We start from the raw sequence: 55756 nt of genomic DNA, 5'->3' as shown, positions 1-55756 counted from the left end.
TTCGCTGCGCCCTGCACGTCGCGGCGCGTCATGTCCAGGCCGATCGCATAACCCCACACGTGGCCCAGCGCATCGGCCGCGCCGATATCGCTGCCGCCCTTGCCGATGGCCACCACCAGCTCCATCTCGTGCTGGAAATCCTGCGTCTGCGCCGGATACGGCAGCTCGCCCGTCGTGCCGACTGGCACGGGCAGCACGGCGTCGTTTGGCTTCATGAAGAAAAACGGCGCCTCGCGGCCCGTGTGGCCCATTTCCTTGGCGTGCTCGACATAGTTGCGGCCTACGCAATAGATGCGGTGGACAGGGAAGGTATCAACGCTGCCGGTGACGGGAACGCTGGGCTGGATGGCTGCGGGAATGACATACGACATGAAAACTCCTGATCGGCACGATAAAAAGGCGGCGATGAAAAAGGGACACCGCAGTGTCCCCCACGCAGTGCCACCCATTTTACGACAACGTTACTTCAGCAGTCCCGAGCGGCTCGGGTCCGGCATGCGGATGGCAACGATGAAGGAAATCAGGCACATGATGGTGACGTACCAATAGAAATACTCTTCCACGTGCCAGGCCTTGAACTGCAGCGCCACATATTCGGCCGAACCGCCGAACATGGCGTTGGCGACCGCATACGACAGGCCCACGCCCAGCGCACGCACTTCGACGGGGAACATTTCCGCCTTGATCAGGCCGCTGATCGACGTGTAGAAGCTGATGATGGCCAGCGCGATGATGATCAGGCCAAACGCCGCGTACGGGCTGGAAATATCCTTCAAGGCATGCATGATCGGCAACACGCACAGGGTGGCCAGGCCGCCGAAGAACAGCATCGAGGTGCGGCGGCCGATGCGGTCGGACAGAGCGCCGAACACCGGTTGCAGAATCATGTACACCAACAGCGCGCAGGTCATGACGGCGCTGGCCGTCTTGGTATCCATGCCGGCCGTGTTGACCAGGTATTTCTGCATGTAGGTAGTGAACGTGTAGAACACGAGCGAACCGCCGGCCGTAAAGCCGAGCACCGTGATGAAGGCGCGCTTATGCTTGAGCAAGCCGCGCAGGCTGCCCGCATCCTTGTCCTTGCGCTCGCTGGCGGTGGTCGTTTCCGTCAGGGATTTACGCAGGTTCAGCGAGACGAGGGCCGCCAGGGCGCCAAACACGAACGGGATGCGCCAGCCCCAGGCGCGCAGCTCTTCCAAGGTCAGCAGTTGCTGCAAGACAACCAGTACCAGCAAGGCCAGCAGCTGGCCGCCGATCAGGGTCACGTACTGGAACGAGGCGAAGAAGCCGCGCTTGCCCGATTCCGACACTTCACTCATGTAGGTGGCGCTGGTACCATATTCGCCGCCCACGGACAGGCCCTGGAACAGGCGCGCCACCAGCAGCAGGAACGGCGCGAAGGCGCCGATGGTGTCATACGTGGGCATGACGGCGATCATCAAGGAGCCGCCGCACATCATCAGCACGGAAATCATCATCGACTGGCGGCGGCCGTATTTGTCGGCGATGCGGCCGAACAGCCAGCCGCCCACCGGGCGCATGAGGAAGCCGGCGGCAAAGATGCCGGCCGTCTGCAGCAGCTGCGTGGTGGGGTTACCGGAAGGGAAGAAGGCGTGCGAGAAATACAGCGCGCAGAACGAGTAAATGTAGAAGTCGAACCATTCGACCAGGTTACCGGAAGAAGCGCCAATGATGGCCTTGATGCGCTGCTGGGAAGTCAGCTGCGCAACGTCATGCGGAGTATCGTGGGATGTCATATCAATCTTCTTGTTCGTGTGAAAAAGCCAACGCCAGCCAGGTTGCCCGGGCTGGTTTTGCATCATACGCCCTTGATCAAGGTCAAAAAGCCGCCCGGCATACGGGTTAATACGTATCGCCGGCAACTATTTTTCGCCTTCGGGCGCATGGAATCAGACCCGTTCCAGCACCAGCGCGATGCCCTGGCCGATGCCGATGCCGCATCTTGTGTGAGTGCACAGTGCATGGTGCTTGCCCGGACGCGCTGCAGGTCAGACCCGTTCCAGTACCAGCGCGATACCCTGGCCTACGCCGATGCACATGGTGCACAGCGCATAGCGCCCGCCCGTGCGGTGCAGCTGGTTGACGGCCGTCATGGCCAGGCGCGCACCGGACGCGCCCAGCGGGTGACCGAGGGCGATGGCGCCGCCGTTCGGGTTCACGCGCGGATCGTCGTCGCGCAAGCCCAGCTGGCGCAGCACGGCCAGGCCCTGGGCGGCAAACGCTTCGTTCAATTCGATGACGTCGAAATCGGCCAGGGTCAAACCCGTCATGGCCAGCACTTTCAGGGTGGCGGGCGCGGGGCCGATGCCCATGATGCGCGGCGCCACGCCGGCCGTGGCCATGGCCACCACGCGGGCGCGCGGTGTCAGGCCAAAGCGGGCCGCGTTCGCCTCGTCGGCCAGCAGCAGGGCCGCCGCGCCATCGTTGACGCCGGACGCGTTGCCGGCCGTGATCGTGCCGTCCGCGCGCACGACGGGTTTCAGTTTGGCCAGGGTGTCCAGCGTGGTGGCGCGCGGATGCTCGTCGCGGCTGACAACGACGGGCTCACCCTTCTTCTGCGCAATGCTGACGGGACAGATTTCGCTGTCGAACACGCCCGCCTGCTGCGCCGCCAGGGCTTTTACCTGGCTGGCCAGGGCAAACGCATCCTGGTCCGCGCGGCTGATGCCGAAGTCGCTGGCCACGTTTTCCGCCGTTTCCGGCATCGAATCGACGCCGTACCGCGCCTTCATCAGCGGATTGATGAAGCGCCAGCCGATGGTCGTGTCTTCCATTTTCATGCCGCGCGAAAAGGCGCTGTCGGCCTTGCCCATGACGAAGGGCGCGCGGCTCATGCTTTCCACGCCGCCGGCGATCAGCAAGCCCGCTTCGCCGCTCTTGATGAAGCGCGCGGCGCTGCCGATGGCGTCCAGGCCCGAGCCGCACAATCGGTTCAGGGTGGCGCCCGGCACGCTGTCGGGCAATCCCGCCAGCAAGGCGGCCATGCGCGCCACGTTGCGGTTGTCCTCGCCCGCCTGGTTGGCGCAGCCGTACAGCACGTCCGTGACGGCCGTCCAGTCCACATTGGGGTTGCGCGCCATCAAGGCGCGGATGGGCACGGCGCCCAGGTCGTCGGCGCGCACGCCGGACAGGCCGCCGCCGTAGCGGCCGAAGGGGGTGCGCTGGGCATCGCAGATAAACGCTGCAGTCATATTTTTTTCCTCCAAGAAATATTTATGTAGGTCGGGTTAGTGCGCAAGCACGTAAGCCGACATTGCTGGCTGCTAACGTCCGTCCAGCAGTGAAACCGGCGTCAACGCTTGCAACTGTTCAAAACGCAAGCCATCGGCCAGTTCGATGACCGTGGCACCGTTTGGCCCCAGGTCGAACACGGCCAGGTCGCTGTAGATGCGGCTGACGCACCCGATGCCCGTCAGCGGATAGGTGCAGGCCTGCACCAGCTTGCTTTCACCGCCCTTGGTCAGCAATTCCATCATGACCCAGGTTTTTTTCGCGCCGATAGCCAGGTCCATGGCCCCGCCCACGGCGGGTATGGCGTCGGGCGCGCCCGTGTGCCAGTTGGCCAGGTCGCCCGTGGCGGACACTTGAAACGCGCCCAGCACGCAGATGTCCAAGTGGCCGCCGCGCATCATGGCAAAGCTGTCGGCATGGTGGAAATAGCTGCCGCCCGCCAGCAGGGTGACGGGCTGCTTGCCCGCGTTGATCAGGTCGTAGTCTTCCTCGCCCGGCACGGGCGCGGGGCCCATGCCGATCACGCCGTTTTCGCTGTGCAGGATGATCTCCGCGCCGGCCGGCAAGTGATTCGCCACCAGGGTCGGCAAGCCGATGCCCAGGTTCACGACGGCACCTTCATGGATGTCGGCCGCCACGCGGGCCGCCATCTGGTCTCGATTCCATTTGTTCATATTGATTTTCCTCAGGCTGCTTTGAAGCCGGCGGGGCCGGTGGCCGTGCGCGGCACTTGCACGAGGCGCTGCACGAACAGGCCCGGCGTGATGACGTGTTCGGGGTCGATGCTGCCCAAGTCAAGCACCTCGTGCACGGAGGCAATGCTGACCTTGGCGGCCATGGCCATGATGGGACCGAAGTTGCGCGCCGTCTTGCGGTAGGTGAGGTTGCCCCAGCGGTCGCCCTGCTCCGCCTTGATCAGCGCGAAGTCGGCGTGGATCGGCGACTCGAACACATACATGCGCCCGTCGATCTCGCGCGTTTCCTTGCCCTTGGCCAAGTCCGTGCCGTAGCCCGTGGGCGTGAAAAAGCCGCCGATGCCGGCGCCGGCGGCGCGGATGCGCTCGGCCAGGTTGCCCTGCGGCACCAGTTCCAGCTCCAGCTTGCCCGCGCGGTACAGGGCGTCGAAGACGTGGGAATCGGCCTGACGGGGGAACGAGCAGATGATCTTGCGCACCTGCCCGTTTTTCAGCAGGGCGGCCAGGCCCGTGTCGCCATTGCCCGCATTGTTGTTGACGATGACGAGGTCGCGCGCGCCCTGGGCGATCAGGCCGTCGATCAGCTCGGCCGGCTGGCCCGCGCCGCCGAAGCCGCCAATCATGACGGTGGCGCCATCGTGGATATCGGCCAGCGCATCAAGCACGCTGGAACGCAGTTTGTCGATCATTGCGGTCTCCTCCCAATCAAACTCATTAGCCATTTGTTCGCATAACGAACAAATATTCGTATTTAGAACTTATTCGTGAGAATATGCCTGATCGGGGCGCTTGTCAATTTGCCGTTTTCGCCACCGCCATGGCTATAATTGCCACCTTGCCCCATTGGAAATGCCATGACCGCACGCAGCCGCACCTCCCTTGCCACCGAAGAAAGCGTTGATGCCGAGGGCGCGCCGCGTCCCGGCGACAGCTATGTGCAATCGTTCGCGCGGGGCCTGGCCGTGCTGCGCAGCTTTGGCGCGGACGCGCCGCAGCAGACCCTGAGCGAAGTGGCGGAACGGGCGCAGCTGACGCGCGCGGGCGCGCGGCGCATCCTGCACACCCTGCTGCATCTCGGTTACGTGGAAGCGGATGGGCGGCTGTTCCGTTTGACGCCCAAGGTGCTCGACCTCGGTTACGCCTATCTGTCATCCCTGCCCGTATGGACGCAGGCGCAGCCGCTGCTGGAAGAATTGATGCAGACCTTGCGCCAGTCGTGCTCGGCCACCGTGCTCGACGGGGACGACATCGTCTACGTCGTGCGCCTGTCCGCGCACCGCACCATGTCGATCAACCTGGGTATCGGCAGCCGCCTGCCCGCCTACTGCACCTCGATGGGCAGGGTGTTGCTGTCGGGCCTGGCGCCCGAGGTGCTGCGCGAACGGCTGTCGAAGATGGCGCTGCTGAAGATCACGCCGGCGACCAAGGTCGATATCGATGTCTTGATGGAAGAGATTGCGCAAGTGCGGCGCCAGGGCTGGTGCCTGGTGCAGGAAGAGCTGGAACAGGGCTTGATCGCCCTGGCCGCGCCCGTGTTCGACCGGGCCGGCAAGGTGGTGGCGGCGATCAACGTCAGCGGCCAGACGGCGGGGCCATCCGTGGCGCATCTGCTGGAGCACAGCCTGCCGAAACTGCTCGAGACGGCAAACCGGGTCAGCGCCCTGGTGCGGGTGCAGCAGTAGTTACTTGTTAAACTTCGCGCACAGGTCCGCGCGCGGCTGGGCAGGCATCGTTTGCGTCAGGTCGAACGTGCCCTGGTAGCCGGCGGCGCCCTGCTCCAGGTAGCCGATGCTGCGCACATTCAGTTGCGGGTCGGCCAGCTTCAGCCAGCGGGGCACGCCGATATCCTTGCGCACATGCACATTGCCGGCGATCAGCACCACGTCGCGCGGCGCCTGGTCGCGGATCAGCTTGGCCATCCAGATATCGCGCGCCACCTGGGCGTTGACGACACCGGTCATCATCATGTCGGGCAGCATATTGCAGCGGGCCGCCTGCACTTCCCTCTTTTGCCCTTCCAGGATATCGGCCGGCACGGGCGCGGCCAGGTACGTGGCCGCCATGGCGGGCGGCATGGCCCACTGGATGCCGTCGCGCACGATACGCGAGGCATCGGCCGGCGACAGGTTGCCGGCGACCAGGGTCAGCTGGTAACTGATGACGAGGTCCAGCACGGGCCGGTACATGCTCCAGTCCCAGCGCGGCTGTTCCATCACGCGGATGATGCAATCGGGGTCGGCGCATTCACGCGCGGCGCGCGTCAGCAGGGCCTGGTTTTCGCGGTCGAACTGCTCCATGACGATCACGGGACGCCAGCCGGCCGCCAGGCGGCGCTGCAATTCCGCGACGCGCAGGCGCTGACCTTGCGCATTGTCATGCACTTCACCGAGCAGCAGCACTTGCGGATTGGGCAAGGTGTCGGCCACAGGCGCGGGAGCGGGCGGCGCTTCCTTCTTCAGCAAGCTGCCGCAGGCGGCCAGCGCCAGCACGCTGCACAGCAGGGCGGCGCGCGCGCCGGCACGGAAAATCATGGTCTTCATGTAAGCGGTATCCAAAGTGGCGATGCGCCAGATTGTACCGTCTCAGGCTGGCGCGGGTGCCTTGCGGCGCTCCAGCACCTCAAAGAGCAGCATGCCGGCCAGCATCGCGATCACAAACAACCACGCCTTCGGCTGGCCCGCCAGCAGCGACACGAGGGCGGGACCGGGACAGAAACCGGCGATGCCCCAGCCCGCGCCAAAGGCCAGGCTGCCCAGCAGCAAGCGCCGGTCGATGCGGCGCGACGCGGGCAATTGCATGGGGTCGCCCAGCAGCGCCGTGCTGCGCCGGCGCGCCAGCCAGAAGGCGGGCAGAGCCACGCCGATGGCGCCGCCCATCACCAGCGCCAGCGACGGGTCCCAGGCACCGGCCAGGTCGAGGAAACCGAGCACCTTGGCCGGGTTGCTCATGCCGGAGACGATCAGGCCCAATCCAAAGACGAGGCCGCTCAACAGGGAAAGGATCAGCTTGCTCATAAGCTTGCTCACAGATGGCGCAACAGATACACGGTGAGGAAACCGGCCGCCATGAAGGCACACGTGGCCGCCAGCGAACGCGGGGACAGGCGCGACAGGCCGCACACGCCGTGGCCGCTGGTGCAGCCGGCGCCATAGCGCACGCCCACGCCCACCAGCAAGCCGGCCGCGATCAGGGCCGGCGTACCGGCGTCGATCTGCACGGGCGGCAAGGCTTGCCACAACCGCCACAGCAGGGGCGTGCCGGTCAGGCCGGCAAGAAAGGCGATGCGCCAGCCCAGGTCGCCACTGCGCGGGCGCAGCAAGCCGCCGAGGATGCCGCTGATGCCGGCGATGCGGCCATTGAACAGGATCAATAGCGCCGCCGCCAAGCCGATCAGCATGCCGCCTGCCAGCGAGGCCCATGGCGTGAAGTGTTGCCAGGCTATCGTCATGGCAATCTCAGTCGGCTTCGTCGTTGAACGGGGGGCGCGGCGCGCAAAATTGCGCGTACAGCACTTGCAGCACGGCCAGCACGGGCGCGCTGGCGACGCGGTAATAAATCTGCTTGCCGTCGCGCCGCGTGGCCACCAGCATCTCTTCGCGCAGCACGCCCAGCTGCTGCGACAGGGTCGGCTGGCCGATGCCCACTTTTTGCTCGAGGTCGCTGACGCAATGCTCGCCCTGCGATAGCTGGCACAGCAGCATCAAACGGTCGGCATTGCCCATGGCCTTGAGCAGCGAGCTGGCCTTGTAGGCCGAACCCCGCATGGCGTCGAGGTTGTATTCGGCGTGTTGTGTTGCGACTGTCTCCATCGTGCCCTCCCACAGGCGGTCATATTGAATAGCGTGCGATAAACAATATACTAATCAATATATTGTTTTCCTGCTGGCGATTCGCACAAAAAAACAACAGTGTTTTTTGGCGATAGCATACTCATGCAAAGTGTGCGGCAACGATCATGTTTACGCTATCAAAATGACAAATATTCGTAATAAACAGGAAATAAACGTATCAAAATTGTCACGATCTATGCTGTAATGGGAGAACAGCAGAAAAATCAGGATACGCCCCCCGTACAGGCGAATCGTCCGTCCATGCGCAAGCCGGTTTCGGCTGCGCCAGGCGGTGAACAACAAGGGAGAGCAAGATGAAAATCTATCAGCCGCTCTGCGTGGCCTTGCTGGCGCTGTCGGCCAGCACAGGGAGCCTGGCGGCAGTCAGCGACACGACGGCCGCCAAGCTGCACGAAGCCGGCGAACGCGTGACGATCGATGAAAGCATCAGCTTGAATAATAATCCCGGCTGGGAAACGCCGGACTTGCCGTATGCACGCCTGCTGGCCAGCAGCAGCGCGACGGCACCGCACTGGAGCAGCGCGCGCCATGTGGCCCTGGCGCCGTCCAGGCCCATGACGGCCGCCCCCGCACAGCAAGCCAGCGTGCCGGCCCCGGTGCCGGAAGCGAGCATGTACTCGATGCTGCTGGTGGGATTGGGCCTGGTGGCCTTGAGCCTGCACGGCGAAAAACAGGAAAAATTCGATAACTGACGGCGCCAGCACTGGCAAGGCGCTGCCGCAAAACATTCCGCCTGGTGCGGAATGTTTTTTGATGGCGCCCTCATTTGTCCAGCAGGCGGCAGACCCGTTCGATATTGCCCACCGGAATACCCGACTTCAGGGCGCGCGCGATGCAGCCCGCCTTGTCCGGACCCGAGGCGGACATGAGCACGAAGGCCGTCACCACCACGCTGATGGCGACGAGCACGATCAAGACACCCTTGACGATATCCCAGTTCATGGCGTCTCCATGGAAGGCATCATTACTCCTTGGCCGATATGGCTGCCGCATCCGCTCCGTTCAGCAGCGCATGCAATTTCTGCATGGTGGCCCAGTTGCGCGAGGTGACGCCGTCACCCAGCAGCACGCCCAGCGCCGCCACCACCTTGCTGGCCAGCACGCCATCGGGACACCAGGCATACGCGGCCCATCGTCCCAGCGCCAGCGCTTCCGGCTGCCACGGCTGCCGCAGGAGAGGCGTCAGGCGCTGGACATCGGCCGGATTGTTCAGCACCAAGGTCAGCAAGCGGGCCGCATCGGCCGCCGGCGCCAGGGTGTTTTGCTCCACCAGCTCGGCGAACTGGCCGGCCGACAGCACCGTCACCCTGGCCGCCACGCCCAGTTTCAGCACCAGCGCTTCCTCGATGCGGGCAGCGGCCTCGGCAGGCGCCACCACGCCGCCGTCATACACGACGTTGCCGCTGTTGAGTACCGTGCGCACCTGCGCAAAACCGAGGTCGCCCAGCAGCTTGCGCAGGTCGGCCATGGCCACGCGCTTGGCGCGGCCCACATTGATCCCGCGCAAAAGCGCCACTTGCTGACTGTTTTCTATCGCTGCCATATTGTCTCCTTGCCTATGCCTGGCTGCTGGTGCTTTCCGGCAACGGCGTCACCGTAGGCAGGCGCAGCAGGAACGTCGCGCCCTGCCCCAGGGTGCTGCTGACCGTGATGGTGCCGCCAAACTGCTTGGCAATCAAGTTGAACACGATATTCAAGCCCAGTCCGGTGCCGCCCTGCCCGCGGCGCGTGGTGACAAACGGATCGAACACGCGGTCGAGCATGTCGGGCGCAATGCCGCGGCCGTTGTCGCGCACCTGCATGGCGATCGCGTCGCCGTCGCGGCGCACGCCGATATGGATATTGCCGGCCGTGTCCGCATCGAAGGCGTGCTCGACGCAGTTCAATACCAGGTTGGTCAGCACCTGCGCCAGCGCGCCAGGATAGCTGTCGAGCATGATGTCAGGCGGGCAATCGATATCGATGCTGATGCGCGTCTTTTTCAGGGTCGGCTGCAGGCTCGAGATCACTTCGCCGATATAGTCGCGCAATTCGAACAAACGGCGCGCCTCGCTGACCTGGTCGACGGCGATCTGCTTGAAGCTGTGGATCAGATGCGCGGCCCGGTAGGCATTGTTCATGATCAGCCGCGCGCTTTCGCCGGCCGTTTCCAGGTAGCGCACGATATCGGTCTTTTTCACGCTGCCGCCAGCCACCGCTGCGCTGATGTCATCGGTGGCTTCCTTCAGCACCGAGGCGCTGGTCAGGGCGATGCCGACCGGCGTATTGATTTCATGCGCCACGCCGGCCACCAGGCTGCCCAGCGAAGCCAGGCGTTCCGATTGCAGCAGGGACTCTTGCGCGCGGCGCAGCTCGTCCATGGCCTGCGCCGTTGCTTGCTGCGAGCGGCGCGCCATGTCTTCCGCCTCGCGGCTGCCTTCGATGATGGACTTGAGCTTGCGCTGCACGGCATTGAAGCCGCGGATCACGTCGCCCAGTTCGTCGCGCCGGTTTTCCGGCAGCTCTTCGACGTCATCGCTGCCGCGCGTGGCCAGGTCGAACAAGCCGTCGCGCAACTGTTTCAGGGGTCCGAAGACGATGCGCAGGCTCAGCGCCAGGGCGCCCACGAGAATGATGTCAAGCAGCAACACTTCCACCACCTTGCGCCGCACTTCACTGCGCAGGGCCGCATCGATCTGCTCGCGGCTGAAATTGACGATGACCTTGCCCACGATCACGGGCTTGCCGCCTGTGGCGGCCGCCACGGCGTCGCGGAACACGAGCGGCGCCTCGACGGGCGTGCCGCCCATGGCCACGTCCGCCTCAAGCGGCACCAGGGTGCCGGAGGCATCGCGCACTTCGCCCGCGAACAGGCCGACCGAGGCGTCATAGACGCGGATGCCGACCAGCTCCGGCGGCAGCATTTCGGCCGCGACAATGCTGTCGACCTTGGATTTATCGAGATCCCACAGGGCGGACGGCAAGCTGGTCTGCAAGCGCGTGAGCACGCCGCTGCGCAGGCGCGCGCTGCCCGATTCGAGTTCCTTGCTCAAGGTATATTGGGTATAGCTGCCGGAAATGCCCAGCACCAGGGTGACGATCACGACAAAAAGCAGGGTCAGCCGGACTTGGATACTCACCATCAATCAACACTCCCCGGGCCAGGCCAGCCGCCGGCCCGCGGCGCGGGCGCAGATACGTCAGCAATGCAAGGGCCTGATTCAAATGTACGGTATGACATGCTTATTGGCAAGATTTACAGCATCCCCACTTTCGATAGGGACTTTGATGCAGGTTGAGACATTGCGGCATGGCAATGGTAATATCCCGCAATCATCTAAGGAGTCGTCATGGCGGTCACGCATCAACATCTACCCCTGGAACAAGTTCGTCCCGGCATGATTTTGTCGGATGTCTTGCTCGATGCGCATGGACAAGTGCTGTTGCCGCAAGGCGCGGTATTGACGGAAAACATGCTGGCCCTGATGCCCCGCCACAACATCGACATGCTGCCGATCCAGGCGCCGCCCCCGTCGCCGGAAGAAATCGCCGCGCAGCAAGCGGCCGACAGCGAACGGCTGGCGTACCTGTTCCGCAAGCACGATCCCGAAGATCCCCTGGACGCGGCCACCACCTTGCTGCGCAGCTATGTCACGGCTTACCGCCTGGGCACGGGAGAGACCGCATGAGCACCCAGCTGACGCTCGACGATATCGTCGCCCACCTCGATGACTTGCCTTCGCTGCCCGCCGTCGTGATGGAACTGCTCAACAGCATAGACCAGGAAGACGTCGATATTTCCGTGCTGGCCAAAAAAGTGTCGTATGACCAGGCGCTGACGGCAAAAACCTTGCGTCTGGCCAACTCATCCCACTATGGCCTGCAAGTGAAGGCCACCACCATCCAGCAGGCGATCACTTACCTGGGCTTCCAGACCACGCGCAGCCTGATCACGTCGGCCGCCATCACGGGCTGCTTCCCGGAAGGACGCTGCCCAGGTTTCGACGACAAGGCCTTCTGGCGCCATTCGGTGGCGACGGCCGCCTGCGCCAAGGTGCTGGCGCGGCAGCTCCGCTTCAACCAGGATTACGCATTCACGGCCGGCTTGCTGCACAACATCGGCCGCCTGGTGCTGGTCAGCAGCTTTCCCGCGCACTATGCGCAAGTCATCGCGCACCAGGCCGCGCACGATTGCAGCCTGCTCGAAGCGGAGCAGGCCGTGCTGGGCGTGGACCACGTGCAGGCAGGCGTGGCCCTGGCCGAGCACTGGAATTTTTCCGACACCATGCGCCTGGCGCTGGGCAATTACCTGCAGCCGGAAACGCCGGGCGCCGGTTTTCTTGCGGCACTGATCCATGTGGCCAATGCCGTCGTCTGTGCGCTCGACCTGGCGCAGGCGGGCGACGACATGGTGCCGCGCGTCTCGCCGGTGGCCTGGGATGCGCTGGGCCTGGGCAAGGACACGTATCTGCAGCTGTTCCGCGAAACGGAGCTGCGCTACGACGAAATCACCTCGGCACTGCTGAGCTAAGCAAATCCGCAAACGCAAACGGCCCTCGCTGCGAAGCGAAAGCCGTTATGGGTACTGCGATACATCCATGTTACCCGGTCCATGCTGCCCGGTCCACGCCAGCCTGTTGCCGCCAGCAGCTACGCAAGCGGCACAGTCAGCGTACAACCGCCACATCAGTGCGCGTAATTCGATTCTTGCGCATCGCCGCGGTCTTCCGCTTTTGGACGGCCCTGGGCGTCGGACAAACGGTACTTGGTGCGGCGATCGCCCATCAAATCGCGCAGGTCGCGGATGCTCATGCCCGTCACTTCGTGCATGCGGATCAGCAGCGAGGCGCCGACCGGCAAGCGGTGGTGGCGGATCTTGCTGATGACGGGTGGCGCCACTTCAAGCAGACGCGACAGGGCTGCATCGTTCTTCAGCTGCATTTTGCTCAGCAGAATATCCAGCAGGTGGTTCGGGTTGTAACTCTCTTGCGATGCTAATGCATGATGTGCCATGATTTTTCCTCGTCTGGTGAATGTAGAAAATAATGCCGATACGAACTTAAGGCTGGCTTAGAGTGTTTAAATAAACGTCTTTCCATCGGATTCAGCCCTCCCCTCCGCCGCCCCTCCTTATCGCACTGCCTGCACAGGACTTGCACAGCCACGTCCAACCAACGTGCGCAGCTTGCCGCGTGAGTAAAAAGCACTGCAACTCAACGAAATGAATTGCATATAAAACAATATACTAGTCCAAACACGCTGCATCTGCGCCTCGCGCAAACTTCCTGATTGTTAAATATCAATCAAGCTGCTGGTTGGCTTGGCAACGATGCTATTTCAACACATTAGGATGCCAGCGGGCGCACACAAGGCTTTGCAGCAACTTGTTACAAATCAATGGTGTCGTACGGCAATAAATGCTTTTCAGCATCGTCGTTCCAAGTGCCTTGTTCACACCGCAACCTTGTCGGCAAGGTCAGCACGACATGGCCCGTGCCGGCGATTTACGCTAAACTATGGCCTGAACTTGCAGCGAGCCTGCCACCGGGCAGCCAGAGGCGCCCGGCCGGTCATCCACCGCCTCCCGCCCCGGGCGGCGCACAGCGCAAGCCCCCTGCCCAGCTGATTTGCGCCACACTTATTTGTCCCACTTATTTGTTCCATTTATTTGCCGCTACATTTACCGATAAGCATCCGACTCCATGCAGAAAAAAGTATTCATTAAAACCTTCGGCTGCCAGATGAACGAGTACGACTCGGACAAGATGGCCGACGTGCTGGGCGCCTCAGATGGCCTGGTGCGCACCGACACGCCGGAAGATGCCGATGTGATCCTGCTTAACACCTGCTCCGTGCGCGAAAAGGCGCAGGAAAAGGTGTTTTCCGACCTGGGCCGTCTGCGCGAGCTGAAACTGGCCAAGCCGCACCTCTTGATCGGCGTGGGCGGCTGCGTGGCCTCGCAGGAAGGCGACGCCATCGTCAAGCGCGCGCCGTATGTCGACATGGTGTTCGGCCCGCAAACGCTGCACCGCCTGCCGCAAATGATCGAACTGCGCCGCGCCAGCGGCGATGCGCAAGTGGACATCAGCTTCCCGGAAATCGAAAAGTTCGACCACCTGCCGCCGGCCAAGGTGGAAGGTGCGTCGGCGTTCGTTTCCATCATGGAAGGCTGCAGCAAATACTGCAGCTACTGCGTCGTGCCCTACACGCGCGGCGAGGAAGTGTCGCGCCGCTTCGAGGACGTGCTGACGGAAGTGGCGGGCCTGGCCGCCCAGGGCGTCAAGGAAATTACCCTGCTGGGACAGAACGTGAATGCCTACCGGGGCGCGATGGAAGGCGGCGAGATCGCCGACTTCGCCCTGCTGCTCGAATACGTGGCCGACATACCCGGCATCGAGCGCATGCGCTTCGTCACCAGCCACCCGAAGGAATTCACGCAGCGCCTGATCGACGCCTACGCGAAGATCCCGCAGCTGGTCGACCACCTGTACCTGCCGGCGCAGCACGGTTCCGACAAGATCCTCGGCGCCATGAAGCGCGGCTACACGGGCCTCGAATACAAGTCCATCATCCGCCGCATCCGCGCCGTGCGCCCGAACATGGCCATTTCCTCGGACTTCATCGTCGGTTTCCCCGGCGAGACGCAAGCCGACTTCGACGCCATGATGAAGCTGATCGCGGACGTCGGCTTCGACAACAGCTACAGCTTCATCTTCAGCAAGCGCCCCGGCACGCCGGCCGCCAGCCTGGAAGACGACACGCCGCACGAGGTCAAGCTGGCCCGGCTGCAGCAACTGCAGGCGGCCATCGACGCCAACACGCGCAACTACAGCCAGGCCATGGTGGGCACGGTGCAAACCATCCTCGTCGAAGGCCGCTCGAAGAAGGACACGATAGCTCGCGAACTGCAAGGCCGCACGGAAAACAACCGCGTGGTCAATTTCGACGCCGGCCCGGACGCGCTGCAACTGGTCGGCCAGCTGGTCGACGTGCGCATCACCGAAAGCCATTCCTATACCCTGCGCGGCGAACTCGTCGCCAGCGCACCCGCATTGAAAAGAGCCAGTTGAAAACCAAAGCCCCGATACAGCCGCATTACTTCATCCCCGAGCCGCTCGACAACACGCGCCTGGCGCACCTGTGCGGACCGCTCGATGAAAACCTGCGCCAGATTTCCGCCGCCCTCGACGTGACGATCTTCCGCCGCGGCGAGAAATTCATCGTCGGCGGCAGCAATGCCGAACGGGCCGTGGAAATCCTCGAGCAGTTCTACGCCATCGCCAACAAGGTCGTGCCGCTGGAAGAGGTGCAGCTGGCCCTGGTGGAGCAGCGCGCGGGCCTGTCCGCCGCCTCGGAACACCATGCCAACGCGCCCATCAGCACTTTTGTGGAACCGGACATCGCCAGCCCCGTGCTGAAAACGCGGCGCGCCGACCTGCGTGGACGCACGCCGCACCAGATCGCCTATTTGCGCGACATCCTCGAACACGACATCAGCTTCGGCGTGGGTCCGGCCGGCACGGGCAAGACGTATCTGGCCGTCGCCTGCGCCGTCGACGCGCTCGAACGCGACGCCGTCAAGCGCATCATCTTGACGCGCCCCGCCGTCGAAGCGGGCGAACGCCTGGGCTTCCTGCCGGGCGACCTGGCGCAAAAGGTCGATCCGTATCTGCGTCCCCTGTACGATGCGCTGTACGACTTGCTGGGCTTTGACCGCACGCAAAAACTGTTTGAAAAACAGGTGATCGAGATCGCCCCGCTGGCCTACATGCGCGGACGCACCCTGAACCACGCCTTCGTCATCCTCGACGAGGCGCAAAACACCACCGTCGAACAGATGAAGATGTTCTTGACGCGCATCGGCTTTGGCAGCAAGGCCGTGGTGACGGGCGACGTCACGCAAGTCGACCTGCACAAGAGCCAGACGAGCGGCCTGATCGACGCCGTGCACGTGCTCAAGGATGTGCGCGGCATCGGTTTCACGCAATTTAACAGCACCGACGTGGTGCGCCATCCGCTCGTCGCGCGCATCGTCGACGCCTATGAAACGGCGCAGGCGGCCAATGCCGACGCCGCCCAGTTACTTCCCCTATTGAAACCAGCCGCCGCCAAAAATGTCCGAAAAAAATAAACTGTCCTTGTCCGTGCAATACCCGGATACCCGCCTGGAAACCCTGATCACGCGCCCGAAAGTGCGCCGCTGGGTCAAGGCGGCCCTGTTCGCGCCCGCCGAATTCACCATCCGCTTCGTCGACGCGGAAGAGGGCCGCAGCCTGAACCGCGACTACCGCGAAAAGGACTACGCCACCAACGTGCTGACGTTCGCCTACAACGAAGGCGAAGAATTGGCCGAGGACGAGCCGACGCGCGCCGACATCATCCTGTGCACGGACGTGCTGGAGAAGGAAGCGGCGGAGCAGAAAAAAAGCGTGGAAGAGCACACGGCCCATCTGATCGTGCACGGCGTGCTGCATGCGCAGGGCTACGACCACATGGACGACGAGGAAGCGGCCGAGATGGAGGGGCTGGAAACGGAGATCCTCGCCAAGCTCGGCATTACCGACCCGTACGCGGACCCAAAATAAACCGCGCAGATTGGGGCGGTCGGTAGGTCGGGTAGGTCGGGTTAGCCCGCAGGGCGTAAGCCGACAACATCCGTCAACGTAACCGGAGCACCACAGTGTCAGATTACGCTGCGCTAATCTGACCTACGTACAAATAGCGCCAACGCACACACAAGGACACATGATGGGCACCTGGGCCACTGACGCCTTCGGCAACGACTACGCCATGGATTGGGCGCAGGACTTGCACGAATATAAAACACTGGAACTGGTCGAGACGACGCTCGACAACGTGATCGACAGCCAGGAAGCGGAGCTGGCAGCGCCGTTCGCCGCCGAGGCGCTGGCCGCGCTGGAAGTCATCGCGCGCCTCTTGGGCCAGCCCGGCGAGGACGACCCGGCCACGTTGGACGTGGACGAATGGGTGGCCGCCTGCAAGAAGAAGGTCACGCCGCCGCTGCTGGAAAAGGCCCGCCTGGCCTTCGACAAGATCGGCGCGGAAACGTCGGAACTGCGCCAGCTGTGGCAGGACAGCGAGCATTTCGCCGACTGGCAAGCCGACGTGGCAGCCTTGCGCGCGCGCGTGCTAGGCCCGGAAGCGGCGTAAAAGATCGCGCAACGGCGCACTTCAACGTATTAAATTTACATCAAAAGCGGGGAAATCCGGTATTCCCCCGCTTTTGGTGTATCCTATATCCCTTCGCAACAACGGCTCACGCCTCCTATGCCCGAGCACCCTAGTGGCGTCAGAACTGACGTCAAGCCCCACCGGTCACTGTTTGAACGCCTGACCGCACTCATTTCCCCCGAGCCAGAGAACCGTGCAGAATTGCTCGAAGTTCTACACGATGCGCATGAACGCAAGCTGATCGACGCCGACGCCCTGTCGATGATCGAAGGCGTGTTCCAGGTGTCGGATCTCTGCGCGCGCGACATCATGATTCCCCGCTCGCAAATGGATGTCATCGACATCAGCAAGCCGATCGAGGAATGGATGCCGGAAGTCCTGTCCACCGCCCATTCGCGCTTCCCCGCGATCGAAGGCGAGCGCGACAAGGTCATCGGCATCCTGCTGGCGAAAGACTTGCTGCGTTATTACGCAGAAGAAACTTTCGACGTGCGCGACATGCTGCGCCCCGCCATCTTCATCCCGGAATCGAAACGCCTGAATGTGCTGCTGCGCGATTTCCGCGCCAACCACAATCACATGGCCATCGTCGTCGATGAATACAGCGGCGTCGCCGGCCTGATCACCATCGAAGACGTGCTGGAACAGATCGTCGGCGATATCGAGGACGAATACGACTTCGATGAAGCCGAGGACAATATCCTCTCGCTCAAGGAAGGCCAGTTCGGCCCCCGCTGGCGCGTCAAGGCGCTGACCGAGATCGAACAGTTCAACGAGGAAGTGGGCAGCCACCTGGTGGACGACGACGTCGACACCATCGGCGGCCTGGTCTCGAAGTACCTGGGCCGCATGGCGCACAAGGGCGACATCTTCGACCTGGGCAATCTGCGTTTCGAGGTGCTGCGCGCCGACGCGCGCCAGGTGCACGTGCTGCTCGTCGAGCGCCTGCCCAATGTGCCGGAACTGGAACTCTGACATGCGCGTGCTGTAAATGCGTTTCAGACGCGCCGACCCCAACGCCCCCGCCAAACCGCCCCGCAGCACCTGGGCGCGCATGCTGACTGCCGCCGTCGCCGGCGCCGGCGCCGTGCTGGCGTTCGCCCCTTTCGGTTACTGGCCATTGCAGATCCTCAGCCTGGGCGTGCTGTTCTACCAGGTGCTGCGCGCGGCGAACGTCAAGTCCGGCGCGCTGATCGGCTGGGCCTACGGCTTCGGCTGGTGCGCGGCCGGCACGCACTGGCTGTACATCTCCATGCACCGCTATGGCGACATGGCCGCGCCGCTGGCCGCCATCGCCGTGGCCCTGCTGGCCCTCTTGATGGCCATCTACGTGGCCCTGGCCATGGGCGCGGCCGCCTGGCTGCGCCAGCGCTGGGTGCTGTCCCTGCCCGCCATGACCTTGCTGGTGCTGCCTGCCACGTGGACCCTGTTCGAATGGACGCGCGGCTGGCTGTTTACGGGTTTCCCGTGGCTGGCCACGGGCTACGCCCACAATGCCAGCCCGCTGGGCGGCTTCGCCCCCATCGTCGGATCGTACGGCCTGGGCTGGCTGGCGGCGCTGTCCGCCGGCGCCCTGCTGCTGCTAATCCACCCCTTGCATCGCACGCGCTGGAGCGCCCTGGGCGGCGTCATCGCCCTGTACGCGGCCGGCGTCGGCTTGCAATACGTGAACTGGACCCACCCGGTCGGGCGCCCCATCACCGTGCGCCTGTTGCAGGGCAATGTGCCGCAGCAGCAGAAATTCGACCCCGGCTTCGTGCTGGGCGCCCTGCAGATGTACCAGAGCGCCATCACCAGCGCGCCGGCCGACCTGATCGCCACGCCGGAAACGGCCGTCACCGTGCTGCCGCACCAGCTGCCGCCCGGCTATCTGGATAGCCTGGCGACGTATGCGCAGCAGACGGGCAGCACGATTTTGGTCGGCATGCCCGTGCTCGACGAGCAGCAGCGCTTCTACAATGCGGCTGTGGGCATCACGCCCAACGGCACGCCGGGACCGTACTACCAGTACCGCAAGCACCATCTGGTGCCGTTCGGCGAATTCGTGCCGCCCGGCCTGCACTGGTTCGTCGCCATGATGGCCATCCCGCTGGGCGACATGGGCCGCGGCGCCGAGGTGCAGGCGCCGCTGCAGGTACGCGACCAGCTGGTACTGCCGAATATCTGCTACGAAGATCTGTTTGGCGAGGAAATCGCCGGCCAGCTGGCCAGCGCCCACCGGCATGGCAAGCAGTCGGCCTCCGTGCTGCTGAATATCTCGAACCTGGCCTGGTTCGGCGACTCGATCGCCATCCCCCAGCATCTGCAGATTTCGCAGATGCGCAGCCTGGAAACGGGCCGCCCCATGCTGCGCTCGACGAACACGGGCGCCACGGCCGTCATCGACGGCAAGGGCGTCGTGCAAAGCCTGCTGCCGCCGGAACAGCAAGCCACCCTGGCGGCCAAGGTGCAGGGCATGGGCGGCATGACGCCATACATTCTGTACGGCAACAAACTGGTGCTGGCCCTGGCCGCGCTGGCCCTGCTGACGGCCTTCCTGCTGTCGCGCGCCGCGCGCCGTGCCCGCGTCGCGCAGCAATAAGCGGCCGATATTGCCCGAAGAGTCACAGTGGGCCCGTAAAAACCGCTAAAATTAGCAAAACCCCGGCCCGGACGCGCTTGTTAGCAGCGTGCGGGCTTCAAGCAAACCTTAACAAAGCGCAGCCTCCCGCGCGGCGAACTCATACGATGCTCACATTTCAACAAATTATCCTGACCTTGCAAACCTATTGGGACAAGCAAGGTTGCGCCCTGCTCCAGCCTTACGACATGGAAGTCGGCGCCGGCACCTTCCACACCGGCACCTTCCTGCGCGCGATCGGCCCGGAACCGTGGCGCGCCGCGTATGTGCAGCCGTCGCGCCGCCCGAAAGATGGCCGCTATGGCGAAAACCCGAACCGCATGCAGCACTACTACCAGTACCAGGTGGTCTTGAAACCGGCGCCGGAAAACATCCTCGACCTGTATCTGGGTTCGCTGGCCGCGCTGGGCCTGGACTTGAAGCAGAATGACGTGCGCTTCGTCGAAGACGATTGGGAAAGCCCGACCCTGGGCGCCTGGGGCCTGGGCTGGGAAGTCTGGCTGAACGGCATGGAAGTGACCCAATTTACCTACTTCCAGCAAGTGGGCGGCCTCGATTGCAAGCCCGTGCTGGGCGAGATCACCTACGGCATCGAACGCCTGGCCATGTATCTGCAGGGCGTGGAAAACGTGTACGACCTGGTGTGGACGGAGTGGGAAGAAAACGGTATTACGAAAAAACTGACCTACGGCGACGTCTTCCACCAGAACGAAGTGGAGCAATCGACCTACAACTTCGAGCACGCGAATACGGACCTGCTGTTCGAACAGTTCGGCAATTACGAAGCGGAAGCGAAGCGCCTGATCGAGCTGCAACTGACCCTGCCCGCCTACGAGAAAATCATGAAGGCCTCGCACAGCTTCAATATGCTGGACGCGCGCGGCGCCATCTCGGTGACGGAACGCGCCGCCTATATCGGCCGCGTGCGCACCCTGTCGCGCCTGGTGGCGCAAGCCTATTACGACTCGCGCGAACGCCTCGGTTTCCCGATGCTGCCCGCCGCAGACCAACCCACCGCCGCTTGATCGCCTAGCTCATACACCGCCGTACCAGACAAGAACACCATGAACCAAACACTGCTCATCGAACTGCTGACCGAAGAACTGCCGCCGAAAGCGCTGGCCAAACTGGGCGCCGCCTTCACGGCCGGCATCGTCAACGGCCTGAAAGCGCGCGACTTCCTGGAAGCCGACAGCGTCGCCACCAGCTACGCCTCGCCGCGCCGGCTGGCCGTCTCCATCACCAACGTGCGCGAAGTCTCGCCCGACAAATCGATCCGCGAAAAAGTCCTGCCCGTCTCCGTGGCGCTGGACGCGAACGGCAACGGCACGCCGCCGCTGGCCAAGAAACTGGCCGCGCTGGGCTTCCCCGAGCTGACGGTGGCCGAGCTGGAACGCGCCGTTGACGGCAAGGCGGAAAGCTTCTTCTACACCTACACGGCGCCGGGCAGCCAGCTTGCCACGGGCGCGCAGGCGGCCTTGACCGAGTCCTGCGCCAAGCTGCCGATTCCAAAACTGATGAGCTATCAGCGTCCGGACGGCACCACCGTGCAATTCGTGCGCCCGGCGCACAGCCTGATCGCCCTGCACGGCATCAATATCCTGCCGTTGACCCTGCTGGGTTTGACGGCCGGCCGCACCACCCTGGGCCACCGCTTCCTCACCGACGGCGAACCGATCACCATCGCGCACGCGGAAAACTATGCGCCGTCGCTGATCCTCAACGCCAGCGTCATCGCCAGCAACGAGGAGCGCAAGGAGCGCATCCGCGCCCAGCTGCTGGACAAGGCCGGCGCCGACCAGGTGCTGATGCCCGAAGCGCTGCTCGACGAAGTCACGGCCCTGGTCGAATGGCCGGTCGTGTATGAGTGCCACTTCGAGGAAGAATTCCTGGCCGTGCCGCAGGAATGCCTGATCCTCACCATGCAGACGAACCAGAAATATTTTGCGCTGACGGACAGCGAGGGCAAGCTGCGCTCGCGCTTCCTGATCGTCTCGAACATCGAAACGGACACGCCCGAGCACATCATCGGCGGCAACGAGCGCGTCGTGCGCCCGCGCCTGTCCGACGCCAAGTTCTTCTTCGAGCAGGACAAGAAGAAGACCCTCGCATCGCGCCTGCCGCTGCTGGCCAACGTGGTCTACCACAACAAGCTGGGCACGCAAGCGGCGCGCACAGAGCGCGTCAAGTCGCTGGCCGGCGCCATCGCCGCCAAATTGAATTACGACGTGGCCCTGGCCGAACGTGGCGCACTGCTGGCCAAGGCCGATCTGCTGACCGACATGGTGGGCGAATTCCCCGAACTGCAAGGCATCATGGGCACGTACTACGCGCGCCATGACGGCGAACCGGAAGAAGTGGCGCTGGCCGCCTCCGAACACTACCAGCCGCGCTTTGCCGGCGACAGCCTGCCGTCCACCGCCACCGGCACCGCCGTGGCCCTGGCCGACAAGCTCGAAACCCTGGTCGGCATCTGGGCCATCGGCCTGGCGCCCACGGGCGACAAGGACCCGTTCGCGCTGCGCCGCCACGCCCTGGGCGTGCTGCGCATGCTGCTGGAAAAACGCCTGCCCTTGTCGATCCAGGGCTTGCTGGGCGATGCCGCCGCGCAGTTCGCAGCCGTGCCAGGCTTCAAGGACCCGGTCGCGGATGTGACCACCTTCATGCTGGACCGCCTGCGCGGCATCCTGCGCGAGCGCGGTTTCTCGCCGAATGAAATCGAAGCCGTCGTGGCGCAGAATCCCGACCGCCTGGACGACATCGTGCAGCGCCTGGAAGCCGTGCAGGCGTTTGCCGCGCTGCCGGAAAGCGCCTCGCTGGCAGCCGCCAACAAGCGCATCACGAACATCCTGAAAAAGAACGAGGAAGCCGTGAGCCAGGTCGCCGCCGGCGGCGTCAACGTGGCGCTGCTGCAGGACGAGGCGGAGAAAAAACTGGCCGCCGCCGTCTCTCGCGTGCAGCCGGAAGTCGACGCAGCCTTTGCCAAGGGCGACTTCACCAGCACCCTGCAAACCCTGGCGCAGCTGCGCGACGACGTCGACGGCTTCTTCAACGACGTGATGGTAATGGCCGAGGATGTCGCCCTGCGCAACAACCGCCTGGCCTTGCTGTCGTCCTTGCACGGCATGATGAACCGCGTGGCCGACATTTCCAAGCTGGCGGCATAATGGGGACTCCGGCGCTGAAACTGATTATTCTCGACCGCGACGGCGTCATTAATCATGACTCGCCGGACTTCATCAAGTCGCCGGCCGAATGGCTGCCGATTCCCGGCTCGCTCGAAGCGATCGCCCGCCTGAACCAGGCCGGCTATCGCGTCGTCGTCGCCTCGAACCAGTCGGGCATCGCGCGCGAATACTTCGACATGACGGTATTGAACGCGATCCACCAGAAGATGCACACGCTGGCGCAGCAGGTGGGCGCCGATATCGACGCCATCTTCTTTTGCCCGCACGCGGGCGCGGACAATTGCGACTGCCGCAAGCCGAAACCGGGCATGTTCCATGAAATCTCGCAGCGCTACAACACCAGCCTGAAAGGCGTGCCCACCGTCGGCGATTCGCTGCGCGACCTGCAGGCCGGCTTCATCAGCGGCTGCGTGCCCTACCTGGTCTTGACGGGCAAGGGCGAAAAGACCAACGACACGGGTGGCCTGCCGCCTGGCACCCAGGTCTTCCCGGACCTGGCCGCCGTCGTCAGCCACCTGCTCAAGGCGCCAGCGGCACCAGCGCCCACCGTGGCATTCAGTATCTAATCTTCGGAGAACCGCATTGCGTAATATTTCCCTGTTCCTGCGATCCCTGCTGTTCATGATCATCATGATCGTGGCCACCATCGTCTGGGCCTGCGTGTGCTTTTTTGCCGCGCCATTGAGCTACAACAAGCGCTATTGGGTCACCTCGCGCTGGAACGTGTTTATCCTGTGGTGTGCCAAGGTTATTTGCGGCATCCGCTATGAAGTCAAGGGCGCCGAGAACTTCCCCGACGCGCCGGCCATCGTGCTGTCGAAGCACCAGTCGGCATGGGAAACCATCTTCTTGCTGCCTAGCCTGCCCCGTCCGCTGGTATATGTGTTCAAGAAGGAGATCCTGTACATTCCCTTCTTCGGCTGGGCCATGGCGCTGCTGCGCATGATCCCCATCGACCGCAAACAGGGCAAGCATGCGTTCAAGAGCGTGGTCGCGCATGGCAAGCGCCGCCTGGCCGACGGCCAATGGATTATCATGTTCCCTGAAGGCACCCGCATTCCCGTGGGCCAGGCGGGCAAGTACAAGAGCGGCGGCACGCGTCTGGCCATCGCCACGGGCGCCGTGGTGGTGCCGATTGCGCACAATTCAGGCGAGTGCTGGCCCAAGCAGTCATTCCTCAAACGCCCGGGGCTGATCACCGTCTCGATAGGCAAACCGATTTCGCCGGAAGGGCAAACCCCGGACAGCATGATGCAACAGGTGGAAAATTGGATAGAATCAGAAATGCGCGTCATTTCGCCTCACGCCTACAACGCTGGCTAGACGGCATCAGCGCGGTCATCCAGGAGCCGACACTGCGCCAGCAGATGAAGACCATCAAGGTCGGCGACCAGCAACTGGATTTGTTCGCGCATGACGTCTCGACCAGCACGCCCCCGGCGGTGCGCCCCACGGCACCGCCAGCGCCGCCCGTGGCGCCACCGGTAGTGGCGCCCGCGCCGCCCATCGTTCGCCCCGCTCCGCCTCCCCTGCCTTCCCCGCCACGCTCCGCCGATGGCCCGCCGCTGCGCCAGCTGCAGCTGGGCAGCCACCTCGTCGAATTCGCCCTGCGCCGCTCCACGCGCCGTTCCATCGGCTTCATGATCGACGATAACGGCTTGCGCGTGACGGCGCCCAAGCGCGTCACCCTGGCCGAAATCGACAACGCCATCCGCGCCAAGCAAGGCTGGATCGTCTCGAAGCTGCTGGAACGGGGCGAGCGCAAGGTGCAGCGCCAGCAGCGCCCGCCCGTGGCATGGGTCGATGGCGCCGTGCTGCCCTACCTCGGTGGCGAGATCACCTTGCGGCTGCACCAGGCGCCGCGCCACCGCGCCAGCTTCCAGCGCGAGACAAATGAACTGCACGTGTGGGTCACGCCCACGGGCAGCGAGCAGCAATTGAAGGAAAAAGTGAAGGGCTGGTTCCAGCACGAGGCGCGCCAGCTGTTCGAGGCGCGCCTGGACCTGTATGCGGACAAGCTGGGCGTGCGCTACGATTCGCTGTCGCTCTCGTCGGCCGGAACGCGCTGGGGCAGCTGCACCATCGAGCGCAAGATCCGCCTGAACTGGCGCCTGATCCACTTCGCCCTGCCGCTGATCGATTACGTCGTGGCGCACGAACTGTCGCACCTGCTGGAAATGAACCACAGCCCCCGCTTCTGGGCCACCGTGGAATCGATCTATCCCGATTACGACGGCGCCAAGCAGGCGCTCAGGAAACGCTCGCAGGAGCTGCCGGTGTTGTTCGCGTAAACAATATTGTTGGCCGCGACTGTCGGATTACGCGCCCTGCGCTAATCCGACCTACCTTCATCATGGCAGCAGTCGCGTAGTTCGGATTAGCGCGCTAGCGCGTAATCCGACAACATTATTGGCCGCGCCGCCGTCACCGCAACAGCGGTTGAATCGCCGCGATGGTGCGCGGCGTGGCGCCCCGGTGCTGGCTGGCGAACGCCAGCGCCTTTTGCCCCATCGACGATAACCGCGCGGGATCCTGCAGCAGCGCCGACGCCTGCGCCATCAGCGCGTCGGCGTCCGCCACCAGCGCGGCACCGCCAGCGGCAATCGCCTGCTCGGTGACCAGCGCGAAATTGAAGGTGTGCGGGCCGATCAGCACGGGCTTGCCCAGCGCCGCCGGTTCGATCAGGTTTTGCCCGCCCAGCGGCAGCAGGCTGCCGCCGACGAACGCGCAATCGCAGGCCGCGTAATATGCAAACATCTCGCCCATCGAGTCGCCCAGCAGCACCTGCGTGCCCGCCGCAACGGTATCGTCCTGCGCCAGGCCCGACCTGCGCTGCACGGCCAGGCCCTGCGCCGCGATCAGTTTTTCCACCTCGTCGAAGCGCTGCGGATGGCGCGGCACGATCAGCAACAGCGCATCATCGGGCAAGCTGGCGCGGGTAAAGGCATCGAGGATCAGCGGCTCCTCGCCTTCGCGCGTGCTGGCGCACAGCAGCACGGGACGCGCGCCGATGGCCGCGCGCAGCGCCGCCCCCGTCGCCAGGGCCACCCCGGGCACGACGACGTCGAACTTGATGCTGCCCGTGACGACCACGTCCCGCACGCCCAGCTGACGCACGCGATCGGCGTCGTCCTGCGTCTGCGCCGCCACCAGACTGATGCCGCGCGCCGCGTCGGCAATGAGCTTGCCAAGGCGCTGCGCCTTGCCCAGCGAACGCTGCGACAAGCGCGCATTGGCCAGCACCACGGGCACTTTGTAGCGATTGCATTGGTGGATCAGATTCGGCCACACTTCCGTCTCCATCAGGATGCAGATGCGCGGCGCAAAGTGGCGGATGAAACGGGCCGGCATGGCGCCCGTGTCGTACGGCAGATAGCTTTGCACCAGGCGCGCGCCGTGTTTGGCGAACAGCGACTTGCCCGTGGCGCGCCCCGTCGGCGTCATGTGCGTGAGGACGATGCGGCACGCGGGCCAGGCCGCCAGCAGCGCATCGATCAGCGGCTCGGCCGCGCGCGTCTCGCCGACGGAGACGGCGTGCAGCCAGATGGTGTCCGCAGCAGGTGCCGGCTGGCGGCCGTAAAAGCCCAGGCGCTCGGCCCAGTGCTGGCGGTAGCCGGGTTCCTGGCGGCCACGCAGCCACAGCCGCGCCAGCACCAGGGGCAAGGCCAGCCACCAGGCGAGGGTATAAAGAAGTCGCATGATTGTTTGATGTTAAAGTCAGGCGGTTGAAGTCAGGCGGAAGGATAGTCGGCCAGCAGGCGCCGCGCCGCGGCCAGCACTTCGGGCACGCCGGGCGGCGCGCCCTTGTCGCCCAGGTTGATGATTTTCGGCGACCAGTTGCCTTCCGTTTTCCACAGCGGCGAATCGGCATAGATTTCCACCGTCGGGCGCACAAAGGCGGCCGCGATATGCGTCAGGCCCGTATCGACGCCGATCACCAGCGCCGCGTGGCGCGCCAGCAGGGTGGCGTCGCCCATCGACAATTTTGGCAGCACGCGGGCGTTCGGCAGGCCGGCCGCCAGCTGTTCGGCTTCCGCCTTTTCCTTGGGCGAGCCCCAGGGCAGCAAAATCGGCATGGGCGCGAGCGCGTGGCCGAGGGCGACCCAGTTTTCCGGCGCCCATTTCTTGGCGTCGCGCGCGGTGCCGTGAAAATACACGCAGTAGGGCGCCGCGCCCATCCAGTCCGGGCGCGGTTCGCTGCCGGAGACTTCCGGCAAGCCGAAATCGGCCGGCGTGTCGACCGTGTAGCCGAGTGCGGCGGCAGCCACCAGGCGGCCGCGCGCTACCGCATGCGTGCGCGGGTCGAGCGGAATGCTTTTGGTGTGGAACAGGCGTGAAATGCCTTCGTAGCCGGAGCCTTCGCTGCCATTGGCCAGGCCGACCTTCTGTCCGCCCGGCGCCAGGCGCGCGGCGCCCATGATGATGCCCGTCTTGAGCAAGCCCTGGGTATCGAACACATAATCGTAGCGCGTCTGGCGCAGGCTGCGGAAGAAGGCGGCGATTTCCGCGCGCGTCTCCTTCTTGCCCAGGCTCTTGCGCCAGCGCCGCAGCGCGAACGGGAAGATGGTATCCACGCGCGGGTTCAGGCGCACCAGGCTGGTGTAGCCTTCCTCGACCACCCAGTCGATGGTCGCGTTCGGGAAATGGCGGGCGATGTCCGCCACCATCGGCAGGTTATGCAGCACGTCGCCCAGCGAAGATACCCGCACCAGCAGGATTTTCAAGGGCGCCTGTGCGTCAGGTTGACCGGCCATGCTGTCAGAACGGCAGGACAGCGTCTGGCTTGGCGGCCAGGATCACGCTCTTGAACTGTCCCTGGATGCGCGCCAGGGCAGCCGGCGTTTCCGCTTCGAAGCGCATGACGATCACCGGCGTGGTGTTCGATGAACGGGCCAGGCCGAAACCGTCCGCGTATTCCACGCGCAGGCCGTCGATGGTGATGATCTGTTCATTGCCGGGGAAGACGGCGTCGCGGCGCAGCATGTCCATCAGCGCGACGTTCTCGCCCTCCTTCAGTTCCAGGTGCAGTTCCGGCGTGCTGTCGGACTGCGGCAGGGAATTCAACAGGGCCGAAGGATCGGCTTCGCGCGTGAGGATTTCCAGCAGGCGCGCGGCCGAATACAGGCCGTCGTCGAAACCGTACCAGCGGTCCTTGAAGAAGATATGGCCGCTCATTTCGCCGCCCAGCGGCGCACCCGTCTCGCGCAGCTTGGCTTTCACCAGCGAGTGGCCCGTCTTGTACATCAGCGGCACGCCGCCATGCTTGCTGATCCACGGCGCCAGGTGGCGTGTGCATTTCACGTCGTACAGGATCTGCGCGCCCGGATGGCGCGTCAGCACGTCGGCGGCGAACAGCATCATCTGGCGGTCAGGGTAGATGATCTGGCCATCCTTGGTGACCACGCCCAGGCGGTCGCCGTCGCCGTCGAAGGCGATGCCGATTTCGGCATCCGTCTCGGCCAGGCAGCGGATCAGGTCCTGCAGGTTTTCCGGATGCGCGGGATCCGGATGGTGATTCGGGAAGTTGCCATCGACTTCGCAGAACAGCTCGATGACTTCGCAGCCCATGCCGCGGAACAGGTCGCCCGCGAACGCGCCGGCCACGCCATTGCCGCAGTCGACGGCGATCTTGATCGGGCGCGCCAGCTTGACGTCGCCCAGGATGCGCTCCAGGTAGGCCGTGCGGATATCATGCGTGGCGTAGCTGCCAGGCTTGGCGCTGGCGCTGCCGTCGTGCGCGACGATGCTGTGGTACAGCGCCTGGATCGCTTCGCCGTGGATGGCCTCGCCGGCCAGCACCATCTTGAAGCCGTTGTAGTCGGGCGGATTATGGCTGCCCGTGACCATGATGCCGGAGCGCGTGTCGAGCACATTCGTGCCGAAATAGACCATCGGCGTGGCCACCACGCCCAGGTCGATCACGTCGACGCCTGCCGCTTGCAAGCCCTGCGCCAGCGCCGCCGTCAATTCCGGTCCCGACAGGCGGCCATCGCGGCCGATCACCACCCGTTGCTCGCCCTTGGCCAGGGCGGCCTGGCCAAAGGCCTGACCGATCTTGTGGGCCACGCTGGCATCGAGGGTTTTGGCGATGATGCCGCGAATATCGTAGGCCTTGAAGATCGTTCTGGACAATGGAAGCATGGTGTGGGCGGTATCTAAAAGAAGAAATAAGGGGCTAAATAAGGGTGTAAATAAGGTGCCAGGCAAGGTGCGGCGCGCGGCTGCCGCCTTGCTGCAGCGCCAAGAGTATACCGAATTATACGCGCAGCAGATCGATCGACTTGCCCGATTCCACCCACTGCCTGACCCACAGCGGCTGGCGGCCACGGCCTGTCCATTGCTCGTTCGCGTTGTCAGGATGGCGGTAACGCACCGCGACTTTGCCCGTGCGCGGGTGCAAGCCATCGAGTATCAGCTGTTTCAGCGGAATGCCCGCCTGCTGCGCGATGGCCATGATCTGTTCGCGCGCCTTGTTCAAGTCTTCGCGCTCGCGGCTGTTCAATTCCTGCTTGACGTTATCTTCCAGTTTGCGCAATTCCAGCATCGTCATTGTCGACAGATCCATTGGTACATCCTTTATATTAATTTAAATAATAAAATCACGTGGAATATACTACATTGCATAAACCTCCGCGCGCCATTGCATAATCGATCGCCAATTGAATCACGGCCATCGGTTTATTTAGCGGCCCAACATTAAGATTAAATGAAGAATATGCAGCAGGCACGCGTGAAAATTGAATAAACATGAATGAAATGGCATTCCCGCATGCCTGAGCGGCGTGCCGGCGGATAATGACCGATATCTGCCAGCGAGAAGTGCCGCCCAATTAAATTCCCATTCGGCATAACCGGCACCCGCATTTTTCCCCGCCGGCCATGCGCGCATTCAGGCCGCAGCCAGAAATGCCCCCAACGCCAAAGGGCAGGCATGCTTATAATGCAGGCGCGTAGTTCACTTCACCCCGGCACATATGAAAACTTACTTTATCGGCGATCTGCAAGGCTGCCATGCACAAACCGTCGAATTGATCGAGCGTATCCAGGCGGCAGCGGACGGCCCGTACCGCCTGCTGTTCGCGGGCGACTTGATCAATCGCGGCCCGGCCTCGCTGGCCACCCTGCGCCACGTACGTGCGCTGGCCCGGCAAGGCCTGGCCGACAGCGTCCTGGGCAACCATGACTTGCACTTGCTGGCCGTGGCCAACGGCATCCGGCCCGAGCACGCGTCCGACACCCTCGCGGAAATCCTCGATGCGCCCGACCGCGAGGAGTTGATCGACTGGCTGCGCCGGCGGCCGCTGGCACTGGAACACGACGGCCATGTGCTCGTGCATGCGGGCTTGCTGCCGCAATGGAGCGCGGCCCAGGCCCTGTCCCTGAGCGGGGAAGTGTCCGCCATGCTGCGCAGCGACGGCTGGGTGGCGTTCCTGCGTACCATGTACGGCAACGAGCCTGCCGCCTGGCGCGACGACCTGCAGGGCGCCGACCGGCTGCGCTGCATCGTCAACGCCATGACGCGGCTGCGCTTTTGCACGCCGGACGGCGTGATGGACTTCAAGATGAAGGAAAGCGGCAGCCCGCCGCCAGGCTCCGGCCTGCTGCCGTGGTTCGACGTGCCGGGCCGGCGCAGCGCGGGCGACACCATCGTCTTCGGCCACTGGTCGGCGCTGGGATTGCAGTTGCGTCCACGCCTGATCGGCCTCGATAGCGGCTGCGTGTGGGGCGGAAAACTGTCGGCCGTGTGCCTGGAGGACCGCTCGCTGCTGCAAGTCGACTGCCCCACGTTCCAGCAGCACGGCGGCAAGCGGTAAGCCGCATCGCGCATATGCTTAGTCGAAATCGGTCGTTTGCCGTGCGGCGCGCCGCCCGTATGATGCAGCTTTTGCCATTGCGATCCCATGCATCCTGATACCGACAAGCTGGCGCGCTGGCTGCTCGGCAGCCTGGAACTCGACACCGCCGTCCTGCACGTGGGCCAGTACTGCGGCCGCTGGCGCGCTTCCACGGCGGGGCGGGAACTGGGCAGCTTCCACCTGGTGCTCGATGGCCACTGCTATTTGCACCTCGACGGCGCGGCGCCGATCGCGCTCGGCCCGCGCGACGGCGTCTTCCTGCTGCGCGACTTGCCGCACTTTCTCAGTCCCCACAGCGATCCGCTGCAGGCGGTGAGCGCGCAAGCCATGCTGCCGCTGCAAACGCCCACGCAGCAGCCGGCGACGGCGCTGGCCTGCGGCTTCTTTCAATTTCGCGGCGCCCTCTCCGCGCTGATCGTCGACTCGTTTCCGCCGTATCTGCTGATACGCGGCGACGCGCCCGCCTTCAGCGCCGCCGCCGCGCTGTTCGACCTGATCCTGGCGGAGGCCGGCGGCGACCCGGAACAGCCGTCGCCGCTCATCGCGCGCCTGGTTGAACTGCTGTTCTTCTACCTGATCCGCCATGTGGCGCAGGGCGAGCAGGTGGCGGCCGGCCTGCTGTCGCTGCTGCACCAGCCCGCATTTTCCCCGCTGCTCGAACGCATGCTCGACGCCCCCGCCGACGACTGGTCGATCGAGAACATGGCCAAGGCGGCCTGCATGTCGCGCGCCAGCTTCTGCAAGCATTTCGCCAGCGCCAGCGGCCACTCGCCGGCCCAGTTCCTGCTCCTGCTGCGCATGAAGATCGCCGCGCGGCGCCTGCACGACGGCGTCTCCGTCGAACGCGCCGCCGAACTGGTGGGCTACCGCTCGCACGCCGCCTTTACGCGCGCCTTCAAGCGGGTCACGGGCGAGCAGCCGGGCGCCTACCGGCGCGACCAGCGATTGCGCCAGCTGGCCAGCTAAGAGCCTGCCGGAATCAAGGATCACACATTCGCAGACGAACGAGCACAAAAGGACGACGCTGACGTCTGTTGCGTGAAGGTCATGGCCGATATAATGCCCGGGTGACTTACTAACTTAGCAAGGTACCCCATGTCCCGTCTGACGCTGCACACTCTCGATACCTCCCCGGCCGACAGCCGTCCCTTCGTGGAAAAGGCCATCGCCAACAATGGCTTCCTGCCCAACCTGATCGGCGTGCTGGCCAATGCCCCGCTGGCCCTGGAAACCTATCTGACCGTCTCCGGCATCAATGCGCGCGCCAGCCTGACGTTAATGGAACGCGAAGTGGTGCAGATCACGGCCGCGCGCATCCATGGCTGCGATTTCTGCATCGCCGGCCATAGCGCCATCTCGCTGAAAAAAGCGGGCCAGACACCGGACACGGTGCGCGCCCTGCAGCACGGCCAGCCGACGGGCGATGCGAAGCTCGACGCCGTCGCCGCCTTCGCCACGGCCGTCATCGCCACGCGCGGCGCAGTCGCCGACAGCGACTATCAAGCCTTCCTGGCCGCCGGCTACAACGAACAGCAGGCGCTCGAAGTCGTGCTGGGCATCAGCCTGGCCACCCTGTGCAATTTCTCCAACAGCCTGGCCGGCACGCCCGTCAATCCGCAATTGACGCCCTACCTGCCCGGCGCCGTCTGACATGGCGAACCTCACTCACTGGCTGCACATGCATGCCGACCAGCTCGACCAATCGCCGGAACTGGCTGAAACCGTTTTGCCTGCCCTCGCCGGCGACAAGCTGCTGGCCATCGGCGTGCCGCAGGAACACGGCGGCGCGGGCGGCGAGGTACGCGACGCCATCGAGGCCATCGCCAAGGTGGCCGAGCAATCGGTGACGGCGGCCTTTGTCTTCTGGGGCCAGCGCTGCTTCATCGAATTCCTGCTGCAAAGCGCAAACCGCGCGCTGGCCGAGCGCCGCTTGCCCGGCCTGCTGGCCGGCACGCAGGCAGGCGCCAGCGGTTTGTCGAACGCGATGAAATTCTTGTCCGGCATCGAACAGCTGCAAATCACGGGCGCGCGCCACGGCGACGGCTTGCTGGTCGACGGCGGCCTGGCCTGGGTGACCAACCTGCGCAAGGCGGGCTTTGTCGCGGCGGCCGCCGTGGCGCCCGACGACGGCGCGCCGCCCGTCATCGTCGCCTTCGACAGCGGCACGGCGGGCGTCAAGCGCAGCGACGACCTGGACCTGATCGCCCTGCGCGGCAGCAATACGGCTTCCGTCAAGCTGGCGCAGGTGCACATCCCCGCCGCGGACATCATCAGCGACAACGCGCCGGCCTGGCTGCCGCAGGTGCGCCCATCGTTCCTCGGCATGCAGTGCGGCCTGTCGATCGGCCTGGCGCGCGCCAGCCTGGCGCAGGCGGCGCAAATCTCGGCCGGCTCGCGCAACCAGCTCACGCCGCGCATCGAAGCGCTGCAAGCGACCCTCGAAAGCGCCGTCGCTACCCTGCTGGCCGGCGTGCACGATGGCCGCTTCAAGACGCAGGCGCCGGCCATGTTCCGCTTGCGCATACAGCTGGCCGACGTGCTGCAGCAGGCGCTGATGCTGGAACTGCAAGCCATGGGCGGGCGCGCCTACCTGAACGCCGAGCAGCAGGGCTTTGCCCGCCGCTGGCGCGAATCGTCGTTCATCCCCATCGTCACCCCCAGCCTGACGCAGTTGCAATCAGCCTTGCAGCTGTTCGACAGCCAGCAGACGGCCAAGGCGGGAGTATCGGCATGAGTGTAGCGGATTGGGCCTTGCAGGCGCAGGATCTGAGCTTTTCCTATGCGGGCGCCGCGCCCGTCTTCCAGCACGTCTCGCTGGGCGTGCGCAAGCGCGAGATCGTCTGCCTGCTGGGCGGCAGCGGCTGCGGCAAGTCAAGCCTGCTGCGCGTGCTGGCCGGCTTGCAGCCGCCATCGACGGGCGCCATTCAATTCCTGGACGCGCCCATGCGCGAACCGGATCCGCGCAGCGCCCTCGTCTTCCAGCAGGCGAGCCTTTTGCCCTGGCTGAACGTCACGGGCAACGCGGGCTTCGGCCTGGACTTCAAGCACCAGCCGCAGCTGACGCGCGCGGCGCACCAGGCGCGCGTGGCGCAAGCCATCGAAGCGGTGGGCCTGAAGGGCCGCGAAAAACTGTATCCATCCGCGCTGTCGGGCGGCATGGCGCAGCGCGTGGCGCTGGCCCGCGCGCTGGCGCGCGAACCGGAACTGCTGTTCGCCGACGAACCGTTTTCCGCGCTCGACGCCATCACCCGCGCCGAGATGCAGTCGCTGCTGGTCGACGTGGTGCACCGCTGGCACACGGCCGTGCTGCTGGTCACGCACGATATCGACGAAGCCATCCTCGTCGCCGACCGCATCCTGCTCATGGGCGGCAAGCCGGGCAACATCGTGCGCGAATGGCCCGTCGCCATCGCCCAGCCGCGCATCGGCCACAGCGCCGAGGTGATCGCCCTCAAGATGGACATTCTCGACGCCCTGCAGGCGCTGCAAAAGCAGGACCAGCAGCCGGCCCTCGCCCCACTATAACCAATCGGAACACTTTCATGTCCCTCCCAGAAAATAACAACCCCCTGCATATCTGCGCCTCGTCCGATTGCGACTGCGGCCTGACGCGGCGCGACTTCCTGCGCATGTCGGCCCTGGCCACGGCCAGCGTCGCCTCGCCGCTGCTGTTCGCCGGCGACGCCATGGCCCAGCAAGGCCCGAAAGGCGACGACCAGCCCGTCAAGATCGGCTACCTGCCGATCACCGACGCCACCCCGCTGCTCGTCGCGCACGCGCGCAAGCTGTTCGAGGCGGAAGGCTTGCAGGCGGAAACGCCGCGCCTGTTCCGCAGCTGGGCGCAGATCATCGAAGCCTTCGTGGCAGGCCAGGTCAACGTCATCCACCTGCTGTCGCCGGCCACCCTGTGGGTGCGCTACGGCGCCAAGTTCCCGGCCAAGGTCGTCGCCTGGAACCACGTCAACGGCTCCGCGCTGACGGTGGCCAACGAGATCAACAAGGTCTCCGACCTGGGCGGACGCACGGTCGCCATCCCGTTCTGGTACTCGATCCACAACATCCTGCTGCAGCAAATCCTGTCCTCGAATGGCCTGACGCCCGTCACGCGCGCGCGCAACGCGGCCATCAAGCCGAATGAAGTCAACCTGATCGTGCTGGCGCCGGCCGAAATGGTCTCGGCCCTGGCCAGCAAGTCGATTGCCGGCTACATCGTGGCAGAACCATTCAATGCGGCGGCGGAAAACGCCGGCATCGGCAAGATCCTGCGCTTCTCGGGCGACGTGTGGAAAAATCATGCGTGCTGCGTCACCTTCCTGTCCGAGCGCGACATCAACACGCGTCCGGAATGGGCGCAAAAGGTCACCAACGCCATCGTCAAGGCGCAGCTGTGGACGCGCACGAACCAGGTCGACACGGCCAAGCTGCTGTCGAACGTGGGCGAGCACCGCTACACGCCGCATCCGCTGCAGGTGCTGACCAAGGTGCTGGCCACCACCGATTACGCCGGCTATGAAAAGCAGGGCCTGATCGTGCACAAGAACTGGCAGCAGCGCCGCATCGACTTCCAGCCGTATCCGTTTGCCTCGTACACGGAAGAACTGGTGCGCGCCATCGGCCGCACCAAGGTCGAAGGCGATACGCGCTTCCTGGCGAATCTCGATCCGAAGTTCGCCGCGCGCGACCTGGTCGATGACCGCTTCGTGCGCAAGGCCATCACGGCAGTCGGCGGCCCGGCCGCCTTCGGCTTGCCGGCCAACCTGCTGCGCAGCGAAACCGTGGCGGTCTGACGATGGCAAGCAAGTTGTTGACGAAGTTCGGCCTGCCCCTGGTGGGGCTGGCCTGTGCCTTGCTGTTGTGGTCCGTGGGCGTGACGGCGCTGGAGAAATCCACGCCGATCGCCACCGCCTTTGCGCCCTTGCCCACGGCGCTGGCGTTCAAGGAGATGCTGGGCGGTTCGGATATCTGGCTGCACGTGGTATTGAGCCTGCAAAGGGTGGCCGTTGGCCTGGGACTGGCGATCGTCATCGGTGTGCCGCTGGGCGTGCTGGTGGCCATGTCGAAAAGCTTTTCCGGCGCGGCCATGCCGCTGTTCCAGCTGCTGCGCATGATTTCGCCGCTGTCCTGGATGCCGATCGCCGTGATGGTGCTGGGGGTGGGCGACGCGCCCGTATACTTCCTGCTGGCGTTTGCGGCCGTCTGGCCCATCCTGCTCAATACGGCGGCCGGCGTGGCGCGGCTCGATCCGAACTGGCTGCTGCTGGCGCGCAGCCTGTCGGCCACGCGCAGCGAAATCGTCTTCAAGGTGATTTTACCGGGCATCACGGCCGATATCCTGACGGGCGTGCGCCTGGCCATCGGCATCATCTGGATCGTGCTGGTGCCGGCGGAAATGCTGGGCGTGTCGGCCGGCCTCGGCTACTTCATCCTCGACACGCGCGACCGCTTGGCGTATTCGGAACTGATGGCCGCCATCGTGCTGATCGGGATGTTAGGTTTTATCCTCGACTACCTGGCCCGCGCCGCGCATGCGCGCTGGCTGCACGTCAAGAACTAGGCCGCCTTTTCCAGCGGCAGCGCAGCGGCCACCGCCGCCTGCGTTGCCGCCGCCAGTTCGCGGCGGTGCGCGTCGGCCGTCGCCACTGGCGCCAGACAGGTCAGGCGCGCCGTGATCGGCGGGCCGCTCAGGATCGCCACCATGCTTTGCGCAAAGCTCATGTCGCCGATGAAGTCGACGGCGTGGTGCAGCGCCCCCTTGTCATCCACATACACGAGCGCGAACGGCTGCACCGGCACCTGCGCGTCGATGGCCGCCTCGAACAGGTTGGCGTGAAACGGCAGGATCTGCCCTTGCGCGGCGGTCGTGCCTTCGGGGAAGAACGCAATGCGTTCGCCCGCCGTCAATTTATCCACCAGGCCCTGGAAGATCAGACGCAGGTCGCGCTTGCTGCCGCGCGAAATGAAGATGGTGCCGGCGCGCCCCGCCAGCCAGCCCAGGATGGGCCAGGCGCGGATTTCCGCCTTGGCGACGAAACGGCAGGGGTGGACGGCATTGATGACGAAGATGTCGAGCCACGAGACGTGGTTCGCCACCACCATCGCATGGTCGAGGGCCGGCACGCAGTCCGCCGGCTGCGCCACGTGCACGCCGCAGATATCGAGCAGCTGCGTCGACCAGCGGCGGATGCGCCGGTTGCGCCCTTCCAGGTCCAGCCAGGGAAAGAGCACGGCGCTCTTGGCCATGCCGCAGCTCAGGTGAATGGCGATGCGCGCGAGGCGGTAGGTAAGCAGAAGTTTCAAATGACACCAAGGTTGGAAGCAAAGCCATGCAGCCGCGTAGGTCGGCTTGGCAGCGCCCGCGAGGCGCTGCGTAAGCCGACAGGAGCCGCCATGGGCTTGTCGGATTACGCGTACCGCTAATCCGACCTACGGCTCCGACACAAAAAATTTAACGCTGAAACGCCACGCGTCCGGCCACGATGGTCGCCTTGACGATGCCGCTCAGCTCATAGCCGAGGAAAGGCGTGTGCTTGCCCTGGCTGGCCAGCGAGGCCGACGACACGGTCCAGCGCGCGGCGGGATCGAAGACGCAGATGTCGGCCGCTTCGCCCACGGCCAGGCTGCCGGCCGGGATGCCGGCGACACGGGCCGCGTCGGACGTGACCTTGGCCACGGCGCGCGCCAGCGGACGCTCGCCCGCTTGCGGCTGGTTCAAGGCGTAGTCGTCGGCCCATTTCAGGGCCAAGGACAGCAGCAGTTCCAGGCCCGTGGCGCCGGGCGACGCTTCGCCGAACGGCAGCAGTTTTTCATCGTCGTCGACGGGCGTGTGGTCCGAGCACATGGCGTCGACCGTGCCGTCGAGCAGGCCGGCGCGGATCGCATCGCGGTCGCGCTGGCTGCGGAACGGCGGCGTGACCCTGGCGTTCGGGTCGAAAAAGCCGATGTCGGCGTCCGTCAGGTGCACATGGTGCACGCCCACGTCGCAAGTGACGGGCAAGCCTTCGGCCTTGGCAGCGCGGATCAGTTCCAGGCCCGCCGCCGACGAGATGCGGCACAGGTGCACGCGCGCGCGGCTGGCGCGCATCAATTCAAAGATCGTGTGCAGCGCGATGGTTTCGGACATCACGGGCACGCCGGACAAGCCCAGGCGCGACGCCAGCGGACCGCTGTGGGCGATGCCGCCACGGCCGATGTGCGGGTCTTGCGGGCGCAGCCAGACCGTGTAGCCGAAGGTGTTCGCGTACTGCATGGCGCGCAGCAGCACGGTGGTGTCCTCGATCGGCTCTTCCGCCTGCGCGAAGCCGATGCAGCCCGCTTCCGTCAGTTCCGCCATTTCCGTCAGCGACTGACCCTTCAAGCCCATGGTCAGCGCGCCCAGCGGGTGCACGTGGGCCTTGTTCTGCGTCTTGGCGCGGTATTTCAGCATCTCCACCAGGCCCGGCTCATCGAGCACGGGATCGGTGTCGGGCGGGCAGACCAGGCTCGTGACGCCGCCTTGGAGGGCCGCCTGCAGTTCCGATTCCAGGGTCGCCTTGTATTCGTAGCCCGGCTCGCGCAGGCGCGCGGACAGGTCGACCAGGCCGGGGGAAACCACCAGGCCGGCCGCGTCAAACGTGGTGTCGGCGGTGAAGCCGGCCGGAGCGCTGCCCACGGCCAGCACCTTGCCGTCGGCGATAAACAGGTCTTGCAAGCCATCGATGCCGTTGGCAGGGTCGATCAGGTGGCCGTTCTTGATATGTAGTGTCGTCATGCTCGCTTACTCGTCCTTGGGCTATCAGCCCTGATTACCAGCCAAAATACTCATCACCGCCATGCGCACGGCGATACCGAACGTCACCTGCGGCAGGATCACCGCCTGCGGACCGTCGGCCACGGCCGAATCGATTTCCACGCCGCGGTTCATCGGGCCCGGATGCATGACGATGGCATCCGGTTTCGCCAGCGCCAGGCGCTCGGGCGTGAGGCCATAGCTCTTGAAGTATTCCTGCGCCGACGGCAGCAGCGCGCCGCTCATGCGTTCATTCTGCAGGCGCAGCATGATGATCACGTCCACGCCTTTCAAGCCTTCATCCATGTTGGTGAAGGTGCGCACGCCCATCTGTTCCAGGCCGCCCGGCAGCAGGGTGTGCGGGCCGATGGCGCGCACTTCCGGCACGCCCAGGGTGGTCAGCGCATGGATGTCGGAACGCGCCACGCGGCTGTGCAGGATGTCGCCCACGATGGCCACCGTCAGGTTGGTGAAATCCTTCTTGTAGTGGCGGATCGTGTACATGTCGAGCAAGCCCTGGGTCGGGTGCGCGTGGCGACCGTCGCCCGCGTTGACCACGTGGACGTGCGGCTGTTTGGTGTCGATCAGGTGCTTGGCAATCAGATAGGGCGCGCCCGACTGCGCGTGGCGCACGACGAACATGTCGGCATGCATGGCCGACAGGTTGTCGATGGTGTCGAGCAGCGATTCGCCCTTGCTGGCCGACGAGGCCTGGATATTCAGGTTGATGACGTCGGCCGACAAACGCTTCGAGGCGATTTCGAAGGTGGTGCGGGTGCGCGTGGAGTTTTCAAAGAACAGGTTGAAAACGCTCTTGCCGCGCATCAGCGGCACCTTCTTCACGTCGCGGTCAGAGATGCCGACGAACGAGGAAGCGGTATCGAGAATGTGGTTGACGATAGACTTCGGCAAGCCTTCGATCGTCAGCAGATGTTGCAGTTCGCCGTGTTTATTCAGTTGCGGATTAAGCATGGTGGGTATCTATGGTGAGCGTGAATTTTCCATCGTCGGCTTGCTTCAGGACCAGGGCCTGGCCCGGCGGCACGGCAGTGAAGGCGGCCACGAAATCGGCGGCCACCGGCAGCTGGCGTTCGCCGCGGTCGACCAGGGCCGCCAGCATGATCTTGGCCGGGCGGCCATAATCGAACAATTCATTGATGGCCGCGCGCGTGGTGCGGCCCGTGTACAGCACGTCGTCGACCAGCAGGATGGTGGCGCCGGCCACGTCAAAGCTGATCTGCGTCGGCTTGACGTCCGCATGCAGGCCCTTCTGGGCGAAGTCGTCGCGGTAGAAGGACACGTCGAGCACGCCCAGGCGGTCAAGCAGGTTCAGGTCGCGCGCCAGGCGCTCGGCCAGCCAGGCGCCGCCCGAATGGATGCCGACGATGGCCACGTTGGGGATGCCCGCCAGGCCGCTCTGCACCTGTTGCAGCAAGACCCCGTACAGGGCCTCGGCGTCGAGTTGGGAAGGATTCGTAGGATGCGGCATAGAGTTCTTGATCATTCAGGGAGGAAGTCTAGGGTCAGATTAATAATTCGCGTCGAAATACTGTTGCAGGATGATGGCGGCGGCGCGGTCGTCGATGACTTCGCCGCGCCTGGCGGCGATGACGGCCGAGGAGTAACGTTCGTCGACCAGTTCCACCGGCAGGTTGAAGCGGCCATGCACCTGGTTGGCGAAACGGCGGCAGCGCGCGCTCATCTCGTGCTCCGTGCCGTCCGGGTGGCTGGGCAAGCCCACCACGATGCGGCTGGCGCCCCACTCCCTGATCAGGCTATCGATGGCGGCAAACTTCGGCTCGTTCGCCGTGGCCGTGATCACGCTGAGCGGCTTGGCCTGGCAAATCATGGTATTGCCGATGGCCACGCCGATGCGTTTCAAGCCGAAATCGAAGGCGAGGATGGTGTCGATGGCGTCACCGCTCATGCGTGGCCAGCCTCGCTGGCCAGCATCAGGGGATCGATGCCCAGCAGCTTGATGGCCGCCACGTAGCGCTGTTCGATGGGGAAATCGAACAGGATGTCGGCCGAGGCGCCCACCGTCAGCCAGCCGTTGCGGCCGATCTCGTCTTCCAGCTGGCCCGGGCTCCAGCCCGAGTAGCCGATCGAGACGAGCATGCGCTCGGGACCATCGCCCTTGGCGACGGCTTCGAGCACGTCGATCGAGGTGGTAAAGGCCACTTCATCGGTCACCGTCAGCGACGAGGAATAGCGCGCGCCCGGCGTATGCAGCACGAAACCGCGGTCGTCCTGCACCGGGCCGCCGAACATGATCGGCTCGTTGATGATGGGCGTGTCGCTGCCGGCCGCCAGTTTCAGGTCGATGCGGTCGAACAGCACTTCCATGGTCATGTCGGTGGGCTTGTTGATGACGACGCCCAGCACGCCGTTTTCATTGTGTTCGCACACGTACACGACCGTGCCGCCGAAGATCGGGTCTTGCATGGCCGGCATCGCAATCAGGAAATGGTTGGCCAGATTCAAGGTGGAGGAACCGGTCGCGGCCGGCTCTCCCACACCCTGCATCAGGCGATGTCCTGGTAGAGTCTGGTCGATTTTACTCTTTTTCATACGCGATGCTCTCTCTGTGGGCTTGCTGGCAAGTCTCGCTTACCCCGCTATCGTACGCCTGGCGCAAGCGGCCGCACATCCTGGGCGGCGCGCACCGTGTTACCAGGCGCTATTCTTGTTATGTTGTAAATTAATGGTCAATTCGCTATGCCTGCAGACGCATGTCAATGCCAATTGTAAAATTGATTGCAAAATCGCTGTCGCACATAAAGCACCATGAACATACCCGGTAGTTTACACTGAATTGCCGCCGCAGCGACGCCAAAGGCACGACGCGAGCGGCCATAAAGCCCTGTTGGCGGCAAAAAATCGCCTATCTTTGACCCTGAACACGCGAAATAATGAGAATCAAGACTTCCCTGGTGTGGTTCCGGCGCGATCTGCGCGCGTTTGACCATGCTGCACTGCATCACGCCCTGCGCCAGAGCCAGGCCGTGCATTGCGTCTTCGTCTACGACACCGCCATCCTGGCAACGCTGCCGCGCCGCGACCGGCGGGTCGACTTCATCCATGCCAGCGTAGCCGAGCTGGCCCATGAGCTGCGCCAGCTGGGCGGCGACCTGATCGTGCTGCACGCGGACGCGGCCGAGGCCATCCCGCGCCTGGCCGCCGAATTGAACGCCGACGCCGTCTTTGCCAACCACGACTACGAACCGCAAGCGATCGCCCGCGACGCCACCGTGGCCGCCGCGCTCACGCGCGACGCGCGCCTGTGGTTCAGCTTCAAGGACCAGGTCATCTTTGAGAAGGACGAGGTGCTGACGCTGTCGGCCAAGCCGTACACCGTCTACACGCCGTACAAGAATGCCTGGCTGAAGAAAATGCGCGCCGAACCCGGCTGCCTGACGCCGTTCGCTATCGAACCGCATGCGGCCAGCCTGGCGCCGCCGCGCAATGGCACGCCGGCGCCCCTGCCCACCTTGGGCGAGCTGGGGTTTGAAGCAAGCAACCTGGCCGCACTGGCCATTCCCACCGGCATGTCGGGCGCCAGCACGCTGTTCGAGGATTTTTTGCCGCGCGTGGCCCGCTATGACGTGGCGCGCGATTTTCCCGCCCTGAAGGGGCCGTCCTACCTGTCCATGCATCTGCGCTTCGGCACCGTGTCACTGCGCTATCTGGTGCGCACCGTGGTCGACCTGATGGACCGGGGCGGCGGCGGCGATGGCGCGCCCGTGTGGCTGGCCGAACTGATCTGGCGCGATTTCTACGCCATGATTTTGTACCAGAACCCGCACGTGGAAGGCGGCGCCTTCAAACCGGCCTACGACGCCATCGCCTGGGAGACGGGCCCCGACGCCGATGCCGCCTTTGCCGCCTGGTGCGAGGGCCGCACCGGCTATCCGCTGGTCGACGCGGCCATGGCGCAGCTGAACCAGACGGGCTATATGCACAACCGTCTGCGCATGGTCACGGCCTGCTTTCTGATCAAGGATCTGGGCATCGACTGGCGCCGCGGCGAAGCGTATTTCGCGCTGCACCTGAACGACTTCGACCTGGCGTCGAACAACGGCGGCTGGCAGTGGGCGTCCTCGTCCGGCTGCGACGCCCAGCCCTACTTCCGCATCTTCAATCCCATCACGCAGTCGGAAAAATTCGACGCGGGCGGGCGCTTCATCCGCCGCTACCTGCCGCAACTGAAGGCGCTGGGCGACAAGGAAATCCACGCGCCCTGGCTGGTGCCGCGCATGCTGCTCGAGCAAAAGAACATCGTGCTGGGACGCGACTATCCGGAACCCATCGTGCAGCACGATGAGGCGCGCAAGGAGACCCTGGAGCGCTATGCGGTGGTGAAGGTGGCGGGGTAAGCAGGTAATTGATTGGCATTGCGGTGATGTCGGGTTACGCGCTGCGCGCTAACCCGACCTACCCGACATGCGCCATCGTGCAAGAGCGTAGGTCGGATTAGCGGGGCAAGGCCCCGCGTAATCCGACAACATCGTTAGCGCTTGTGAAGACGTCGGGTTACGCCACGCCGTCGGCCAGCAAGCGCCCCACCTCCGCCAGCAATTCCTCTTCCTGGAACGGCTTGCCGAAATACGCATTCACGCCCAGCTCGAATGCATGCGCGCGGTGCTTGTCGGCGCTGCGCGAGGTGATCATGATGACGGGGATGGCGCGCGTCTTGTCGTCGCTGCGCACATTGCGCGTCAAATCAAAACCGTCCATGCGCGGCATTTCCACGTCGACCAGCAACAGCGCCGGCATGGCAGCCGGTTCCAGCGCATGCAGCTGCTCCAGCGCGTCGAGGCCATCCTTGGCCAGCAGCACCTGGTAGCCTTCGCGCTCGAACAGGCGCTGCATCACGCGGCGCACCGTCAGCGAATCGTCGACCACCATCACGCGCACGGCAGGCGCGGCCAGCGCGCTGGAAGCGGCATGCTGCTCGCTGCTGGCCAGCGCATACTGCGACAGCAGTTCCGGATGATGCTCGAGGTGCTGCGCCAGCGCCACCGGATTGAGGATCAGCACGATGTCGCCCGTGCCCAGCACCGTGGCGCCGGCGATGCCCGGCATGCGCGCCAGTTGCGGGCCCACGTGCTTGACCACGACTTCGCGGTTGCCCACCACGTCATCGACCTGCAAGGCCAGCCTGTCGTTGCCATTCCTGAGCAGCAGCACGGGCGCATGGCGCTGCGTGGCCTGCGCCGCCGGCGTCTCGCCCAGCATGGCCGACAGGTGATGCAGCGCCAGCGACTGCCCGTGCGACTCGATGCGCCCGGCCGCCCGCACCTGCTCCAGCTGTTCGCCTTTCAGGTGCAGCACCTGCTCCACCAGCACCGACGGCAAGGCATACGTCTTGCCGTTCGCCGCCAGCAGCACAACTTGCGTGACGGCCAGGGTCAGCGGCAGGTGGATGGTGAAGCGCATGCCCAGGCCCGCCTGCGTCAGCGTTTCCACGCGCCCGCCCAGGGCCAGCGCTTCGGAGCGCACGATGTCCATGCCAACACCGCGTCCAGCCAGTTCCGTCAGGCTGTCGGCGGTGGAAAAGCCCGGCGTGAAAATCAACTCGGCCGCCTGCGCGTCGGTCAGCGGCGCGTCCGTCGCCACCAGGCCGGCGCCGTGCGCCTTGGCGCGGATGCGTTCCAGGTCCAGTCCCGCCCCATCGTCGGAAAAGGCGATCGCCACCTCATTGCCCTGCTGGCTGACCTGCACCAGCAGCTCGCCCGTCTCGCTCTTGCCGGCGGCCAGGCGCGCATCGCGCGGCTCGACGCCGTGCACGATGGCGTTGCGCAGCAGGTGTTCGAAGGGCGCGGCCATGCGTTCGAGCACGCTGCGGTCGATTTCCACGCCGCCGCCGCGGATGTCGAGGTTGACCCGCTTGTCGACTTCCTTGGCGCTTTGCCGCGCCACGCGGAACAGGCGTTCGGCGATGCTGGCAAACGGCACCATGCGGATCTGCATCAGGTCGCGCTGCAGCTCGCGCGTCAGCCGTGCCTGCAGCACCAGGTCGTCCGTCACCGCATCGACGCTGTGGCTGAGGTTTTCGTGGAACGAGGCCACGTCGTTGACGCTTTCGGCCATCATGCGCGTGAGTTCCTGCAGGCGCGTAAAGCGGTCGAATTCGAGCGGGTCGAATTCGCGCTCGCTGCCGACGGCCATACGCGAGGCGATCTGCGATTCGGCCTGCATTTCCACTTCGCGCAGCTGGCGCCGCAGGCGCGCCAGGTTGTCGGAAAACTCGGACAGCGAAGCGCCCAGCACGCCCACTTCATTTTCCATCTTCGAGCGCGTGATCGACACTTCGCCGGCCTGGTTCACCAGGCGGTCGAGGATATCGGCGCGCACGCGCACCAGCGCCGCCTTCGGTTCGGTCACCGGCGTGTCTTCCATGCCCGGCAAGGGCAGCAAGGGCTGCTGCAACTGCTCGAACAGGTGCAGCGCATGGTCGTAGTGGGCCAGCAATTCCTCGAAGGCTTGCGGCGTGGCGGTGCCCGCGTGCAGCATGTTTTCGATATGCGTCTCGATTTCATGCGCATGCTGGCCCAGGCGCATGGCGCCGGCCATGCGCGCGCTGCCCTTGACGGTGTGCAGGGTGCGCAGCAGCATCTGCGCCTGGCCGCTGTCGTGCGGCTGCTGCTGCCAGCTGCGCAGCGCCTCGCCGATCTGCGGCAGCAGGTCGGCGCCCTCTTCCAGGAAGACGGACAACAGATCGAGGTCGAGTTCATCGCTGATGCCGGCGCTCGCCGCCAGCAGCGCGGCCGCATCGGCCGGCATGATGGCGGGCGCCGGCGCTTCCGGCGCCGCATGCTCCAGCGGCGGCGCGTGCTCGAAGCCGGCGTCGAACAGGTCGTCGCTGGCGCCGCTGTCCTGCGCCGGTTGCGGCGCCGGCACTTCGGCGGCCTCCGGCTGCAGCGCGTCGGCGACGATGCTCGCATACGTCGCCTCGAACAGGGTCTCGAGCTGCGGTACAGGGACTTCGGGAAGCGGCGCGGCGGGCTGCGCCGGCGTACCGACGATGCTGGCATACGCGGCCGCAAACAGGGCGTCGAGCCGGTCTTCCCGGCTCTCGCCGGGCGGCGCCGTCAAGGCGCGCCACAGGGTGTTGAGCGCTTCGATCATGTCCGGCTGCGATGGCGCCAGGTCGCCCAGCGCGAACGCCTGCAGCATTTGCCCGATGCGCTGCGTGGCCTGCTCCAGCACGTCGTGCTGGGCTTCCTGCAGGCCGGCCAGCGGCGGCACCACCGTTTCGATCACCGTCTCGAGCGCGTGCGCCAGGTCGCGCAGGGACTGGAAGCCGACCGTGCCGGACGTCCCCGCCAGCGTATGCACAGCTTGCAGTGCCTCCGCGCTGACGGCGCGCTGTTCATGGCGCCATTCGCCGAAGTCGCGCGTCAGCACGCGCAGCAATTCATCCGTCTCGGCCAGGTAGATGTTGTACAAGGGTAGGCTGATGCGCAGTTCGCCCACGTGCTTGAGGTGATCGTCAGGCGCTTCGTGCAGCGCGGGCGCCGTGGCCAAGGGAAGTCCGATCACATTGCCATTGCTGGCCATGGGCGCGGCCGATGCCGGGCGAGGCTTGCGCAGTTCGAACGGTCCGCCTTCGCGCACGCGCTCGGCCGCCGCCAGCAGCATGCCGGCCTCCCGCTCGCGCCCCGCGCCGCCTTCCAGTTCGGCCACCCATTCGCTGAGCTGGTACCAGCCGTAATTGAGCAAGGTAAACAAGTCGTCGCTGACGGGGCGCGCCTCGGCCAGCCAGGTATTCATGACGCGCTCGACGGCGCCGGCCGCTTCGGCAAACTGCGCCAGGCCGATCATGCGGCTGCTGCCTTTCAGCGTATGGAACGAGCGGCGCAGCATGGCCAGGTGGTCGCCGCTGGCGGCCTGCTCGCGCGGCAGGGCCAGCGTGGTGTCGACAAAGGCCAGCACTTCGCGCGCTTCGGCGATGAAGATGTCGAGCATCTGCGCGTCGACGTCGGTCACCGCCGGCGCGGCATCCATGCCGGCAGGCGCGGCGGGCGCCAGCGCCTGGTCGAGCAAGGGCACGGGCACGGCGCCGGCGGCGGCGACTTTTTCAAATGGCAGGGCGCGGAAGGTGCCGGCGGCCGCATCGAAATGGAAACGCCCGCTGGCCGCCTGTGCGTTGCGGCCCAGCATATCGACAAAAAAGCCCAGCGCGCTGACATTTTGCGCGATCTCGTCGAGCGCCGCGGCGTGCGACTCCGCATTGGCGTGCGCATCGGTGTCGCCGCCGGCCAGCTGCCGCACGGCCGCATCGACCTGCAGCACGGCGGCGCGTGCGTCGTCCTGTCCCAGTCCGGCCAGCTGCCGCTGCAACTGCTCCAGCACGGGCGCGACGCCATCGAGTGCCCCCGCCGTCCCCGCACCCGCTGCATCCGCGTAGTAGGCGTTGAGCACCTTTTCCACCTGGCGCAGCCCTGTCTTCATGTCCTCGGCCAGCGCGGCCACGGTCTGGCCCTGCTCGATCTGGCGCGACAGTTCTCCCGCCGTGACGGGCGGCGGCGCTTCGCCGGCCAGCAGCGCCTGCAGGCGCGCGGCGATGGTTTCCGCATTGCCGGCGAAATCGTCGGGCAGGCGGCGCAGCTGCGCCAGGCCCGTGTCGGCAAACAGCAGGGCCATGCCGATTTCATTTTCCAGGGCCGCGCTGCGCCCGCTGGTGACGGCTTGCCGCGCCACGGCCGCGCACTCGCGCAGCAGGCTGGCCAGGGCCGGCTGCTTCAGGGTCTCCACGTGTGCCGCCACTTCGTGCAGCGATGCGTCGAAATCCGTGCCCAGGACTGGATCGAGGTCGGCTTGCGCCAGGCGGCTCCAGCTGGCGCGCGCCTGCGCCAGGGCCGTGCGCGCGCCTTGCCAGGCATCCTGGTCGACCTGGCCGTAGCGCCGCGCTTCCACGTCGGCGGGCAGCATGCCGTCCAGGGCGAACGCGGTGCGCAACTGGCGTGCCTCCGGCGTCGGTTCGCGTGCGGCCGCGATGAAGAACAGGGCGTCGCGCAGCATCGCTTCGGGCAGGCTGGCCGTGCCCTGCGCCAGGCGGCGCAATTGCAGGTTGATCAGGCCGAACAGCTGTTTGACGTTGAGCGTGCCCATGCCCTCGCCGCTGGCCGCCAGCCCCGCGAACGCCTGCATGGCGAACCAGAAGGTGCGCGCCGGCGCTTCCTGCTGCGCGTCGGCCACCAGGGTCAAGGTGGCGTGCAGGTCGCCCGCGTGCTGGCGCCGCGCCGCGTCATCCTGCGCCTTCAGGAAGGGCAGCAGGGATTTTTCAAAGCGTCCGCGCCATGCAGGATAGTCCGCCACGGGCGGCGTGTCGGCCAGCGCGATGGCCTGCCCTTCCAGCATCGCGGAGGGCGGGAAAAACAGGTCGGCCGGGTGGATGCGCTCGGCGCCCAGCATGGTTTGCAGGTCGCGGTAGTAGGGGAACAAGCGCGCCGGCTGCGGCGGCGTGCCGGCCACCAGGTCTTCCAGGTACTCGGTCAATGCCTGATACAGTCCGGCGACGACTTGCGCATGGTCCAGCGTGTATTCGAGGCTGCCGTCGCGAAAGCGCGCCAGCGCCCGTTCCGCGCCGTCCGTCAGCAGGCCGACGCCGGCCACGTCCACCATCATCAGCGCGCCATGCGCCTGGTGCAGGTGCGAGCGCGCGTGCTGCAGGGCCGTGGCGCGTTCCTCGCGCTCGCGGCCGCCCGCCTCGAACAGGGCTGTTTTCGAGCGGCCCAGGGCTTCGCGGATTTCCACCATCACCCACGACAAAGGTTCGCTGTCGAATGGCTTGGACTGCTGTGGACTATCAGGTGTGCTCATGCATGCCTCGGTAAGGAATTCGCCCTGGACTGGCGCGGCGTTCAGGCGGCGACGCGGAAGCGCGACACCGAATTTTTCAGTTCCTGCGCCAGCATCGAGAGTTTATGGATCGATTGCGCCGTTTGCTGCGTGCCATCCTGGGTCTGCTCCGTCACGCTCAGGATATGCTGGATATTCAAGGCCACGCCGCTGGCCGAACCGGCCTGCGTGCCGGTGGCGAACGAGATGCCCTGGATCAGTTCGGCCAGGTGCTTCGACACCTGGCTGATGTCGTTCAAGGCCGCGCCGGCCGCGTCGGACAGGCGCGCGCCCTCGACCACGCCCTGCGTGGACGTTTCCATCGCCCGCGTCGCATCCTGGGTATCGGCCTGGATGGTGCGCACCAGCGCGCCGATCTGCTTGGCGGCGGCCGCCGAGCGTTCGGCCAGGCGCTGCACTTCCTCGGCGACGACGGAAAAGCCGCGCCCCGCCTCGCCGGCCGATGCGGCCTGGATGGCGGCGTTCAGCGCCAGCACATTGGTCTGCTCGGTGATGTCGGAAATGAGCTCGGTGATTTCGCCGATTTCCTGCGACGATTCGCCCAGGCGCTTGATGCGCTTCGAGGTATCCTGGATCTGCTCGCGGATTTCATGCATGCCCTTGATGGCGTTTTCCACCGCCGTCGAACCCTGCTGCGCCGCCGCCACCGACTGGCGCGCCACGTCGGCCGAGACGCTGGCCGACTTCGACACGTCGGTGATCGCATTGGCCATTTTGACCACGGTGGCGCTGACGCCCTGGATTTCGCGCGACTGCTGCTGCGACGCGATCAGCAGCTTGCTGGAGATGCTTTGCGCCTGCGTCGAGGCGCGGTTGACCTGTTCGGCCGTCGCCGTCACCCGTCCCACCAGCCCGCGCAATTCCTCGACCGTGTAGTTGACGGAATCGGCGATGGCGCCCGTGATGTCTTCCGACACGGTGGCCTGCACCGTCAGGTCGCCATCGGCGACCTTCTGCAATTCGTTCATCAGGCGCAGGATGGCCGCCTGGTTCTGCTCATTCCTGGCCTTCGCCTCTTCCTCTTTTCCCTGCGACTGGAGGCGCAGGATTTCCGCTTCCTGGCGCCGCCGCTCGGCGTCGCGCGTGCGGTTGACGGAGTCCTGCAGCAGCACGCGGCCGATGCCGGCGGCCGCGATCAGGGTCAGCAACACGCCGCCGACCATCATCCAGAAGGCGACGCCCAGGGTTTCCTGGTTCACGTGATACATCTGCTGCAGCAGGGTCAGACGCTGGCGCAGGTCTTCGTTCTCGTTGAAGATCAGCTGTTCGGCGCTTTTCGCGGAGCTGAATTTGTCGAGCCGGTCGAGTATCGACGACACCAGCTTCTGGTAAGTGTCGAAACTGGCCTTCAGCGCCACCAGCCGGTCGCGCAATTCGGCGTCGCGCGTGGGCGCCAGTTGCAGCGACACGCTGCCATTCAACAGGCCTTCGACGGCAGTACGGAAATACGTCGTGTCGCGCCCCAGCGAAAACGCCGTTTCCGAGCTGATGCTGCCTGACGACAGGAACTCGCTGGCGCTGCGGCTCATGCGCTGGCTCAGCATCATCAGGCGGCCGATGACGGCCAGATCGCGCGCATTGCCGCCGCGCTGCACCTTCAGCGCCGCGACTTCCTCGGTCTGCGCCAGCAGCGCCGGCGACAGCGCGTTCAATTGCTGCAAGGTCCTGTCGAATTCGCCCAGCTCCGTTTTCAGGCGCAGGATAGTGCTGGCCGCGCGGTCGCTGCTGGCCCACTTCTTGCGCGCGTCGGCCACGGCCGCCAGCAGGGCGGAACGCGACTCGCCGATATCGCGCCCGTGATACGTCCCGCCGCGCAGCATCAGGCGGAAATCCTGGTTCAGTTCATTGCGGCTTTCCTCGAGCTGGCGGAAGGCTTCCGGATTGCCTTGCACGGCGTTCGGCGCGGCCTTGCCGATGCGCTGCGAATGCATCAGCGCATCGCTGGCCAGCTGCGTCTGCGCCGAGGCGATATTGCCGCTGCGCGTATTGAGGCCGACGAACAGCAGGCTGGCGGCCAGGCTCAGGGCCATCACCGTCGACAGGATGCTCAGCTGCTTTTGCAGCGGAAAATGGCCGATCAGCGGCAACTTCCAGTCCCCGGCCGGCGCGCTGGCCAGCGACTTGCGCCGCCCCAGCGCGTCGCGCAGGCGCAGCGGCAGGTCGGCCGCCGATGCCGGCTCCCCGGGCGCGTGCTCCGCTTCGGGCATGCCGGCCGCCAGGATGGGAGAATGGGCGCCCATCAGCAAATGTCCTTGTGGAGGGCCGGGCCGCCAAAACCGGCATCGAGGAAGCGTTCCGCTTGCGCCAGCTGCGCCAGGTCCAGGCGCAGCCATTGCTGCCCTTCGCTGTCGCGCAGCGCCTGCGCCGCCCACGACGGTGGGGCATCCGGCAAGGAGACGGGCTGCATCGCGCGCAGCTGGCGCAAGCCCAGCACGCGCTCGACCAGCAATGCGCAATTGAGGCCCAGGCGGGGTGAAAACGTGATGATGCGGCAGTGATTGCCGGGCGCGCAAGCCGGTTCGCCCATGTAGCGGGCCAGGTCGACGACCCCCGTCAGGCGTCCGCGCATGGCCGCCAGGCCCAGGTACCAGTCCTGCGCCAACGGCACGCCCTGGATCTGCACACCGGCGGCAATGACGATTTCACCGAGCTGCGTCAGGTCGAGCAGGCAGGGGCGGCCACCGAGCATCACGCCCAGTTCCTTGCGCGCCGCCAGTGCGCCGCTGCGCGCTGCCTGTATCCGCTCGATCAATTGCAGCTGGTACTGGCGCAAGCGCCCCTGCCGCGCGCCCGCCTCAAAAGATGGCATGGCGGCAGCGGCAGGCGGAAAGGCCGCTGTGGACACGCCGTGACCTGGCATCGTGTGCATGCTCAGGAAAGCGCGGCGATCTTGGCCAGCAGCTCGGCTTCCACCACCGGCTTGACCAGGTAATCGCGCGCGCCCTGGCGCAAGCCCCAGATGCGGTCCGTTTCCTGGCTCTTGCTGGAGCAGATAATCACCGGCACGTCCTGCAGTTCGGGATCGCGCGCGATGGCGCGCGTGATCTGGAAGCCATTCGCACCGGGCATCACCACGTCCATCAGGATCAGGTCGGGCCTGGCCTCTTTGAGTTGCGCCAGCGCGTCGGCGCCGTCCTGCGCCGTGAGGACGGCATAACCGGCACGCACCAGCATCTCGCTCAGGTAGTAGCGTTCTGTCGGCGAGTCATCGACGATCAGAATTGTGTGTATGGCCATCTGCTTCCTTGCTGCGTTGTCAATCAATAAAAACACTTACTCAAAATGCCCGGCCAGGTGCAGCCGCACGGCCTCCAGCAGCGCCTCGCGCGCCAGCGGCTTGGCCAGACAGGCGCTGGCGCCTGCCATGGCGCCGCGCGCGCGGTCGAACAAGCCTTCCTTCGACGACAGCATCAGCACCGGCGTGGCGCGATACGCCGCGCTGGCCTTGATCAGCGCACAGGTGCGGTAGCCGTCCAGGCGCGGCATCACGATGTCGCACACGATCAGCGCCGGCTGGCAGTCGGCGATCTTGGCCAGGGCCTCGAAGCCGTTTTCCGCCACCACCACGCGGTAACCGGCCTCGCCCAATATCTTTGCGGCCGCGCTGCGTATCGTCGCGCTGTCGTCGATGACGAGTATCGTGGCGCTGGCGCACACGGCACCGGACGGCGCCTCGGGCGGGAAGGGACGCGTCATGTGATTATTCGACAATCTTTCATACCATAGCACAGGCGGCCGCGATACCTACGTGCGGCAGCGGCATCCCGTGGACCTGATTGACTACAGCGCCACCATCTCGAAATCATCCTTGCGCGCACCGCATTCAGGGCAGGTCCAGTTCATCGGAACATCGGCCCAACGCGTGCCCGGAGCGATGTCTTCGTCGGGCAAGCCGGCCGCTTCATCATAAACCCAGCCGCAAATAAGACACATCCACGTTTGGAATTGCTGCGTTGTTTCGTTGCTACTCACGTTCTGCCACCCTTCAATCAAGTAAAATGCTGAATTAGGTATCTTAATCTACCCGCCGTGCAAAACCAAACTTCTCCCCTCATATTAAGCTTCGGCGTGTCCGATCCGGTCGGCGCGATCGGCATCCAGGCCGATCTGGCCACGTTTTCAGCCTTCGGCTGCCATGGCCTGTCGGTCACCACGGGCCTGCTGATCAGCGATACGGCGCGCGTGGAAGACGTGCAGGCGGTCGACCCGGACTGGGTTTCCGACCAGGCGCGCGTGCTGCTGGAAGACATGTCCGTGGCCGCCATCAAGATCGGCGCGCTGGGCAGCGTGGAAAACGTCACGGCCATCGCCGAAATCGTCTCCGACTATCCGAACGTGCCGCTGATCCTCGACCCCTTCATCTCGGCGCTGCCGGAACAGGGCATGGACGACGAAGACATCCTCACGGCCGTGCGCCAGCTGCTGATCCCGCAAACGACACTGCTGGTGCTCTCGCCGGTGGAGCTGGAACGCCTGGCCGAGACCTGGCGCGATGCCGATCCGGACGACACCCTGCAAAACGACGTCGACTACCTGGTGGCCCTGGGCTGCGAATACGTGCTCGTCACCGGCATGCCGGCCGACGCCAGCAAGTCCGGCACGGGCGAAGGCAAGCTGCGCGCCAATACCCTGTTCGGCGAGGACGGCGTGGTGCGCCACGACGAATGGCAGCACCTGCCGGGCATCTTCAACGGCGCCGGCAGCACCCTGTCGGCGGCGGCCACCGCCCTGCTGGCCCTGGCAGCAAACGAAGACGACGTGCCGCAGGTAGTCGTGGCGGCGCAGGAATTCACGGCCGGCGCGCTGGCCCACGCGCAGCGCCATGGCATGGGCAAGCTGGTGCCGAACCGCCTGTTCCGGCAGCAGCGCCAGCACGGCGCCCAATAATCCCGTCCACACAAACACAGACGACACAGACAACGATCCACTCTCAAGGCACGATTATCATGACGACGACTTCACAGAACGACATCCTGTTTGCCCGCGCACAAAAAACCACGCCAGGCGGCGTCAACTCGCCCGTGCGCGCCTTCCGCTCCGTCGGCGGCACGCCGCGCTTCATCACGCGCGCCGAAGGCCCGTATTTCTGGGACGCGGACGGCAAGCGCTATATCGACTATATCGGCTCCTGGGGCCCGGCCATCGTCGGCCACGCCCACCCGGAAGTGGTGAAAGCGGTGCAGGATGCGGCCGCGCTGGGCCTGTCGTTCGGCGCACCGACCGAAGGCGAAGTGCTGATGGCCGAGGAAATCACGCGCCTGGTGCCGTCGATCGAGCAGGTGCGCCTGGTGTCGTCGGGCACGGAAGCGACCATGAGCGCCCTGCGCCTGGCGCGCGGCGCCACGGGACGCGACAAGATCGTCAAGTTCGAAGGCTGCTACCACGGCCACGCCGATTCGCTGCTGGTCAAGGCGGGCAGCGGCCTGCTCACCTTCGGCAACCCGACCTCGGCCGGCGTGCCGGAAGATTTTGTGAAGCACACCCTGGTGCTCGACTATAACAACGTGGAACAGTTGAAGGACGCCTTCGACAGCTTCGGCGCGGAAATCGCCTGCGTCATCGTCGAACCGGTGGCCGGCAACATGAACCTGGTGAAAGCCACGCCGGCATTCCTGCAGGCGATGCGCGAGCTGTGCACGCAGCACGGCGCCCTGCTCATTTTCGATGAAGTCATGTGCGGCTTGCGCGTGGCCCTGGGCGGCGCGCAGGCGCTGTACGGCATCCAGCCCGATCTCACCGCGCTGGGCAAGGTGATCGGCGGCGGCATGCCGGTGGCGGCCTTCGGCGGCAGCGCGGCGCTGATGCACAACATGGCGCCGCTGGGTGCCGTCTACCAGGCCGGCACATTGTCCGGCAACCCGGTCGCCGTGGCGGCCGGCATGGCCACCCTGAAACTGATCCAGCAGCCGGGCTTCTACGAGCGGCTGGGCGCCACGGCCAAGCGCCTGGCCGAAGGCCTGACCGCCGCCGCCAAGGAGGCGGGCGTGGTCTTCTGCGCCGACTACATCGGCGGCATGTTCGGCATCTATTTCAGCGCAACGCCGCCGACCAGCTACGCGGAAATGATGGCGGGCGACCGCAGCAAGTTCAACGCCTTCTTCCACGCCATGCTGGACGAAGGCGTGTATTTCGCGCCCGCCGCTTTCGAGGCGGGCTTCGTCTCGGCGCAGCACGATGACGCCGTCATCGACGCCACCATCGCCGCCGCGCGCAAGGTGTTTGCCGCTCTCGCCTAAGCGTTTTACACGGTCGCGGTGTCCATCACCGCGGCCACCAGCGCCGGCAAACTGGCCATGTCGTTGAAAACGACATGCGCGCCGGCCGCTTTCAACCTATCTTCCTGGCCGGCGGCGATATGCCCGCCGCCGATGAATCCCAATACCGTCATGCCCGCCGCCACGGCGGCCGTCACGCCCGTGACGCTGTCTTCCAGCACCAGGCACTGGCCTGGCGGCACCCCGAAGGCGGCCGCCGCCGCCAGGTAGACGCCCGGATGCGGCTTGGCATGACCCACCAGGTCCGGCGTAAACACGCGCTTGTCGAACAACGGCGCCATACCGGTCCGTTCGAGCGCCGACAGCACGCGCGCGCTGACGCTGTTCGATGCCACGGCCTTGGGCAGGGGAATGGCGGCCAGCGCCTGCGCCACGCCGGGCACGGCGCGCAATTGCGCGTCGCAAGCCGCATCGACGGCATTGCCGATGGCCATGATCTCGTCGGCCGGCAATTGCGGCAAGCCCAGTTCCTTGTAGATATCCTGCATCAGCGGCACCAGTCGCTGGCCCAGGCGCGGCTCGATCAAGCCTTGCAAGGTGATGCCCTCGGGCAGGTTCGGCAGGCGCGGCCCCAGCAATTCCAGCAGCGCTTGCAGGGCCACGGCTTCGCTGTCGATCAGTACGCCATCGCAGTCGCTGATCAAATGGGTGAAGCGCGGTGGGGTGATGGCGGTATCAGGCATGGACTCTCCAGAAGAACAATGGTGGCGGGAAATGCGGCGGCCAGCCGGCAAGGCTGGCATCGCAACGATCATAGGTGGAACAGGCGGACGCTGCCACGCAGAAAACGCCTGAATGACGATACTTTTCTGCAAGAGGCAGCCAGCGGGGGAAAGACTGGCTCAACACAAGCAACGTAGATACCAATTCAATACCACACAATACCAGTGATTATCGCCGATTTTTGAAATTGCTGCGCTCGCCTTGAAACCGGGACGCGGGAGCGCCCCGGCGAGACCGCTTACTTCAGCCAGCCGCGGTGGCGGAAGTACAGGAAGGGCGCGATGGCGCTGGTGATCATCAAGCCCCAGGCCCATGGATAGCCGAACGACCATTCCAGCTCCGGCATCAGCTTGAAGTTCATGCCGTACACGCTGGCGATCAGGGTGGGCGGCAGGAAGGCCACGCTGGCCACCGAGAAGATCTTGATGATCTTGTTCTGGTTGATGTTGATGAAACCGACGGTGGCGTCCATCAGGAAGTTGATCTTGTCGAA

At 65.0% G+C, this 55756-nt stretch carries 56 protein-coding genes (2 of these 56 cut by a window edge); 25 read left to right on the top strand and 31 right to left on the bottom strand.

Annotation, left to right across the window (positions count from 1 at the left end):
- From AC0V2Y_RS17980 to AC0V2Y_RS17960, 5 genes are all read right to left on the bottom strand, one after another.
- A protein-coding gene (locus tag AC0V2Y_RS17980; RefSeq protein ID WP_475416150.1) for a fumarylacetoacetate hydrolase family protein crosses the window boundary here: on the bottom strand, positions 1–371 show its 5' portion. It extends 325 nt beyond the left edge of the window; only the first 371 of its 696 coding nucleotides appear in the window; it begins with the start codon at positions 369–371; its stop codon lies off the left edge, out of view.
- Positions 372–461: 90 nt separating this feature from the next.
- Positions 462–1757: an MFS family transporter gene (locus AC0V2Y_RS17975; RefSeq protein WP_101484721.1), complete on the bottom strand. Its 1296-nt coding sequence runs from the start codon at positions 1755–1757 to the stop codon at positions 462–464.
- A 252-nt stretch (positions 1758–2009) separates the two neighbouring features.
- A complete protein-coding gene (pcaF, locus tag AC0V2Y_RS17970; protein WP_475416149.1) occupies positions 2010–3212 on the bottom strand; it encodes a 3-oxoadipyl-CoA thiolase in 1203 nt (400 codons plus the stop codon).
- A 72-nt stretch (positions 3213–3284) separates the two neighbouring features.
- A complete protein-coding gene (locus AC0V2Y_RS17965; RefSeq protein WP_475416148.1) occupies positions 3285–3926 on the bottom strand; it encodes a 3-oxoacid CoA-transferase subunit B in 642 nt (213 codons plus the stop codon).
- Between the two features lie 11 nt (positions 3927–3937).
- Positions 3938–4636, bottom strand: coding sequence for a 3-oxoacid CoA-transferase subunit A (locus AC0V2Y_RS17960; protein ID WP_076573106.1), 699 nt, complete (start codon positions 4634–4636; stop codon positions 3938–3940).
- A gap of 165 nt (positions 4637–4801) precedes the next feature.
- Here AC0V2Y_RS17960 and AC0V2Y_RS17955 point away from each other — a divergent pair, with 165 nt between their 5' ends.
- The gene (locus AC0V2Y_RS17955) at positions 4802–5629 is read left to right on the top strand and encodes an IclR family transcriptional regulator domain-containing protein (RefSeq protein WP_475416147.1); all 828 of its coding nucleotides are present in this window, start codon (positions 4802–4804) and stop codon (positions 5627–5629) included.
- Here the strand turns inward: AC0V2Y_RS17955 and AC0V2Y_RS17950 are convergent, their stop codons facing one another.
- The 4 genes from AC0V2Y_RS17950 to AC0V2Y_RS17935 are packed head-to-tail and all read right to left on the bottom strand — an operon-like array spanning position 5630 to position 7756.
- The gene (locus AC0V2Y_RS17950; protein WP_475416146.1) at positions 5630–6487 is read right to left on the bottom strand and encodes a ChaN family lipoprotein; all 858 of its coding nucleotides are present in this window, start codon (positions 6485–6487) and stop codon (positions 5630–5632) included. It abuts the gene before it with no gap.
- A 42-nt stretch (positions 6488–6529) separates the two neighbouring features.
- Entirely contained in the window at positions 6530–6961 is a 432-nt protein-coding gene (locus AC0V2Y_RS17945) for a DUF6691 family protein (protein WP_475416145.1), read from the bottom strand.
- Between the two features lie 8 nt (positions 6962–6969).
- Positions 6970–7395 carry a YeeE/YedE family protein gene (locus AC0V2Y_RS17940; protein WP_475416144.1) on the bottom strand — a complete coding sequence of 142 codons (426 nt, stop codon included), beginning with the start codon at positions 7393–7395 and terminating at the stop codon, positions 6970–6972.
- Positions 7396–7402: 7 nt separating this feature from the next.
- A complete protein-coding gene (locus tag AC0V2Y_RS17935; protein ID WP_070310209.1) occupies positions 7403–7756 on the bottom strand; it encodes an ArsR/SmtB family transcription factor in 354 nt (117 codons plus the stop codon).
- A gap of 335 nt (positions 7757–8091) precedes the next feature.
- Between AC0V2Y_RS17935 and AC0V2Y_RS17930 the strand changes: the two genes are divergently transcribed.
- Positions 8092–8490 carry a hypothetical protein gene (locus AC0V2Y_RS17930; protein WP_475416143.1) on the top strand — a complete coding sequence of 133 codons (399 nt, stop codon included), beginning with the start codon at positions 8092–8094 and terminating at the stop codon, positions 8488–8490.
- 70 nt (positions 8491–8560) lie between these two features.
- On the opposite strand, the gene AC0V2Y_RS17925 is transcribed toward AC0V2Y_RS17930, so the two are convergent.
- The 3 genes from AC0V2Y_RS17925 to AC0V2Y_RS17915 are packed head-to-tail and all read right to left on the bottom strand — an operon-like array spanning position 8561 to position 10920.
- On the bottom strand, positions 8561–8740 hold the full coding sequence (locus AC0V2Y_RS17925) for a hypothetical protein (RefSeq protein ID WP_436541159.1): 180 nt from the start codon (positions 8738–8740) through the stop codon (positions 8561–8563).
- Positions 8741–8762: 22 nt separating this feature from the next.
- The gene (locus AC0V2Y_RS17920; protein WP_475416142.1) at positions 8763–9341 is read right to left on the bottom strand and encodes a DUF1697 domain-containing protein; all 579 of its coding nucleotides are present in this window, start codon (positions 9339–9341) and stop codon (positions 8763–8765) included.
- Between the two features lie 13 nt (positions 9342–9354).
- Positions 9355–10920 (bottom strand): sensor histidine kinase, encoded by a 1566-nt coding sequence (locus AC0V2Y_RS17915; RefSeq protein ID WP_475416165.1) that lies wholly within the window; start codon positions 10918–10920, stop codon positions 9355–9357.
- A 207-nt stretch (positions 10921–11127) separates the two neighbouring features.
- Here AC0V2Y_RS17915 and AC0V2Y_RS17910 point away from each other — a divergent pair, with 207 nt between their 5' ends.
- Both AC0V2Y_RS17910 and AC0V2Y_RS17905 read left to right on the top strand, forming a co-directional pair.
- Complete coding sequence (locus AC0V2Y_RS17910; RefSeq protein WP_475416141.1) at positions 11128–11466, top strand: hypothetical protein; 339 nt, start codon at positions 11128–11130, stop codon at positions 11464–11466.
- A complete protein-coding gene (locus AC0V2Y_RS17905) occupies positions 11463–12308 on the top strand; it encodes an HDOD domain-containing protein (protein WP_475416140.1) in 846 nt (281 codons plus the stop codon). Before AC0V2Y_RS17910 ends, AC0V2Y_RS17905 begins: the two co-directional genes overlap by 4 nt.
- Before the next feature lie 155 nt (positions 12309–12463).
- On the opposite strand, the gene AC0V2Y_RS17900 is transcribed toward AC0V2Y_RS17905, so the two are convergent.
- The gene (locus AC0V2Y_RS17900; protein WP_034746769.1) at positions 12464–12790 is read right to left on the bottom strand and encodes a hypothetical protein; all 327 of its coding nucleotides are present in this window, start codon (positions 12788–12790) and stop codon (positions 12464–12466) included.
- Positions 12791–13479: 689 nt separating this feature from the next.
- On the opposite strand from AC0V2Y_RS17900, the gene miaB reads away from it, so the two are divergent.
- The 11 genes from miaB to AC0V2Y_RS17845 all read left to right on the top strand — a co-directional run bounded on the left by miaB (position 13480) and on the right by AC0V2Y_RS17845 (position 25068).
- Positions 13480–14847, top strand: coding sequence for a tRNA (N6-isopentenyl adenosine(37)-C2)-methylthiotransferase MiaB (gene miaB / locus AC0V2Y_RS17895; protein WP_475416139.1), 1368 nt, complete (start codon positions 13480–13482; stop codon positions 14845–14847).
- Complete coding sequence (locus AC0V2Y_RS17890) at positions 14844–15908, top strand: PhoH family protein (RefSeq protein ID WP_475416138.1); 1065 nt, start codon at positions 14844–14846, stop codon at positions 15906–15908. Before miaB ends, AC0V2Y_RS17890 begins: the two co-directional genes overlap by 4 nt.
- Positions 15892–16362: an rRNA maturation RNase YbeY gene (ybeY, locus tag AC0V2Y_RS17885; RefSeq protein ID WP_475416137.1), complete on the top strand. Its 471-nt coding sequence runs from the start codon at positions 15892–15894 to the stop codon at positions 16360–16362. Before AC0V2Y_RS17890 ends, ybeY begins: the two co-directional genes overlap by 17 nt.
- 160 nt (positions 16363–16522) lie before the next feature.
- On the top strand, positions 16523–16948 hold the full coding sequence (locus AC0V2Y_RS17880) for a DUF4259 domain-containing protein (protein WP_475416136.1): 426 nt from the start codon (positions 16523–16525) through the stop codon (positions 16946–16948).
- A 117-nt stretch (positions 16949–17065) separates the two neighbouring features.
- Entirely contained in the window at positions 17066–17944 is an 879-nt protein-coding gene (locus AC0V2Y_RS17875) for an HlyC/CorC family transporter (protein WP_034746750.1), read from the top strand.
- A 16-nt stretch (positions 17945–17960) separates the two neighbouring features.
- A complete protein-coding gene (gene lnt, locus AC0V2Y_RS17870) occupies positions 17961–19550 on the top strand; it encodes an apolipoprotein N-acyltransferase (protein ID WP_475416135.1) in 1590 nt (529 codons plus the stop codon).
- A gap of 146 nt (positions 19551–19696) precedes the next feature.
- Positions 19697–20614: a glycine--tRNA ligase subunit alpha gene (gene glyQ, locus AC0V2Y_RS17865; protein WP_475416134.1), complete on the top strand. Its 918-nt coding sequence runs from the start codon at positions 19697–19699 to the stop codon at positions 20612–20614.
- Between the two features lie 39 nt (positions 20615–20653).
- The gene (gene glyS / locus AC0V2Y_RS17860; RefSeq protein WP_475416133.1) at positions 20654–22756 is read left to right on the top strand and encodes a glycine--tRNA ligase subunit beta; all 2103 of its coding nucleotides are present in this window, start codon (positions 20654–20656) and stop codon (positions 22754–22756) included.
- On the top strand, positions 22756–23343 hold the full coding sequence (gmhB, locus tag AC0V2Y_RS17855) for a D-glycero-beta-D-manno-heptose 1,7-bisphosphate 7-phosphatase (RefSeq protein ID WP_475416132.1): 588 nt from the start codon (positions 22756–22758) through the stop codon (positions 23341–23343). The genes glyS and gmhB overlap by 1 nt, the downstream gene beginning before the upstream one ends.
- 16 nt (positions 23344–23359) lie before the next feature.
- On the top strand, positions 23360–24100 hold the full coding sequence (locus AC0V2Y_RS17850; RefSeq protein ID WP_034746739.1) for a lysophospholipid acyltransferase family protein: 741 nt from the start codon (positions 23360–23362) through the stop codon (positions 24098–24100).
- Between the two features lie 44 nt (positions 24101–24144).
- Positions 24145–25068, top strand: a complete 924-nt coding sequence (locus AC0V2Y_RS17845) for a M48 family metallopeptidase (protein WP_475416131.1) — start codon at positions 24145–24147, stop codon at positions 25066–25068.
- A gap of 133 nt (positions 25069–25201) precedes the next feature.
- Here the strand turns inward: AC0V2Y_RS17845 and waaA are convergent, their stop codons facing one another.
- From waaA to AC0V2Y_RS17825, 4 genes are all read right to left on the bottom strand, one after another.
- On the bottom strand, positions 25202–26476 hold the full coding sequence (waaA, locus tag AC0V2Y_RS17840) for a lipid IV(A) 3-deoxy-D-manno-octulosonic acid transferase (RefSeq protein WP_475416130.1): 1275 nt from the start codon (positions 26474–26476) through the stop codon (positions 25202–25204).
- Between the two features lie 32 nt (positions 26477–26508).
- Positions 26509–27531 carry a lipopolysaccharide heptosyltransferase I gene (gene waaC, locus AC0V2Y_RS17835; RefSeq protein WP_475416129.1) on the bottom strand — a complete coding sequence of 341 codons (1023 nt, stop codon included), beginning with the start codon at positions 27529–27531 and terminating at the stop codon, positions 26509–26511.
- A 4-nt stretch (positions 27532–27535) separates the two neighbouring features.
- Complete coding sequence (locus AC0V2Y_RS17830; protein WP_475416128.1) at positions 27536–28918, bottom strand: phosphomannomutase/phosphoglucomutase; 1383 nt, start codon at positions 28916–28918, stop codon at positions 27536–27538.
- Positions 28919–29033: 115 nt separating this feature from the next.
- Positions 29034–29342 (bottom strand): H-NS histone family protein, encoded by a 309-nt coding sequence (locus tag AC0V2Y_RS17825; protein ID WP_475416127.1) that lies wholly within the window; start codon positions 29340–29342, stop codon positions 29034–29036.
- A gap of 409 nt (positions 29343–29751) precedes the next feature.
- On the opposite strand from AC0V2Y_RS17825, the gene AC0V2Y_RS17820 reads away from it, so the two are divergent.
- From AC0V2Y_RS17820 to AC0V2Y_RS17790, 7 genes are all read left to right on the top strand, one after another.
- Entirely contained in the window at positions 29752–30591 is an 840-nt protein-coding gene (locus AC0V2Y_RS17820; protein WP_475416126.1) for a symmetrical bis(5'-nucleosyl)-tetraphosphatase, read from the top strand.
- An 87-nt stretch (positions 30592–30678) separates the two neighbouring features.
- Entirely contained in the window at positions 30679–31599 is a 921-nt protein-coding gene (locus AC0V2Y_RS17815; RefSeq protein WP_475416125.1) for an AraC family transcriptional regulator, read from the top strand.
- 129 nt (positions 31600–31728) lie between these two features.
- Positions 31729–32283 (top strand): carboxymuconolactone decarboxylase family protein, encoded by a 555-nt coding sequence (locus AC0V2Y_RS17810; protein WP_475416124.1) that lies wholly within the window; start codon positions 31729–31731, stop codon positions 32281–32283.
- 1 nt (position 32284) lies between these two features.
- Positions 32285–33367 (top strand): acyl-CoA dehydrogenase family protein, encoded by a 1083-nt coding sequence (locus AC0V2Y_RS17805; protein ID WP_475416123.1) that lies wholly within the window; start codon positions 32285–32287, stop codon positions 33365–33367.
- Positions 33364–34158 carry an ABC transporter ATP-binding protein gene (locus AC0V2Y_RS17800; RefSeq protein ID WP_475416122.1) on the top strand — a complete coding sequence of 265 codons (795 nt, stop codon included), beginning with the start codon at positions 33364–33366 and terminating at the stop codon, positions 34156–34158. The genes AC0V2Y_RS17805 and AC0V2Y_RS17800 overlap by 4 nt, the downstream gene beginning before the upstream one ends.
- A 17-nt stretch (positions 34159–34175) precedes the next feature.
- Positions 34176–35420, top strand: coding sequence for an ABC transporter substrate-binding protein (locus AC0V2Y_RS17795; RefSeq protein WP_475416121.1), 1245 nt, complete (start codon positions 34176–34178; stop codon positions 35418–35420).
- A gap of 2 nt (positions 35421–35422) precedes the next feature.
- Positions 35423–36187 (top strand): ABC transporter permease, encoded by a 765-nt coding sequence (locus tag AC0V2Y_RS17790; RefSeq protein ID WP_475416120.1) that lies wholly within the window; start codon positions 35423–35425, stop codon positions 36185–36187.
- Here the strand turns inward: AC0V2Y_RS17790 and AC0V2Y_RS17785 are convergent.
- The 6 genes from AC0V2Y_RS17785 to AC0V2Y_RS17760 form a co-directional block, all read right to left on the bottom strand.
- On the bottom strand, positions 36184–36930 hold the full coding sequence (locus AC0V2Y_RS17785) for a lysophospholipid acyltransferase family protein (protein WP_475416119.1): 747 nt from the start codon (positions 36928–36930) through the stop codon (positions 36184–36186). The two genes, AC0V2Y_RS17790 and AC0V2Y_RS17785, sit on opposite strands and share 4 nt — an antisense overlap.
- 148 nt (positions 36931–37078) lie before the next feature.
- Positions 37079–38380 (bottom strand): dihydroorotase, encoded by a 1302-nt coding sequence (locus AC0V2Y_RS17780; protein ID WP_475416118.1) that lies wholly within the window; start codon positions 38378–38380, stop codon positions 37079–37081.
- A gap of 24 nt (positions 38381–38404) precedes the next feature.
- Positions 38405–39370, bottom strand: a complete 966-nt coding sequence (locus tag AC0V2Y_RS17775) for an aspartate carbamoyltransferase catalytic subunit (protein WP_034746695.1) — start codon at positions 39368–39370, stop codon at positions 38405–38407.
- Complete coding sequence (gene pyrR / locus AC0V2Y_RS17770; RefSeq protein WP_034746692.1) at positions 39363–39887, bottom strand: bifunctional pyr operon transcriptional regulator/uracil phosphoribosyltransferase PyrR; 525 nt, start codon at positions 39885–39887, stop codon at positions 39363–39365. Before pyrR ends, AC0V2Y_RS17775 begins: the two co-directional genes overlap by 8 nt.
- A 39-nt stretch (positions 39888–39926) precedes the next feature.
- Entirely contained in the window at positions 39927–40310 is a 384-nt protein-coding gene (gene ruvX, locus AC0V2Y_RS17765; RefSeq protein ID WP_077409280.1) for a Holliday junction resolvase RuvX, read from the bottom strand.
- Between the two features lie 11 nt (positions 40311–40321).
- Positions 40322–40924, bottom strand: a complete 603-nt coding sequence (locus tag AC0V2Y_RS17760; protein ID WP_034746689.1) for a YqgE/AlgH family protein — start codon at positions 40922–40924, stop codon at positions 40322–40324.
- Positions 40925–41310: 386 nt separating this feature from the next.
- On the opposite strand from AC0V2Y_RS17760, the gene AC0V2Y_RS17755 reads away from it, so the two are divergent.
- Positions 41311–42774, top strand: coding sequence for a cryptochrome/photolyase family protein (locus AC0V2Y_RS17755; RefSeq protein WP_475416117.1), 1464 nt, complete (start codon positions 41311–41313; stop codon positions 42772–42774).
- 157 nt (positions 42775–42931) lie between these two features.
- Here AC0V2Y_RS17755 and AC0V2Y_RS17750 read toward each other — a convergent pair whose 3' ends face one another.
- The 6 genes from AC0V2Y_RS17750 to AC0V2Y_RS17725 form a co-directional block, all read right to left on the bottom strand.
- The gene (locus AC0V2Y_RS17750; protein WP_475416116.1) at positions 42932–48226 is read right to left on the bottom strand and encodes an Hpt domain-containing protein; all 5295 of its coding nucleotides are present in this window, start codon (positions 48224–48226) and stop codon (positions 42932–42934) included.
- Positions 48227–48267: 41 nt separating this feature from the next.
- Positions 48268–50505, bottom strand: coding sequence for a methyl-accepting chemotaxis protein (locus AC0V2Y_RS17745; RefSeq protein WP_475416115.1), 2238 nt, complete (start codon positions 50503–50505; stop codon positions 48268–48270).
- Positions 50505–51110, bottom strand: coding sequence for a chemotaxis protein CheW (locus AC0V2Y_RS17740; RefSeq protein ID WP_475416114.1), 606 nt, complete (start codon positions 51108–51110; stop codon positions 50505–50507). The genes AC0V2Y_RS17745 and AC0V2Y_RS17740 overlap by 1 nt, the downstream gene beginning before the upstream one ends.
- Before the next feature lie 26 nt (positions 51111–51136).
- A complete protein-coding gene (locus AC0V2Y_RS17735) occupies positions 51137–51502 on the bottom strand; it encodes a response regulator transcription factor (RefSeq protein WP_070222135.1) in 366 nt (121 codons plus the stop codon).
- A 36-nt stretch (positions 51503–51538) separates the two neighbouring features.
- Positions 51539–51961 carry a response regulator gene (locus AC0V2Y_RS17730; RefSeq protein ID WP_475416113.1) on the bottom strand — a complete coding sequence of 141 codons (423 nt, stop codon included), beginning with the start codon at positions 51959–51961 and terminating at the stop codon, positions 51539–51541.
- 84 nt (positions 51962–52045) lie between these two features.
- The gene (locus AC0V2Y_RS17725) at positions 52046–52198 is read right to left on the bottom strand and encodes a rubredoxin (RefSeq protein ID WP_010401308.1); all 153 of its coding nucleotides are present in this window, start codon (positions 52196–52198) and stop codon (positions 52046–52048) included.
- A 96-nt stretch (positions 52199–52294) separates the two neighbouring features.
- Here AC0V2Y_RS17725 and thiD point away from each other — a divergent pair, with 96 nt between their 5' ends.
- Positions 52295–53152, top strand: a complete 858-nt coding sequence (gene thiD / locus AC0V2Y_RS17720) for a bifunctional hydroxymethylpyrimidine kinase/phosphomethylpyrimidine kinase (RefSeq protein WP_475416112.1) — start codon at positions 52295–52297, stop codon at positions 53150–53152.
- Positions 53153–53211: 59 nt separating this feature from the next.
- Positions 53212–54501 (top strand): glutamate-1-semialdehyde 2,1-aminomutase, encoded by a 1290-nt coding sequence (hemL, locus tag AC0V2Y_RS17715; RefSeq protein ID WP_475416111.1) that lies wholly within the window; start codon positions 53212–53214, stop codon positions 54499–54501.
- A gap of 5 nt (positions 54502–54506) precedes the next feature.
- Here the strand turns inward: hemL and AC0V2Y_RS17710 are convergent, their stop codons facing one another.
- Positions 54507–55223 (bottom strand): HAD family hydrolase, encoded by a 717-nt coding sequence (locus AC0V2Y_RS17710; protein WP_475416110.1) that lies wholly within the window; start codon positions 55221–55223, stop codon positions 54507–54509.
- Between the two features lie 278 nt (positions 55224–55501).
- A protein-coding gene (corA, locus tag AC0V2Y_RS17705; protein ID WP_034746658.1) for a magnesium/cobalt transporter CorA crosses the window boundary here: on the bottom strand, positions 55502–55756 show its 3' portion. The gene runs 711 nt beyond the window's last position; only the last 255 of its 966 coding nucleotides appear in the window; its start codon lies off the right edge, out of view; its stop codon occupies positions 55502–55504.

The sequence above is a fragment of the Janthinobacterium sp. BHSEK genome (assembly GCF_056174685.1).
The sequence above is the reverse complement of the archived record's forward strand: the minus strand, read 5'-3'. Positions and strand labels throughout refer to the sequence as shown.

Coding starts and splice junctions, on each gene's coding strand:
- AC0V2Y_RS17975 (WP_101484721.1), bottom strand. CDS start 1,757: ATGACATCCCACGATACTCCGCATGACGTTGCGCAGCTGACTTCCCAG.
- pcaF (WP_475416149.1), bottom strand. CDS start 3,212: ATGACTGCAGCGTTTATCTGCGATGCCCAGCGCACCCCCTTCGGCCGC.
- AC0V2Y_RS17965 (WP_475416148.1), bottom strand. CDS start 3,926: ATGAACAAATGGAATCGAGACCAGATGGCGGCCCGCGTGGCGGCCGAC.
- AC0V2Y_RS17960 (WP_076573106.1), bottom strand. CDS start 4,636: ATGATCGACAAACTGCGTTCCAGCGTGCTTGATGCGCTGGCCGATATC.
- AC0V2Y_RS17955 (WP_475416147.1), top strand. CDS start 4,802: ATGACCGCACGCAGCCGCACCTCCCTTGCCACCGAAGAAAGCGTTGAT.
- AC0V2Y_RS17950 (WP_475416146.1), bottom strand. CDS start 6,487: ATGAAGACCATGATTTTCCGTGCCGGCGCGCGCGCCGCCCTGCTGTGC.
- AC0V2Y_RS17945 (WP_475416145.1), bottom strand. CDS start 6,961: ATGAGCAAGCTGATCCTTTCCCTGTTGAGCGGCCTCGTCTTTGGATTG.
- AC0V2Y_RS17940 (WP_475416144.1), bottom strand. CDS start 7,395: ATGACGATAGCCTGGCAACACTTCACGCCATGGGCCTCGCTGGCAGGC.
- AC0V2Y_RS17935 (WP_070310209.1), bottom strand. CDS start 7,756: ATGGAGACAGTCGCAACACAACACGCCGAATACAACCTCGACGCCATG.
- AC0V2Y_RS17930 (WP_475416143.1), top strand. CDS start 8,092: ATGAAAATCTATCAGCCGCTCTGCGTGGCCTTGCTGGCGCTGTCGGCC.
- AC0V2Y_RS17925 (WP_436541159.1), bottom strand. CDS start 8,740: ATGAACTGGGATATCGTCAAGGGTGTCTTGATCGTGCTCGTCGCCATC.
- AC0V2Y_RS17920 (WP_475416142.1), bottom strand. CDS start 9,341: ATGGCAGCGATAGAAAACAGTCAGCAAGTGGCGCTTTTGCGCGGGATC.
- AC0V2Y_RS17915 (WP_475416165.1), bottom strand. CDS start 10,920: ATGGTGAGTATCCAAGTCCGGCTGACCCTGCTTTTTGTCGTGATCGTC.
- AC0V2Y_RS17910 (WP_475416141.1), top strand. CDS start 11,128: ATGGCGGTCACGCATCAACATCTACCCCTGGAACAAGTTCGTCCCGGC.
- AC0V2Y_RS17905 (WP_475416140.1), top strand. CDS start 11,463: ATGAGCACCCAGCTGACGCTCGACGATATCGTCGCCCACCTCGATGAC.
- AC0V2Y_RS17900 (WP_034746769.1), bottom strand. CDS start 12,790: ATGGCACATCATGCATTAGCATCGCAAGAGAGTTACAACCCGAACCAC.
- miaB (WP_475416139.1), top strand. CDS start 13,480: ATGCAGAAAAAAGTATTCATTAAAACCTTCGGCTGCCAGATGAACGAG.
- ybeY (WP_475416137.1), top strand. CDS start 15,892: ATGTCCGAAAAAAATAAACTGTCCTTGTCCGTGCAATACCCGGATACC.
- AC0V2Y_RS17880 (WP_475416136.1), top strand. CDS start 16,523: ATGATGGGCACCTGGGCCACTGACGCCTTCGGCAACGACTACGCCATG.
- AC0V2Y_RS17875 (WP_034746750.1), top strand. CDS start 17,066: ATGCCCGAGCACCCTAGTGGCGTCAGAACTGACGTCAAGCCCCACCGG.
- lnt (WP_475416135.1), top strand. CDS start 17,961: ATGCGTTTCAGACGCGCCGACCCCAACGCCCCCGCCAAACCGCCCCGC.
- glyQ (WP_475416134.1), top strand. CDS start 19,697: ATGCTCACATTTCAACAAATTATCCTGACCTTGCAAACCTATTGGGAC.
- glyS (WP_475416133.1), top strand. CDS start 20,654: ATGAACCAAACACTGCTCATCGAACTGCTGACCGAAGAACTGCCGCCG.
- gmhB (WP_475416132.1), top strand. CDS start 22,756: ATGGGGACTCCGGCGCTGAAACTGATTATTCTCGACCGCGACGGCGTC.
- AC0V2Y_RS17845 (WP_475416131.1), top strand. CDS start 24,145: ATGAAGACCATCAAGGTCGGCGACCAGCAACTGGATTTGTTCGCGCAT.
- waaA (WP_475416130.1), bottom strand. CDS start 26,476: ATGCGACTTCTTTATACCCTCGCCTGGTGGCTGGCCTTGCCCCTGGTG.
- waaC (WP_475416129.1), bottom strand. CDS start 27,531: ATGGCCGGTCAACCTGACGCACAGGCGCCCTTGAAAATCCTGCTGGTG.
- AC0V2Y_RS17830 (WP_475416128.1), bottom strand. CDS start 28,918: ATGCTTCCATTGTCCAGAACGATCTTCAAGGCCTACGATATTCGCGGC.
- AC0V2Y_RS17825 (WP_475416127.1), bottom strand. CDS start 29,342: ATGGATCTGTCGACAATGACGATGCTGGAATTGCGCAAACTGGAAGAT.
- AC0V2Y_RS17820 (WP_475416126.1), top strand. CDS start 29,752: ATGAAAACTTACTTTATCGGCGATCTGCAAGGCTGCCATGCACAAACC.
- AC0V2Y_RS17815 (WP_475416125.1), top strand. CDS start 30,679: ATGCATCCTGATACCGACAAGCTGGCGCGCTGGCTGCTCGGCAGCCTG.
- AC0V2Y_RS17810 (WP_475416124.1), top strand. CDS start 31,729: ATGTCCCGTCTGACGCTGCACACTCTCGATACCTCCCCGGCCGACAGC.
- AC0V2Y_RS17805 (WP_475416123.1), top strand. CDS start 32,285: ATGGCGAACCTCACTCACTGGCTGCACATGCATGCCGACCAGCTCGAC.
- AC0V2Y_RS17800 (WP_475416122.1), top strand. CDS start 33,364: ATGAGTGTAGCGGATTGGGCCTTGCAGGCGCAGGATCTGAGCTTTTCC.
- AC0V2Y_RS17795 (WP_475416121.1), top strand. CDS start 34,176: ATGTCCCTCCCAGAAAATAACAACCCCCTGCATATCTGCGCCTCGTCC.
- AC0V2Y_RS17790 (WP_475416120.1), top strand. CDS start 35,423: ATGGCAAGCAAGTTGTTGACGAAGTTCGGCCTGCCCCTGGTGGGGCTG.
- AC0V2Y_RS17780 (WP_475416118.1), bottom strand. CDS start 38,380: ATGACGACACTACATATCAAGAACGGCCACCTGATCGACCCTGCCAAC.
- AC0V2Y_RS17775 (WP_034746695.1), bottom strand. CDS start 39,370: ATGCTTAATCCGCAACTGAATAAACACGGCGAACTGCAACATCTGCTG.
- pyrR (WP_034746692.1), bottom strand. CDS start 39,887: ATGCCGCATCCTACGAATCCTTCCCAACTCGACGCCGAGGCCCTGTAC.
- AC0V2Y_RS17760 (WP_034746689.1), bottom strand. CDS start 40,924: ATGCAGGGTGTGGGAGAGCCGGCCGCGACCGGTTCCTCCACCTTGAAT.
- AC0V2Y_RS17755 (WP_475416117.1), top strand. CDS start 41,311: ATGAGAATCAAGACTTCCCTGGTGTGGTTCCGGCGCGATCTGCGCGCG.
- AC0V2Y_RS17750 (WP_475416116.1), bottom strand. CDS start 48,226: ATGAGCACACCTGATAGTCCACAGCAGTCCAAGCCATTCGACAGCGAA.
- AC0V2Y_RS17745 (WP_475416115.1), bottom strand. CDS start 50,505: ATGGGCGCCCATTCTCCCATCCTGGCGGCCGGCATGCCCGAAGCGGAG.
- AC0V2Y_RS17735 (WP_070222135.1), bottom strand. CDS start 51,502: ATGGCCATACACACAATTCTGATCGTCGATGACTCGCCGACAGAACGC.
- AC0V2Y_RS17730 (WP_475416113.1), bottom strand. CDS start 51,961: ATGACGCGTCCCTTCCCGCCCGAGGCGCCGTCCGGTGCCGTGTGCGCC.
- AC0V2Y_RS17725 (WP_010401308.1), bottom strand. CDS start 52,198: ATGTGTCTTATTTGCGGCTGGGTTTATGATGAAGCGGCCGGCTTGCCC.
- hemL (WP_475416111.1), top strand. CDS start 53,212: ATGACGACGACTTCACAGAACGACATCCTGTTTGCCCGCGCACAAAAA.
- AC0V2Y_RS17710 (WP_475416110.1), bottom strand. CDS start 55,223: ATGCCTGATACCGCCATCACCCCACCGCGCTTCACCCATTTGATCAGC.